Source organism: Ovoidimarina sediminis, from assembly GCF_032586175.1.
GTDB classification, from domain to species: Bacteria; Pseudomonadota; Alphaproteobacteria; order Rhodobacterales; family Rhodobacteraceae; genus Ovoidimarina; species Ovoidimarina sediminis.
The window spans coordinates 1-49,097 of sequence record NZ_JAWHTE010000032.1 but is presented as its reverse complement, the minus strand read 5'-3'; the positions used below and the strand labels follow the sequence as shown (position 1 = coordinate 49,097).

Annotated in this window: 43 protein-coding genes, 1 tRNA gene and 4 pseudogenes; 23 read left to right on the top strand and 25 right to left on the bottom strand. The window is 61.3% G+C overall.

The window, feature by feature from the left end; translation table 11 throughout:
• Nucleotides 1–2: 2 nt before the first annotated feature.
• Nucleotides 3–74: transfer RNA gene (locus RXV90_RS23160), tRNA-OTHER, on the top strand.
• Between the two features lie 254 nt (nucleotides 75–328).
• Here RXV90_RS23160 and RXV90_RS23155 read toward each other — a convergent pair.
• A complete protein-coding gene (locus tag RXV90_RS23155; RefSeq protein ID WP_316652307.1) occupies nucleotides 329–1,150 on the bottom strand; it encodes an AraC family transcriptional regulator in 822 nt (273 codons plus the stop codon).
• Between the two features lie 474 nt (nucleotides 1,151–1,624).
• Here RXV90_RS23155 and RXV90_RS23150 point away from each other — a divergent pair, with 474 nt between their 5' ends.
• A complete protein-coding gene (locus RXV90_RS23150) occupies nucleotides 1,625–2,848 on the top strand; it encodes an FG-GAP repeat domain-containing protein (RefSeq protein WP_316652306.1) in 1,224 nt (407 codons plus the stop codon).
• Nucleotides 2,849–2,981: 133 nt separating this feature from the next.
• On the opposite strand, the pseudogene RXV90_RS23145 reads toward RXV90_RS23150, so the two are convergent.
• Nucleotides 2,982–3,359 (bottom strand): annotated as a pseudogene (locus RXV90_RS23145) (transposase); the annotation flags it as partial.
• 62 nt (nucleotides 3,360–3,421) lie between these two features.
• On the opposite strand from RXV90_RS23145, the gene RXV90_RS23140 reads away from it, so the two are divergent.
• Nucleotides 3,422–4,126, top strand: a complete 705-nt coding sequence (locus RXV90_RS23140; RefSeq protein ID WP_316652304.1) for an IS6 family transposase — start codon at nucleotides 3,422–3,424, stop codon at nucleotides 4,124–4,126.
• Nucleotides 4,127–4,264: 138 nt separating this feature from the next.
• Here the strand turns inward: RXV90_RS23140 and RXV90_RS23135 are convergent, their stop codons facing one another.
• Genes RXV90_RS23135 through RXV90_RS23110 form a run of 6 tightly spaced genes read right to left on the bottom strand, consistent with a single transcriptional unit; the run spans nucleotide 4,265 to nucleotide 11,422 of the window.
• On the bottom strand, nucleotides 4,265–5,644 hold the full coding sequence (locus RXV90_RS23135) for an FAD-dependent oxidoreductase (protein ID WP_316652309.1): 1,380 nt from the start codon (nucleotides 5,642–5,644) through the stop codon (nucleotides 4,265–4,267).
• Nucleotides 5,645–5,658: 14 nt separating this feature from the next.
• On the bottom strand, nucleotides 5,659–6,516 hold the full coding sequence (locus tag RXV90_RS23130) for an isocitrate lyase/PEP mutase family protein (RefSeq protein ID WP_316652302.1): 858 nt from the start codon (nucleotides 6,514–6,516) through the stop codon (nucleotides 5,659–5,661).
• Nucleotides 6,513–7,115 (bottom strand): cysteine hydrolase family protein, encoded by a 603-nt coding sequence (locus tag RXV90_RS23125; RefSeq protein WP_316652301.1) that lies wholly within the window; start codon nucleotides 7,113–7,115, stop codon nucleotides 6,513–6,515. The genes RXV90_RS23130 and RXV90_RS23125 overlap by 4 nt, the downstream gene beginning before the upstream one ends.
• A 1-nt stretch (nucleotide 7,116) precedes the next feature.
• Nucleotides 7,117–9,174 (bottom strand): hydantoinase/oxoprolinase family protein, encoded by a 2,058-nt coding sequence (locus RXV90_RS23120; RefSeq protein ID WP_316652299.1) that lies wholly within the window; start codon nucleotides 9,172–9,174, stop codon nucleotides 7,117–7,119.
• Entirely contained in the window at nucleotides 9,171–10,865 is a 1,695-nt protein-coding gene (locus RXV90_RS23115; protein WP_316652298.1) for a hydantoinase B/oxoprolinase family protein, read from the bottom strand. The genes RXV90_RS23120 and RXV90_RS23115 overlap by 4 nt, the downstream gene beginning before the upstream one ends.
• A complete protein-coding gene (locus RXV90_RS23110; RefSeq protein ID WP_316652296.1) occupies nucleotides 10,862–11,422 on the bottom strand; it encodes a nuclear transport factor 2 family protein in 561 nt (186 codons plus the stop codon). Before RXV90_RS23110 ends, RXV90_RS23115 begins: the two co-directional genes overlap by 4 nt.
• Nucleotides 11,423–11,562: 140 nt before the next feature.
• On the opposite strand from RXV90_RS23110, the gene RXV90_RS23105 reads away from it, so the two are divergent.
• Genes RXV90_RS23105 through RXV90_RS23080 form a run of 6 tightly spaced genes read left to right on the top strand, consistent with a single transcriptional unit; the run spans nucleotide 11,563 to nucleotide 17,293 of the window.
• A complete protein-coding gene (locus RXV90_RS23105) occupies nucleotides 11,563–12,357 on the top strand; it encodes a GntR family transcriptional regulator (RefSeq protein ID WP_316652294.1) in 795 nt (264 codons plus the stop codon).
• Nucleotides 12,354–13,754 carry a 3-isopropylmalate dehydratase large subunit gene (gene leuC, locus RXV90_RS23100; RefSeq protein ID WP_316652292.1) on the top strand — a complete coding sequence of 467 codons (1,401 nt, stop codon included), beginning with the start codon at nucleotides 12,354–12,356 and terminating at the stop codon, nucleotides 13,752–13,754. Before RXV90_RS23105 ends, leuC begins: the two co-directional genes overlap by 4 nt.
• Nucleotides 13,751–14,362: a 3-isopropylmalate dehydratase small subunit gene (leuD, locus tag RXV90_RS23095; RefSeq protein ID WP_316652291.1), complete on the top strand. Its 612-nt coding sequence runs from the start codon at nucleotides 13,751–13,753 to the stop codon at nucleotides 14,360–14,362. Before leuC ends, leuD begins: the two co-directional genes overlap by 4 nt.
• Nucleotides 14,363–14,412: 50 nt before the next feature.
• On the top strand, nucleotides 14,413–15,423 hold the full coding sequence (gene dctP, locus RXV90_RS23090; RefSeq protein WP_316652290.1) for a TRAP transporter substrate-binding protein DctP: 1,011 nt from the start codon (nucleotides 14,413–14,415) through the stop codon (nucleotides 15,421–15,423).
• Between the two features lie 56 nt (nucleotides 15,424–15,479).
• Nucleotides 15,480–15,986, top strand: a complete 507-nt coding sequence (locus tag RXV90_RS23085) for a TRAP transporter small permease (protein ID WP_316652289.1) — start codon at nucleotides 15,480–15,482, stop codon at nucleotides 15,984–15,986.
• A complete protein-coding gene (locus RXV90_RS23080) occupies nucleotides 15,986–17,293 on the top strand; it encodes a TRAP transporter large permease (protein WP_316652286.1) in 1,308 nt (435 codons plus the stop codon). Before RXV90_RS23085 ends, RXV90_RS23080 begins: the two co-directional genes overlap by 1 nt.
• Before the next feature lie 233 nt (nucleotides 17,294–17,526).
• Here RXV90_RS23080 and RXV90_RS23075 read toward each other — a convergent pair whose 3' ends face one another.
• The 6 genes from RXV90_RS23075 to RXV90_RS23050 are packed head-to-tail and all read right to left on the bottom strand — an operon-like array spanning nucleotide 17,527 to nucleotide 22,926.
• Nucleotides 17,527–18,417, bottom strand: a complete 891-nt coding sequence (locus RXV90_RS23075) for a DMT family transporter (RefSeq protein WP_316652284.1) — start codon at nucleotides 18,415–18,417, stop codon at nucleotides 17,527–17,529.
• Nucleotides 18,414–19,823: a dipeptidase gene (locus tag RXV90_RS23070; protein ID WP_316652282.1), complete on the bottom strand. Its 1,410-nt coding sequence runs from the start codon at nucleotides 19,821–19,823 to the stop codon at nucleotides 18,414–18,416. The genes RXV90_RS23075 and RXV90_RS23070 overlap by 4 nt, the downstream gene beginning before the upstream one ends.
• Complete coding sequence (locus tag RXV90_RS23065) at nucleotides 19,820–20,560, bottom strand: SDR family NAD(P)-dependent oxidoreductase (RefSeq protein ID WP_316652280.1); 741 nt, start codon at nucleotides 20,558–20,560, stop codon at nucleotides 19,820–19,822. The genes RXV90_RS23070 and RXV90_RS23065 overlap by 4 nt, the downstream gene beginning before the upstream one ends.
• On the bottom strand, nucleotides 20,557–21,576 hold the full coding sequence (locus RXV90_RS23060; RefSeq protein ID WP_316652279.1) for a ketopantoate reductase family protein: 1,020 nt from the start codon (nucleotides 21,574–21,576) through the stop codon (nucleotides 20,557–20,559). Before RXV90_RS23060 ends, RXV90_RS23065 begins: the two co-directional genes overlap by 4 nt.
• A 4-nt stretch (nucleotides 21,577–21,580) precedes the next feature.
• Nucleotides 21,581–22,294, bottom strand: coding sequence for a creatininase family protein (locus RXV90_RS23055; protein WP_316652278.1), 714 nt, complete (start codon nucleotides 22,292–22,294; stop codon nucleotides 21,581–21,583).
• Complete coding sequence (locus RXV90_RS23050) at nucleotides 22,291–22,926, bottom strand: MarR family winged helix-turn-helix transcriptional regulator (protein ID WP_316652277.1); 636 nt, start codon at nucleotides 22,924–22,926, stop codon at nucleotides 22,291–22,293. Before RXV90_RS23050 ends, RXV90_RS23055 begins: the two co-directional genes overlap by 4 nt.
• Nucleotides 22,927–23,096: 170 nt before the next feature.
• Between RXV90_RS23050 and RXV90_RS23045 the strand changes: the two genes are divergently transcribed.
• The 8 genes and pseudogenes from RXV90_RS23045 (at nucleotide 23,097) to RXV90_RS23010 (ending at nucleotide 30,535) form a co-directional block, all read left to right on the top strand.
• Nucleotides 23,097–24,677, top strand: a complete 1,581-nt coding sequence (locus RXV90_RS23045; RefSeq protein WP_316652276.1) for an ABC transporter substrate-binding protein — start codon at nucleotides 23,097–23,099, stop codon at nucleotides 24,675–24,677.
• Nucleotides 24,678–24,749: 72 nt separating this feature from the next.
• Nucleotides 24,750–25,724, top strand: coding sequence for an ABC transporter permease (locus RXV90_RS23040; protein ID WP_316652275.1), 975 nt, complete (start codon nucleotides 24,750–24,752; stop codon nucleotides 25,722–25,724).
• Nucleotides 25,721–26,656 carry an ABC transporter permease gene (locus RXV90_RS23035; RefSeq protein WP_316652274.1) on the top strand — a complete coding sequence of 312 codons (936 nt, stop codon included), beginning with the start codon at nucleotides 25,721–25,723 and terminating at the stop codon, nucleotides 26,654–26,656. The genes RXV90_RS23040 and RXV90_RS23035 overlap by 4 nt, the downstream gene beginning before the upstream one ends.
• Nucleotides 26,653–27,645, top strand: a complete 993-nt coding sequence (locus RXV90_RS23030) for an ABC transporter ATP-binding protein (protein WP_316652273.1) — start codon at nucleotides 26,653–26,655, stop codon at nucleotides 27,643–27,645. The genes RXV90_RS23035 and RXV90_RS23030 overlap by 4 nt, the downstream gene beginning before the upstream one ends.
• Nucleotides 27,642–28,652, top strand: coding sequence for an ABC transporter ATP-binding protein (locus RXV90_RS23025; protein WP_316652272.1), 1,011 nt, complete (start codon nucleotides 27,642–27,644; stop codon nucleotides 28,650–28,652). The genes RXV90_RS23030 and RXV90_RS23025 overlap by 4 nt, the downstream gene beginning before the upstream one ends.
• Nucleotides 28,653–28,712: 60 nt before the next feature.
• Complete coding sequence (locus RXV90_RS23020; protein ID WP_316652271.1) at nucleotides 28,713–29,420, top strand: IS6 family transposase; 708 nt, start codon at nucleotides 28,713–28,715, stop codon at nucleotides 29,418–29,420.
• Between the two features lie 53 nt (nucleotides 29,421–29,473).
• Nucleotides 29,474–29,659, top strand: a pseudogene (locus RXV90_RS23015) (hypothetical protein); the annotation flags it as partial.
• 171 nt (nucleotides 29,660–29,830) lie between these two features.
• Nucleotides 29,831–30,535, top strand: coding sequence for an IS6 family transposase (locus RXV90_RS23010; RefSeq protein WP_316652269.1), 705 nt, complete (start codon nucleotides 29,831–29,833; stop codon nucleotides 30,533–30,535).
• A 77-nt stretch (nucleotides 30,536–30,612) separates the two neighbouring features.
• Here RXV90_RS23010 and RXV90_RS23005 read toward each other — a convergent pair whose 3' ends face one another.
• From RXV90_RS23005 to RXV90_RS22985, 5 genes are all read right to left on the bottom strand, one after another.
• Nucleotides 30,613–31,560, bottom strand: a complete 948-nt coding sequence (locus RXV90_RS23005) for an ABC transporter permease (protein ID WP_316652267.1) — start codon at nucleotides 31,558–31,560, stop codon at nucleotides 30,613–30,615.
• On the bottom strand, nucleotides 31,557–32,495 hold the full coding sequence (locus tag RXV90_RS23000) for an ABC transporter permease (protein WP_316652265.1): 939 nt from the start codon (nucleotides 32,493–32,495) through the stop codon (nucleotides 31,557–31,559). Before RXV90_RS23000 ends, RXV90_RS23005 begins: the two co-directional genes overlap by 4 nt.
• Entirely contained in the window at nucleotides 32,492–33,946 is a 1,455-nt protein-coding gene (locus RXV90_RS22995; protein ID WP_316652263.1) for a sugar ABC transporter ATP-binding protein, read from the bottom strand. The genes RXV90_RS23000 and RXV90_RS22995 overlap by 4 nt, the downstream gene beginning before the upstream one ends.
• Before the next feature lie 21 nt (nucleotides 33,947–33,967).
• Nucleotides 33,968–34,990, bottom strand: a complete 1,023-nt coding sequence (locus RXV90_RS22990; protein WP_316652261.1) for an ABC transporter substrate-binding protein — start codon at nucleotides 34,988–34,990, stop codon at nucleotides 33,968–33,970.
• A gap of 89 nt (nucleotides 34,991–35,079) precedes the next feature.
• Complete coding sequence (locus RXV90_RS22985; RefSeq protein WP_316652259.1) at nucleotides 35,080–35,250, bottom strand: hypothetical protein; 171 nt, start codon at nucleotides 35,248–35,250, stop codon at nucleotides 35,080–35,082.
• A gap of 100 nt (nucleotides 35,251–35,350) precedes the next feature.
• On the opposite strand from RXV90_RS22985, the pseudogene RXV90_RS22980 reads away from it, so the two are divergent.
• The 4 genes and pseudogenes from RXV90_RS22980 to RXV90_RS22965 form a co-directional block, all read left to right on the top strand.
• Nucleotides 35,351–35,479 (top strand): annotated as a pseudogene (locus RXV90_RS22980) (IS6 family transposase); the annotation flags it as partial.
• A gap of 817 nt (nucleotides 35,480–36,296) precedes the next feature.
• Nucleotides 36,297–37,601, top strand: coding sequence for an acyltransferase family protein (locus RXV90_RS22975; RefSeq protein WP_316652257.1), 1,305 nt, complete (start codon nucleotides 36,297–36,299; stop codon nucleotides 37,599–37,601).
• 86 nt (nucleotides 37,602–37,687) lie between these two features.
• Entirely contained in the window at nucleotides 37,688–37,933 is a 246-nt protein-coding gene (locus RXV90_RS22970; protein WP_316652255.1) for a nitrilase-related carbon-nitrogen hydrolase, read from the top strand.
• A gap of 114 nt (nucleotides 37,934–38,047) precedes the next feature.
• Nucleotides 38,048–38,161, top strand: a pseudogene (locus RXV90_RS22965) (IS3 family transposase); the annotation flags it as partial.
• Between the two features lie 157 nt (nucleotides 38,162–38,318).
• On the opposite strand, the gene RXV90_RS22960 reads toward RXV90_RS22965, so the two are convergent.
• Nucleotides 38,319–40,103 (bottom strand): AMP-dependent synthetase/ligase, encoded by a 1,785-nt coding sequence (locus RXV90_RS22960; RefSeq protein WP_316652253.1) that lies wholly within the window; start codon nucleotides 40,101–40,103, stop codon nucleotides 38,319–38,321.
• A 33-nt stretch (nucleotides 40,104–40,136) separates the two neighbouring features.
• Here RXV90_RS22960 and RXV90_RS22955 point away from each other — a divergent pair, with 33 nt between their 5' ends.
• Nucleotides 40,137–41,510 carry an aminotransferase class I/II-fold pyridoxal phosphate-dependent enzyme gene (locus RXV90_RS22955; RefSeq protein ID WP_316652251.1) on the top strand — a complete coding sequence of 458 codons (1,374 nt, stop codon included), beginning with the start codon at nucleotides 40,137–40,139 and terminating at the stop codon, nucleotides 41,508–41,510.
• Between the two features lie 12 nt (nucleotides 41,511–41,522).
• Nucleotides 41,523–42,305 carry an SDR family NAD(P)-dependent oxidoreductase gene (locus RXV90_RS22950; RefSeq protein WP_316652248.1) on the top strand — a complete coding sequence of 261 codons (783 nt, stop codon included), beginning with the start codon at nucleotides 41,523–41,525 and terminating at the stop codon, nucleotides 42,303–42,305.
• Between the two features lie 4 nt (nucleotides 42,306–42,309).
• Here RXV90_RS22950 and RXV90_RS22945 read toward each other — a convergent pair whose 3' ends face one another.
• The 5 genes from RXV90_RS22945 to RXV90_RS22925 form a co-directional block, all read right to left on the bottom strand.
• Nucleotides 42,310–43,371 carry a hypothetical protein gene (locus tag RXV90_RS22945; RefSeq protein ID WP_316652246.1) on the bottom strand — a complete coding sequence of 354 codons (1,062 nt, stop codon included), beginning with the start codon at nucleotides 43,369–43,371 and terminating at the stop codon, nucleotides 42,310–42,312.
• Nucleotides 43,364–44,836, bottom strand: coding sequence for a GH3 family acyl-acid amido synthetase (locus tag RXV90_RS22940; RefSeq protein WP_316652244.1), 1,473 nt, complete (start codon nucleotides 44,834–44,836; stop codon nucleotides 43,364–43,366). Before RXV90_RS22940 ends, RXV90_RS22945 begins: the two co-directional genes overlap by 8 nt.
• 587 nt (nucleotides 44,837–45,423) lie before the next feature.
• Entirely contained in the window at nucleotides 45,424–46,845 is a 1,422-nt protein-coding gene (locus RXV90_RS22935; protein ID WP_316652240.1) for a hypothetical protein, read from the bottom strand.
• Nucleotides 46,842–47,306: a hypothetical protein gene (locus RXV90_RS22930; protein WP_316652238.1), complete on the bottom strand. Its 465-nt coding sequence runs from the start codon at nucleotides 47,304–47,306 to the stop codon at nucleotides 46,842–46,844. Before RXV90_RS22930 ends, RXV90_RS22935 begins: the two co-directional genes overlap by 4 nt.
• 57 nt (nucleotides 47,307–47,363) lie before the next feature.
• Entirely contained in the window at nucleotides 47,364–48,548 is a 1,185-nt protein-coding gene (locus tag RXV90_RS22925) for a hypothetical protein (RefSeq protein ID WP_316652235.1), read from the bottom strand.
• Between the last annotated feature and the right edge of the window lie 549 nt (nucleotides 48,549–49,097).

Below are 49,097 nucleotides of genomic sequence, written 5' to 3'. Positions count from 1 at the left end.
GTGGCGGAGTGTGGGTTAACCCGGACCAAATCATAATCCGCGTGTCGGGGGTTCAAGTCCCTCCTCCGCTACCAAAATCTCCGAATAATTTCAGATGGATATGATGAATCAAGGTCCGCACTTGAGCGTCATCTACTGTCGTGGGTGACAATTTGGGTGACAGCTGACGGATTCTGGCTCGAGCAAGTGTCCATTTGCGCCGCCTCAGCTACTAAACGGAAGAACGACTGCTAAGCACCGCAAAGCAGCCATGGTCCAATATCGGGTGGATGTCCGAGAAGCGGACACCGGACATTCATAGCCCATATCCGCTTCCACAATTTCGGCCTTACGAAACTGGAATCCAGATTTCGACCTTTCCGCGGCCAGTAAGGGGATCGAATCTGCGATCGTATCTTTCGAAGTCCGGGCTTTTTTCGGGTTCCAGACCGAGGTCCGGCAGGCTCTTGTTCCATATGGTGTAAACGGTCTTTGGTAAGTCCGAGATATGTCCAATGTGATTGAAAACTGCGTAACGCCCACCTGGAACATCGACATGATCCATGCCATCTGTCCGCCCCCGCGCCTGGACGCCTGCTACGTAGCGAAACCGACCCGTTTCGTCCGCGTCACAGCAAACGCCATATGCCGCGCCTGCCTCTGCATTCTGAACGTCGCCTTCCCTAGCATTGAACGACCGCCAAAGTGCCGGAATAGCACTTGTGTTTTCGAAACTGCATTGGGCACTCAATCCGACGACTCGAAAAGCCTTTTGATCTCGTATCTCGGGCTTCGGTACATTTACGATCATATCATTGTCCATCTTCAGTGGCTCCATGAGGCATAGCGTTGAAATGGAACGCCCATCGCGTGCACTGCTTGGCAGTACGCCGAAGTAGGTCGCGAAGGCGCGTGTGAACGCTTCGTGTGATGCGTAACCTGACTTGATCGCGATACTGAGGATGGCCTCGTCGCTGTAGGCGATGGCCTTAGCGGCAATGGAGAGACGCCGCCTGCGTACATATGTCATGATCGACATCCCCGTACCCTGGTGAAAAGCGCGGCACATATGAAAGACGCTGACCGCGCACGTTTCGGCGAGCAAATCAAGGGTGATCGTCTCACCCAAACTGGTTTCTATCTGCCAAATTATCCTGTCGAGCAAAGCCACGACGATCTCCGTCCGTTCACCACGAGATCATCCGACATAAAGAAGCACCGCGCTTGATCGCAATTGCCGTTCTTCTGAGAAGCAATGCGTGCGTATCGCAGGATCGACCGCTTCGGGCTCTTCCCGGTCATCTGAGGGATTTGGTCGGATGACCGCTGCCGCGAGTTGAGCGGTCATCCGGGGCCGTCGAAACGCGGTTTCAGGCCCGAACGTCCACTTCTACCGACAGCAGACATTCCCAAGATCAGGCTCGATGTCCGAGGTGCGGACGAAGCTGCCACTCAAAATTGCGGTGACTGAGATACCGGAGCCAGCAAACTGAAGAAAGTCTTCAATTGCGGCTTAAGCCCGATGTATCGGAGAGAGTGTGCTCCGGAAGTTATCTCCCAACTTTTGCCAATTTCTCAAGATAGGAGTTGCTACAAGCAGCTGACAAAGTTGAGCAAACTAGCAAGAAGGCAAGAGCCATTTCAAATGGCATCCCACGATTCTCGAGCGCCTGCGAGACCATTCCTCTCGTTCAGAACAGCAACGCCTTGGAGAGTGCGATTTGCATGTCTTGCACTTCTTATTGCAGCAGCCTGCAACACAACGTCCGTTGACAGCAGTTCCACAACAATTGCCCCGTCGATTAGCAAACGCACCGATACCACGACCGACATTCATCGAGAGAACAACTCTCTCCCGAGCCTGATCAGGCTACAAGCACACCACACCGAGGCGGGCAACTTCGACAGAGATGGTCAGTTGGAATTCGTCTCAACGGTCAGCCCGCCAGAGTACAACAGATTGGTTTGGGGGCCAGAACAGAACCATGAGGATGCCTACGCGGCATGGAAAAGCGCCGGGTGGAAGGATGCGATCTTCTTCACGGATTCGCAGGGTCGCAGCCTTTCAAAGCGGATAGTTCATTCCGAAGGCTTCTGCCTCCACGCCTCCACTCTTGTCCCTGCCAACTTTAACAATGATGGCATCGATGATGTCGCGGTCCTTTGCCACGGTTTCGATGCCAAACCATTTCCAGGGGAGCACTCTTTTGTTCTCCTCAGCCAATCTGATGGCTCATTTCTCAGCAAGAGGCTCACTTCCCGAACAGGGTTCTTCCACGGTGGTTCTGTAATGGACGTTAACGGTGACTCTCACCTCGACATCCTCGCATTAAATTCTTTTGATGGGTCAACGGTCGCGTACTTTGGCGACGGGGCCGGTGGATTCCCAAAATCTCGAAAGCTGATCAGTACAGGTGTCTGGCAGCATGCCATATCATCGTTTGATTTTGACAATGACGGCGACGGTGACCTGATTATCGGCGGCAACGAGTATGGTGGCGGCGACACCAGCCAAGACCTACCGACCAGGATTTATCTGAACAACGGCTCAGGCAGGTTCAGTAAGGGCAACTCTGTGACAATACCGGGCGTCAGAGGGTATGAAACGGTTCTGGACTTCGTGGTATCCGGCGAGACTTTGTTCGTGCTCAGAACCAATAGGCAGTACAGGGGTGGAGCTATACAGAAGGTCGACATGAACACCATGCAGCAGACCGGGCTCTACACTAGGTCCGATGCACCTCACCCAAATCGCCTTCGGCCTGTTCAACCAAGAAACGGACAGCCCACATTTAGTGATCTTTCTACAAGCCGTCGCCACTTTGACTTCAGCGTCGGTGCAAAAAATCAGGTTCTGTTTCTGAATTGATCTCGTGAGATTAGAAGCTCATAGCGGGACCCAATACGATTCACATCAGACTTCCGCTTCGGGCTGATTGTGTTGAAGAAGTCGGGTTGAGAGCCGCGAACAGATCGCGATAGCGCGTAACTGGGCCTGTCGCTCAGGCCGTCACCGGGGTGGCGGGGATCAGCTTCGCGAGTTTCCGGAGGTTCTGAGCGGTTGCAGCGAGTAGGAACTCGTCTCTGGCGCCGTTTGGTCCGCGGAGGCGTAGCCGGTCGAGCCGGAGAATGCGTTTCAGATGGGCGAAGAGCATCTCGACTTTCTTTCGTCGTCGGCTGGCATCCACATAGGCGTCCGTCGTCACGATGCGGCGAGCTGCGTCTCTTGCGGCCTCGTGGAGATGGCGGGAGATCTTCCTGGTTGGCTGGTTCGGGGTGCACTGTTCCTTGAGCGCGCAGGCCGAACAGTCCTGCTTGCGAGCGAAGTACTTCCGGAAGCCGTCCTTGCCGACCCCGTCGCGGGGCGTCTTCATCTGGCGCCAGGGTCCTGTCAGAAGAACTTGGCTTGAGCCGGGGCAGGGCGTTCTCGTAGCCTTCCTGCATGACCAAGCGCGCCCCATTCAAGTACTTCAAGACCAGTCCCGAGATCATCCGTCTCGCGGTGATGCTCTACGTCCGGTTTCGGCTTTCGCTTCGCAACGTCGAAGATCTTCTGCATGAGCGGGGTATCGATGTCAGCCACGAGACAGTGCGCTACTGGTGGCATCGCTTTGGTCCGTTGTTCGCGTCGGAGATCCGAAAACGACGGATCGAAGGTATGCAGTCCAGCCGTTGGAAATGGCATCTCGACGAGATCTTCGTGAAGATCAACGGCGAGCGTTACTACCTATGGCGGGCCGTGGATCACGAGGGCGAGGTTCTCGAGAGCTTCGTGACAAAGAGCCGTGATAAGAAGGCTGCGTTGAAATTCTTAAGGAAAGCAATGCGCAAGCACGGCCAGCCGGTGGCGGTTGTGACGGATAAGCTTCGGTCCTACGGGGCGGCTTTGAAGGAACTTGGTGCCGCCGATCGCCAGGAGACGGGAAGGTGGGTCAACAACCGGGCGGAGAATTCGCATCTTCCATTCCGACGACGCGAGCGGGCGATGCTTCGGTTCCGGCGGATGCGAAGTCTGCAGAAGTTCGCCGCCGTCCATGCCTCTGTCTCAAACCACTTCAACCAGGAACGCAGCCTCTCCAGCAGACCGCACTTCAAGGCCAACCGAGCTGCCGCTCTGATCGAGTGGCGCAGTCTCTGCGCGGCATAAGGGTCAGTGGGGCTGTCCTAGCAGAGACTGGTTCGCATTCGTCTGACAGCACCGAGCCAACAAAAAGCTCGTTCTAGCAATGATAATCGCGATTCCGGTCCCAGATTTCGGATCCGGCTTCTTCCAAGCGGCCCTTTCCTAGGCCATTCGAGATTGCCTTGCGGCTTCCTTGCCGGCGATGCCTCCAAGTGCGACGGCTGCAAGAAGACCATTTCCGGACAGGTATCCGCTGTCCGCCTTACCCGAGACCCCGACCGCAGCGCCGCCGGCGGCGTAGAGGTTGGGTATGGTATCGCCCAAACGGAGGCGCACCCGGGCTGCCGCGTCGACATCGAGCCCTCCCTGAGTGTGAAACAGAGCGCCGGTCACCCGGACCGCGTGAAAAGGGGGGGCCATCGGTATTTTCCCGAAGCGACGGCCGAAGGTATCCGTTCCGCCCCAGGGAATGGTCTCCAGCGTCTCGCGAAGGACGGCCTCGGGGAGATCGCATGCATCAGCCAGTGTGGCGATATCCCCGGCGGTGCGGATCGCTCCCGCAGCTTCCGCGTCCTTGAAATCCTGGAACTGGCGCGCAACCTTCGCAATCCGCTGATCGAAGATCGTCCAGGCAATTCCTCCCGGTTGGGCAAGGACAGAACGGGCCGCCTCGGAGTAACCATTGCTCTCGTCCCAAAACCGACGACCCTCGGTGTTCACTTGGACCCCACCCTCGGTAATCGTGGCCCAAGTGATCAAGATCCCGTGCGGATGGGCGACGTTGCCATGGCCCTGATAGGCACCAAGATGGCACGTCGCGGCCCCCAGCTCTTCGCCCCAGATTATCGCGTCTCCCTTGTTTCCATCGTGGCCGAACCAGACTGCGTCTTCGATTTCTGGCATGTGTTGGGCCACCATATCGCGGTTTCCGCCGAAGCCATTACAGGCAAGGATCAGTGCTTCGCACCCGATCCGTTCCTTACCGTCCGGGCCCTCGATCTCGCATCCCATGATGCGACCGTCCTCGACAAAGAGCCTTGTCGCGCGCCGGTGACAGACGATGTCGATCCCATGAGCTTCGCAGCTTGCACGAAGCCGGTCGATCAACTCGCGTCCCGATCTCGTGGGAAGCCCGTGCATACGCCTCCGGGAATGACCGGGATAGTCGAAATCCGTGACGACCGAGAACGGCAGCGCAAAGGCATCGGCAAGCCATTCAAGCGTTTGCGGAATGGCCGTCGTCAGCCGCCGGACCATCGCCTCGTCGTTCTCGCCGCTTGCCTTGGATTGGATATCCACCGCGAAAAACTCCGGGCTGTCATCGATTCCCGCCTCGCGCTGAAACCGTGTGCCCGCCGCCGGGATCAGGCCTGCCGACAATGCGGTCGAGCCGGACGGGACCGGATCGGCCTCGATCACAAGCACCTCGCCACCTTCCTGGCTGGCAGCCAGGGCGGCGACCAATCCGGCGGCTCCGGCGCCGATGATGATGATCGGGACCTCAAGGTCGAAACCCGTTCGGGGTGTTCTGTCCACGCGCAGTTTCAACCGGACGTTCAGCCTTCGTAGCGCTTGCCGCGAGCCAGCATGTCGGACGTCCCGATCGTCTTGTTCAGGCCGTCGAAATCGAACATCCGGCCCGAGAACGGGCGATTGCTGCCGTTTTCCCGGAGGCTCACATAGTACTCGCCAGCGGTTTTTGCCAATGCGCGTACAATGCCGCCGGGGAAGATCACAATGGAGAAGCCCAGGCTCTCGAGATCCGCTGCCGATTGCACGGGCGTCGCGCCACCTTCGACCATGTTCGCCAGAAGGGGCACCCGATCCCGAAAATGCTCTGCGGCACGGGCAAGCTCCTGGCCGGAGCGCGGCGCCTCGATGAAAAGCACGTCGGCACCCGCCGAGACATAGGTTTCGGCTCTTTCAAGAGCGCGCCCGAACCCCTCGACGCCGATTGCGTCCGTTCGCGCGATGATCAGCGTCTCGTCCGACATGCGGGCGTCCGCCATGGCAGCGATCTTGCCCGCCATCTCGCTTTCGGTGATCAGCGATTTGTCGGACAGATGGCCGCACCGCTTGGGAAAAGTCTGGTCTTCCACCTGAAGCGCCGAGGCACCCGCACGTTCGTAGAGCCTCATGGTTCTCTGAGCGTTGAGAGCGTTTCCGAAGCCGGTATCGGCATCGATGATTACGGGCAGGGATACGCGGTCGCGAACGAGCGTCATCGTATCGGCCATCTCGGTGACCGAAGTCAGCCCGATATCAGGGCGGCCCAACCGGGTATAGGCCACCGCCGCGCCCGACAGATAGAGAGCCTCGAAGCCGGCATCCGCGGCGAGGGCGGCTGTCAGTCCGTCATAAACTCCGGGCGCGACGAGGATTTCCTCAGATCGGAGGCGTACCCTCAGCGTCATGACAATTGCTCCAGCATCTCCTCGCAAGTCACGATCGGTGTAATTGAGCCGAGCGATACAAGCGTTGCGTCATGCACTTTCGGATCGAAGGCGGCGCAGCCATCGGAGAGAAGAATGGTGTGAATATTCCTGAGATGCGCATCGCGGACGGTGCTTGCCACGCCACCATTCGTAACGATCCCGCCGATGATCAGAGTGTCTATCCCCAGCGCCTTGAGGATGTATTCCAACCGGGTCTGGTAGAATGCGGAATAGGCAACCTTCTCGATCGTGTAGTCCGCCGGCGCCAGATCTTCGACGAGAGCGTGGCCAAAGGCGCCGGGCGCAAAATCGCCCCTTCCGAGGAAGGGGCGCAGTTTCTTGAGGTGTGGTGCGATCAACGGCTCGCCCCCAGGCCCGGGAACGAGCGTGAACTGCGCGCTGACAAATGTGCCGCCCCGCGATCTCAACCGGTCGACGATTGGTCGGATCCGCGCGGGCAAGGCGGTGATCAGTTCCGAGGTCTGGCCGGCTCGCCCATAGGCGCCCTTCGCGTGCAGGAAGTCATTCTGCAGGTCGATCGTCAGGAGCGCCGTCCGTGCGGGGTCAAGTTCATCCATTTCAGACCTCTTCCGGCATGATGATGGTGTTGCCAAAGTCATCAACCCCCGCCCTTAGCCCGGGGTCGACGAGAACGGTGGTATCGGGTTGAACGAGTATCGCGGGTCCCTCGATTTTCGCGCCCACGGGAAGCGAAAGGCGATCGTAGATCGCCGTCTCGTACCAGCGGTCTCCGAAATGGACGCGGCGCGTTCCAATGCGCGCATCCTCCACACTTCCGCCAATCGGTGCGAGGGTCTTCAGATCAAACTTGGGCCGCCTGCCGATCACCGATGTCCGCAGGTTCATGACCCTTCTCTGGCCATTCTTCAGCAGACGGCCGTAGGTGGAATGATATGCCGCGTCGAAAGCCGCCTCGATACCGGCCACGGTCGGTGCGGCAACGCGCCTGCCCTCGACATCGAGAGACAGCGGAACCGAAACTGTATGCGTCTGCCCGACATAGGCCATGTCGAGCTCGACAAGGATGTCCCGCGCCTCGAACTTCGAGGCGGCCTGATCCAGCAGGGTGTGCCCTTCGTCGACGTGCGACTGCATGATCTCCGCCACGTGATCGATATCGAGCGCCGAGGTCATTGCGTTGATCGTCTGCACGAAATCCTGCCGCATATCCGCGATTACGCAGCCCATCGCGCTGGTGACGCCGGGGTAACGCGGCACGATCGCTCGGCCGATGCCGACCTCTTTAAGCATGGCGCCTGTATGCAGAGCTCCGCCGCCCCCAAAGGGCATGAACGCGAAACGCTTCGGGTCGAACCCTCGCTCGATGCTTACCAGCCGGATCGCGCCGGCCATGCGTGAGTTCGCCACGGTGAGAATGGCCTCCGCAGCCTGCATGGTGGACAGACCCAACCTCTCGCCAACATGCAGGTCGATGGCGCGCGACGCAGCATCGACGTCGAGGCGCTCCAGCTTGCCGCCCATCGGGTTTTCGGGATCGATCCGCCCAAGGACGACGTTTGCATCCGTGACCGTCGGCCGATCGTTGCCCAGGCCGTAGGCCACCGGCCCCGGCGACGAACCTGCGCTCTCGGGGCCAATGTTGAGCAGGCCTCCCTTGTCGACCCAGGCGATTGAACCGCCGCCGGCGCCGATTGTCGTGATTTCGATCATGGGTGTGCGGACGACCATGCCGAAGTCGATGGAAGTCTGCGGGGACAGCATGGACTGGCCGTCGGCGATGAGCGCCACGTCGAAGCTCGTCCCGCCCATATCGCCGGTGATCACGTTCTCGAAGCCGGCCGTCTTTGCAATATGTCCGGCCGCCATCACTCCTGCGGCCGGACCGCTTAGCGCAGTTCGGATCGGGAACCTGCATGCCAGGTCGGTGCCCATCACCCCACCGTTTGACTGGACGATCAGGAACTCGCCCCCGAAGCCCCCTGCTTCCAGAGCCGCATCGAGCCGATCGATATATCCTGAGACCTCCGGCTGGAGATACGCGTTCAGGGCAGTGGTGGAGAAACGTTCGAATTCACGGATCTCCGGCAGAATTTCGGATGAACCGCTGACATGAGGGTTCGGCCAGATTTCCCGAACCCTGGCCAGCGCCCTTACCTCGTTCTCCGGGTTGGCGTAGGCGTTGGCGAAAAGGACTGCGACGGCAGAGCATCCTCGCTCGACAAGGAGGTGTGCCGCCCTTCTGACTTCGTCGAGGTCGACCGGCGTGCGGATCGTCCCGTCGGCAAGGGTGCGTTCCGGAACCTCCAGCCTGAGGTCGCGCGGCACGACGGGTTGGAAATCACCACGAAGTCCCCAGGTCCGGGGGCGGTCGCGGCGGCGCATTTCCAGAACATCGCGGAGCCCGGCAGTGGTGATCACGCCAACCCTCGCGCCCTTTCTCTCCAGAAGTGCGTTGGTCCCAGCCGTCGTGCCATGGACCACGACACCCACGTCAGAAAGGTCCTCTACCCGTGCCCCGATGCCATCAAGAAAACCGCCAGACTGATCGGGTCGCGTTGTCGGCACCTTTGCGACCTCGGCAACCCCCCGGTCCTCGTCCAGAACGAAGACGTCCGTGAACGTGCCACCCACGTCTACTCCGACCATCTTCGTCATTTCGAGGCATCCTTCCACGCCGCGCCGAATTTCTCGGTGGCGACCTCCGGCGTCAGGTAACCTTCGGCAACGTCATACGCCACCTGCTCCGGCGCGCGGCCCGACGGTTCGCCATAGCCACCGCCACCCGGCGTTTCGAGACGAACGGCCTGACCCTTCTTCAGCTTGATCCCAAGCATCTTCGAGGTGAGGGGAGGCCGATGCCAGCCGTCGTCCTGCTCGAAGGAGAACTCGTTCATCGCGCCCGGCTCCCCGCCGGCGACACCCTGAGGAGGAAAACGCCCTCTTTCTCCGAACAGAAATGCCTCTGCACCTTCTTCGAGAAGTTCAATTTCATAGACTGCCCCCAGGCCGCCCCGATGTGTCCCGGCTCCTGCGCTGTCTGGCCTCAGCGCCCATTGCCGGAACATGACGGGATAGGCCGCCTCAAGGATTTCCATCGGCGGAATGGTGGCCGTTGAAATGGGTGCGTTTCCATGGTTCAGGCCGTCGCTTTCCGCGCTTCCGCCATGACCTCCGCCGTAGAAGCTGAACATCACCCAGGGCTGGCCGTTCGCGCGCTTTCCCGCAATGGATAGCGCATTGATCGTGCCATAGGCATTGGCGACCACGCGCTCCGGTGTTGCCTGCGCCGCCGCTGAGAATATCACATCGATCATTCTGAGGATCGTCTCTGTGTAGCCGCCGACCGGAGCCGGGAATTCTGCGGCAAGAAGTGATCCCTTCGGTACTTTTACATCGATCGGACGCATAACCCCTGCGTTCGCCGGCAAGTCCGGGAAGATGTGCTTGATGGCCACATATGCCGTCGCGACGGCCGTCGGCAGTGCGATGTTCACGGGGCCGGCCGTGACCGGCGCCGTCCCCTCAAAGTCGAGGGTCATCCGATCGCCGCTTATCTCGATTGCGACATGTATCGGGAGGGCCTCGTCCGTAATGCCGTCATTGTCGAGGTAATCCACCGCCTCCCAACGCCCATCGGGCAGGCCCTCCAACTCTGATCTCATCAGAGCCTCGGCCCGATCGCCCAGCGCGTCGAGAGCGCCCCGGACGGTCGCGGCCCCGTATTCGTCGATCAGTTCGTCGAGGCGTTTCACTCCGAGATCCAATGCCCCGAGCTGGCCATTCAGGTCTCCCATCGCCGACTGCGGGAGGCGGGTGTTGCGCATAAGGATGTCGATGATGTCCTGGTTCACCTCTCCGCCGCGGACAAGTTTGACGGGTGGCAGGACGAAGGCTTCCTGAAACGCCTCGGTGGCGGAAGGATTGTAGTTGCCCGGCACAGCACCACCGACATCGTGCCAGTGGCCCACGCTCGCAAGATAGCAGAACAGCTCTCCATCCCGAAAATACGGGCGGACGAGGCGCATGTCGGACAGGTGCGTTCCGCCCATATGGGCGTCGTTGAAGATGTAGATGTCGCCTTCGGCGAGATCTCCCGCCTCAGCGGCCTTGTCGATCACCGCCTTCACGGCAAACGACATGACGCCGACGAAAATGGGCAGCCCCGATTTGCCCTGCACAAGCGTGTCTCCGGTCGCCGCGTGATAGAGGCCGTGGGATGCGTCGTGCGCCTCTGCGATGATCGGGTTGAACGCGGCGCGGAATAGCGTCGCATCCATCTCGTCTGCGATCTGTTCCATGCGACCGGCGAGAACGGCCAGAGTAATCGGATCGATGTCGCCGTTCATCTGCCTCGCACCTCTGCAATGTCGTTCCAGACGTCCTGTCGCGTGATGAGCCCGTCCTCGATCTCAAAGCGATCAACGAAGCGAATGCCCTCAAAAGTGGTGCCGTCCGGCCATTCGCCGGCAAGCGTCCCTCGCACGTACACAACCGTCGCGTTGTTTGATTGAAAGGCCTCGACGGCCTCGTTGGTCTTTGTGACGAACCGATACCGACCCTTTGCCCAATCGATGAGCTCCCCCAGTCTCGACATCGGTTCCGTGCCGGGAAACCTCATTTCGAAGCCAACGCCCAGACATGCCGAGGCGGCATCAAGATCACGCGCCTCCATGGCGGACAGGTAATCCAGGACGATCGCCTTGGGGTCGGGACGCGCCGGCGCAGGCTTCCGATGCCGGCCCCCCCTCGCATAGGCCTCTTCCGGATACTCATGCAGCATCACGGAGATGGCCTCGTCGGGTGCCGGGACCACAAATCTCACGGCGTCCGTCAGCGCGGTTGTCAGTCGAGATTTCTCGTTCGGGGAGTAGCCTTCGAGAATGTGCGCCTCGATTACTGGCATATATCCCTCCCAAGATCTGTACTTTCAATATTACAGGTTTTGATATATGGAAAGACGAAAATCGCGCAGAGAATGATTCAGCGGCTTGACCCGGTCCTGCGGTCCTCTAGCCTCCCGGTACCATTTAGGAGCGAACAGGCTTGACGGTTCACGCGCCAGAGACACTCCCGGAGGGCGGCAAAGCCCGAATGGTCTACCTGTCTCTTCGTGATGAAATTTCAAACGGAGACTTCACTGAAGGCGCGCTTCTTCCAGGCGAGAACAGGCTGGCCGAAGCCTTCGGCGTAAGCCGAATTACCGTGCGTCGGGCCCTTGATGCCTTGGCCGCGGAGGGGTGGATCAAGAAGCGGACGGGGGCCGGATCGGTCGTCCTTCCGCGTCCCGATGGCGATACCAGGATCGCAGCGAACTTTGCCACTCTGATGCCCCAGCTTGTCGAGATGGAGCACAGGACGACCGCGCGCCTTCTGTCCTTTTCCTACGGCCCGGCCCCGGACGGGGTGGCTTCCGCCCTTGGATTGGCGAAGAGATCCACCGTACAGACGGCCGTTCGCGTGCGCTATGCCGACGAGCAGGCGTTTTCACATCTCACGACACATGTACCGGAAACGATCGCGCGGAACTACGGTGAGACCGATCTTGCGACCCAGCCGCTGTTCCGGCTGCTCGAGCGTTCCGGTGTCCTGGTCGAAAGCGCCTACCAGTCGGTCACGGCTACCCTGGCGGCCCCTGACGTCGCCGACGCACTCGGTGTTTCAGTCGGTGCTCCGCTTCTGTCGCTGCGGCGGGTCGTGCGTGACGCCGAGGGCAGGGGGGTCGAACATCTCTCCGCGCTTTACCGTCCGGAGCTTTTCCGCCTCGAGATGAGGCTGACAAGGGTAGGTGCGGGCGAGGCGCGCCACTGGGAACCGGTCATCGGGGCAGCCGAGACATGATGCAGAGAACGCTTCTCGACAAGCTATGGGACGCCCATGAGATCCATCGTCGCGACGACGGCGTCTCGTTGCTCTGGGTGGACCGTCACCTCGTTCACGAGGGATCGCATCATGCCTTTGCAAAGATCGCTGAGCGCGGATTGCCTGTCGCCGAACCGGGCCTGACCTTCGGCGTGGCGGACCACTATGCCCCGACACGCGGCAAGCCTGCCACCTCGGCAATCGCGCGCATGATCGACACCCTTAGCAAGAACACGCGACAGCATGGGATAGAGTGCTTTGGTCTGGACGATCCGCGCCGAGGCATTGTGCACGTCATTGGTCCCGAACAGGGGCTTACGCTGCCCGGATTGCTGATCAACTGCGGTGATAGTCACACCTCGACCCATGGGGCGTTCGGGGCGCTTGCCTTCGGGATCGGGGCGACCGAGGTCGCGCATGTCCTGGCAACCCAGACGATCTGGCAGACGAAGCCGAAATCCCTGAAAATGACGGTCACGGGCGATTTCGGCCCCGGGATCGGTGCGAAGGATCTCGCACTTCACTGGATTTCCGAGCTTGGCGCCGATGGCGCGCGGGGTCATGCGATTGAATACTCGGGGCCCGCCGTTCGCGGACTGTCGATGGAAGCACGCATGACGCTGTGTAATCTCTCTATCGAGGGTGGTGCGAGGTTCGGCATGATCGCCCCGGATGAGACGACCTATTCCTACATCAAGGGGCGTCGATATGCGCCATCGGGCGCGGACTGGGACGAGGCAATCAATGCCTGGCGCGCCCTGCCGTCGGATGCCGGGGCCCGCTACGACCGGGAGGTGACGATCGACGCCTCTGAGATCGCGCCGGTTGTTACGTGGGGCACCTCGCCGGAAGACGCACTGCCTGTGACCAGCACCGTACCGACCCTTGAGGCGCTTGCCCCGAAACAGGCGGAGAGATTTAGGAGTACGCTGGACTACATGGGCCTCCGGCCGGGGCAACCGCTCGAGCAGGTCGCCATCGATGAGATATTCATCGGATCCTGCACAAACGCCCGCATCGAGGATCTGCGAGCCGCAGCGGCCGTCCTGTCCGGCCGCCAGGCCCGCGTCCCGGGGATTGTCGCGCCGGGGTCGCAGGGGATAAAGCGCCAGGCCGAAGAGGAGGGGCTGGACAGGATTTTCAAGGACGCCGGGCTCGAGTGGGTTGGCGCCGGCTGTTCAATGTGCGTCGCGATGAACGGCGATCACGTCGAACCCGGAAGACGATGCGCCTCCACCACGAACCGCAACTTCCGTGGAAGACAGGGGCCGGGCGCGCGCACGCATCTCATGTCACCTGCAATGGTGGCGGCCGCCGCGGTCACCGGTCATCTGACCGACGTCCGTCCATTGCTAGACGGCAGGAGCGCGGCATGACAGGTTGGTCCACTCATGAGGGAATAGCGATCGCATTCGACAGGGAAAGCGTCGATACCGACCAGCTCATACCCGCCCGCTTCATGTCGACGCCGCGTTCCGAGGGCTACGGCGATTTCCTTCTTCACGACATGAGGTACGACGGGGAGGGCAGGCCCAGGCCGGAGTTCCCACTCAATCGTCATCCCGAAGTCAGTGTGCTTGTCACGAGAAGGAACTTCGGTTCCGGTTCTTCGAGGGAGGCGGCCGTTTACGCACTGGTCGATTTTGGTATCCGTGCGGTGATCGCCCCGAGCTTCGGCGACATTTTTGCCTCGAATGCCGTTAACAATGGATTGTTGCCGGCCCGAGTGGATGCGGACACCGTCGACGCGCTGATCGGGGCGCTGGGCGAAGGTGAGATGGATGCGCTCATTGATCTGGCCACCTCGACTTTGAAGATTGGAGAAAGCACTCTGCCCTTCGATCTGGACCCGGTTTGGCGCGAGAAACTGATCGAAGGCTGGGACGACATCGACCTAACCCTGAAATACCGAAACGAAATCGCCTCCTTCCGCCGCACTATCGAGGAAGAGGCGCACTGGAGATTGCCGGCAGGGGCCGGCTGACGGGCAGTACGCCCAAACCAACAACAGTCCAAAGGGAGAGAGGAATACCCATGAAACTGCAACTCGCTGCCGGCGTTATAGCCGGCTCCACTCTGATCGGTGTTTCGGCCTCGGCGCAAGACACGCTGACTGCCGTCCACGCCTTTCCCGAGACCCTTATCTACACACAGAGCTTCCTGTCGTTCGTTGACAAGGTTAACGAGGCCGGTGAGGGCGTCATCCAGATTGAAGTCCGCGGCGGGCCCGAGGCGATCGGCATGTTCCAGCAACCAGATGCGGTCCGCGACGGCATTGTCGACATGGTTTACACCCCGGGGTCTTTCTACGGAGGCGCTCTGCCGGAGAAGGACGCACTCGTCGCATCGAACCTCACTGCCATTGAGACCAGGGAGAACGGTGGCATCGCCCTGATTGACGAGATCCACCAGGAGAAGATGGGGCTCAAGTATCTCGGCTGGTTCGATTCCGGCGTCTGCTACAATCTCTGGACCCGCAACGAACCAAGCTTCGATGCCGATGGCAATCTGGAGGTCGAGGGCCTGAAACTGCGCGGCAACGCCGTCTACAATGCCTTCTTTACCAACTACCTCGGCGCTCAGGTGATCGACCTGCCCACCGGCGAGGTTTACGCGGCACTTCAGCGGGGCGTGGTGGATGCAACGGGCTGGACGCAGATCGGCCTGATCGATCTCAAGTGGAATGAGTTCCTGAACTACCGGATTGAGCCCTGCTTCTTCTCGACCGACCTCGGAGTGATCGTCAATCTCGACAGCTGGAACAACCTCAGTGCCGATGCCCAGAAGATCCTGCAGGACGTGGCTGTCCAGCACGAAATCGACAGCGTGAATGCATTGCGGACGAAGCGGGATGACGACTTCGCCGCGCTGGCCGAACAGGGTATGCAGGTGGTCGAGCTGCAGGGCGAGGCCCGCGCGAATTACCTTGCAGCGGCCCGCGAAAAGACCTGGGAACGGATGCGCGAACAGATGGAGGCCGCACCTCAGGGTACAGGTAACTACGACCGGCTGATCGAGCTCTTCTACGATCCGGCAGCCGACTGATCTGATCTCAAACCGGCCCGGGTCTTCGCCCGGGCCGGCTGGCCTGCGGGAAATCAATGCGCCACCTCATTCGCATCTATGACGGGCTTTTGAGCCTCATGGCACTGATCGCTGCCATGACGCTGGTCTGGCTGATGGTTTCGGTTGTGATCTCGGTCATGATGCGGAATTTCGGCATTCAGCCGTTTGCCTGGCTTTTCACGTCCTCGGAGTACGGCCTTCTCTACATGACAATGCTCGGAGCACCCTGGCTCGTGCGCGAGAAGGGCCATGTGCATATCGAGCTTGTCACTGCAGCTCTTCCCCCCGCCCTCAGGCGCATCGTCAGTCGTCTCGTGGCAGGTCTGTGCGTCGCCGTCTCGCTCATCCTTGCGTGGTATGGCCTCGAGCTGTTTCTGACCAATATCGAGCGGAATGATTTTGACGTGCGTGCCTATTTCTATCCGCGATGGTTGCTGACGATAACTTTCCCGGTTGCCTTTTCCTTCATGGCGGTCGAGTTCGCGAGATTTGTGTTCGGGTCAGAACTCATGCATTCCGGCGAGGCGGGGATCCACGAATAATGGAGTGGTTCGAGGCTCTCGCCCTTCTGATCGGCTCGATCATGTTCCTTATGGCGCTTGGCATGCCTGTGGCGCTGGCCTTTCTTGCGGCAAACATCCTTGGTGCCTGGGTCTTCATGGGCGGTGAGCGCGGGGTCGTTCAGTTGCTCAACAACGGCTGGGGGTCGCTCACGAAGTTTGCTCTCGTGCCAATCCCGCTGTTTCTGCTTATGGGAGAGATTTTCTTCCACACTGGGCTTGGCCAGAGAATGTTCTCGGCCATAGATCGTCTGTTGGGCAAATTGCCCGGCCGCCTCAGTTACGTGACCGTTCTCGGTGGCACGGGGTTCTCAACACTTTCCGGCTCTTCAATGGGCTCAACCGCGCTTCTCGGATCGCTGATGGTGCCGGAAATGATCAGGCGCGGATACAAGAAACACATGTCGATCGGACCAATTCTGGGCACCGGCGGACTTGCAATTATCATCCCACCCTCAGCGCTCGCGGTTCTTCTCGCAACGCTTGCGCAGATCGATGTCGGCGCCCTGCTGATCTCCGGCATTATTCCGGGTCTGATCCTTGCAGCACTTTATGTGGTGACAATCTACATCCAGACCCGACGAGATCCCTCTGCCGCTCCGGCCTATGAGGTCGAGCATCAGTCGGTCTCGGAAAAGCTCGGCATTCTTCTTCGAGATGTGGTTCCGATGGTCGGACTGATGGTGGTGATCGTCGTAATGATGATCCGTGGCATCGTGACCCCCTCCGAGGCTGCGGCCTTCGGTGCGCTTGGTGTCCTAATTCTGGCTGTGCTTTACCGCTGCCTGTCATGGGAAGCGATCAAGGCATCGGTCCGGGGGGCGCTCCGGGTAACCCTCATGGCCTACCTGATTGTGTTCGGATCTGCCACGTTCAGTCAGCTGCTCGCGTTCTCGGGTGCGTCGAGGGGGTTGATTGACTGGGCGACCGGTTTCGAACTGGCTCCGGTGCTGATGCTGCTTGTCATGTTCGCAGTGTTGCTCGTTCTCGGCATGTTCATGGAACAGATCTCAATGATGCTCCTCACGGTGCCGATCTACTATCCCCTCGCGACCAGCCTCGGCTTTGATCCGATCTGGTTCGGTCTGATTATGCTTCTCGCACTAGAGATCAGCTTCACCACGCCACCGTTCGGATTGTTGCTATTTGTTATGAAGGGCGTCGCACCGGAAGACACGACGATGCGGGAGATCTATCTCGCGGCAATCCCGTTCATTGTGTGCTCGTTGATCGTGGTTGGACTGCTCATCATGTTCCCTCCGTTGGCAACCTGGCTTCCCAGTCTCTAGAGTGGAGATCGCGAAAGGTTTCGCAACTAAACTCGTTGATTTTCCCACGAGCTGGAGGATCCTGCTTGCCACGAGGGCGAATAGCCGCCTCGACATCCCGAAAACAGGTTCGATCATTCTGGTGGCGCAGCGTGTCCATGTGGACGATCTCCCTGGGCGGCCTTGTCAGAGGAACTTGGCTTGAGGCGGGGCAGGGTGCCTTCCCCTACTGCAAACCCCGACGCGATACCTACTTATTTGCGTGCTTCGGCGCGACCCGTAGTCAGCACCGTAATGAAGATGAGCAGGGCTCCGCCCAGTACATGCGGCGTTGGCACCTCGGCGAAGATGACAAACCCGGCCACTACGGAGAACACAAGGCGGAGGTATGGAAACGGAGCGAGCGCGGAGACTTCGCCGACCCGGTAGGCCTCGATAGTGAACAGCATGCCCGCCGTTCCGAGCCCGCCCGACAGAGCCAGCCAAACCAACGGTCCGGCCCCGAGGGGCTGCCAGTCCACGACAATCGCGGGCAGCGTGCCGAGTGTCGCGACAAGGGCGATGTAGAACATGATCGTTACAGTGCGCTCGGTCCGGGCGAGGATCCGGTTCTGAAGGACGAGCGCTGCGGCGGCCAGCGCTGCCCCAAGCCCGGCCGCCAGTCCGATCGGAGATGCGCCGACCCCGGTCAGATCCGGCAGCGCGGCGAGCGCGACCCCACAGAAGCCCAGGAGCGTGACCGCCCAGCGCAGGCCGCCGACGCGCTCGCCCAGGACCGGACCGGCGAGGAGGACGACGAAAAGCGAGCTCGAGAAAGTTAGCAGGGTTGCGAGGGCGAGGTCCAGTTCCTGGAAGCTACGGTAGTAGAGCCACCAGCAAACAAGGCTCGTCAGTCCGCGCACGAGATGCAGTGCCGGACGCCGCGTGCGGAACGCACCCGGATGGCTGAGGACGATCCACGCCGAAACGACGAGAAGCTGCATCGCTGCCCTGGCAAAGACGATCTGACCATCGCTGGCGCGCCCGCCAAGCATCCGGACGGCGACGACCTCGACCGTGAAGAACAGGGCGCCAGCGGCAAGGAGAATCGCGCCGCGAAGGTTGTCCACGGGTGCCGCGCCGACGGCCGTGGCGGGTCGCGTCATGGACGGAACGCGCTGTATTCGGCCGGATCCTGCCGGCCCACCTTGCGAAGGAGCGAGACCCATGCGGCCAGCCCCTCGTCGATGGCAGAAAGGCGCAGGAACTCGTTCGGGGCGTGGTAATCCTCATCCGCGGTCGAGAACGAGAACATTACCGTGTCAAGCCCGAGCGTGGTCCGGACTAGTTCGGTCAACGGCAGGGTCGCGCCGATGCGCACCCGAATCGGGCGGTCGCCGGTCGTCTCTTCGAGCGCGTCCTCAGCTGCGCTCAGGAGCGGGTGCAGTTGGGGCACGGCATAGGCGCCAGCCCAGCCGCGTTCATCGCTGACGGCGAGCGTCGCGCCGGGCGGGCAGGACGCGCGAAGGTGGTCGAGAACCGCCTTGCGCACCCGGTCGGGATCCTGGCCGGGTACCAGCCGCATCGTGAACTTGGCGTGTGCCGTGTTGGGGATTACCGTCTTGCCGCCGGCGCCGGTATAGCCGCCCCACATCCCGTTTACCTCGAGCGTCGGCCGGAGCCAAAGGCGTTCGAGGAATGAAAAGCCGGGCTCGCCCACCGGCGCGGTCTGGAGGTCGGCCAGCAGGGCGGCCTCGTCGAAGGGGATCGCAGCGATGTCCGCGCGGTCTTCGTCGGATGGCTCGTCCACGCCGTCAAGAAAGCCAGGGACCACGATCCGGCCCTCGGCATCGCGCAGACCCGAGACGAGGTCGGCGAGGACGTGAAGCGCGTTCGGCACCACACCGCCGTAACGGCCCGAATGCAGGTCCTTCGCGGCGGTGCGGACCGTGATCTCGAACCCGCCGTTGCCGCGGTTGCCGACGTTGATCGTCGTCAGGTCCGCCCGCCATCGTGCACCGTCCGCCGAAAGCACGGCATCCGCCTTCAGAAGATCGCGATGGGCCGCGAGGATGGGCGCGAGAGACGGGCTGCCGGTCTCTTCCTCACCCTCGAGGAGAAGGCGGACGTTCACGGGCAGGCGCCCCTCGACTTCGAGGAAGGCGATCATCGCCTCGAGCGCGATCAACATTGGGCCCTTGTCGTCCGAGACGCCCCGCCCGTAGAGGCGCCCGTCACGCACCGTCGCCTCGAAGGGGGGGGACTGCCAGAGGTCGAGCGGATCGGGGGGCTGCACGTCGTAATGGCCGTAGACGATCAGGGTCGGGGCGTCTTCGGCCCCGAGCCACTCGGCATAGATCGCGGGCTGCCCGCTGCCGTCGAGAGCGGTCAGGCGACGCAGGCCCTGGAACCCGGCGTCGGCCAGGCGGGATTCGAGGAGGCGGCGTGCGGACTCCATTCCGTCGGCATAGGCCGGGTCGGCCCCGACGGACGGTTGCGCGACAAGGGCGGAGAGTCGCGCGAGAAAGGCATCGCGCTGGCCGAGCGCGTGGTCAAGAACCGCGTCCGTCATGCGACACCTCCGTCCACAGAGAGCACCTGCCCAGTCACCCATTCGGCCTCGTCCGACACGAAGAACGCGGCCGCCGCGGCGATGTCCTCGGGCCGCCCGAGCCGCCGCGTGTGGATGCGCTCCAGCAACTGGGCCTGGCCTTCGGGCCCATAGCTGTCCCACTGGAGCTCGGTCGAGGGGTTCGACAGGACGAAGCCCGGTGCGACCGAGTTGACGGTGATGCCGGCGGGGCCGAGTTCCAGCGCCAGCTGTTTCGTCAGCCCGACGAGCGCATGCTTCGCCGCGCAATAGGCCTGGATCCGGGTCAGGCTGGGGCGCAGTCCTGCGCCGGACGAGATCGTCACGATCCGCCCCCAGCCGGACGCCTTCATCGAAGGCACGACGCCGCGGGCTAGGTGGAAGGCGCTGTCGACGTTGGCCGCGAATATCCGATGCCAGTCGTTGTCGCTGACCTCCTCGACCGGCTTGCCGGTCTGGCCGCGGACGCCGCCGGCGGCGCTCACGACGATCTTGGGCGGGCCGCCGGTAGCCGCTAGGTCGGCAACGAGCCGCTGCACGTCCGCCGCGTCGCCGAGATCGCAGGCCATGGCGGGAAGGCCGAGTTCCTCGCTCCGCCGGGCGAGACCCGGCCCGGGAAGGTCGGTCAGGGTGACCGCGTGGCCCTCCGCCGCGAGACGACGGGCGATCGCCGCGCCGATGCCGCCCACCACGCCGGTGACGAGCGCCTGGCGGGTCATGGCACGCGCTCCAGCAGCGCGTCAAAGGTGTCACCCGAGAGAGGGCGGCGACCGTCCTCGATGTCGTGGATCAGCTCGACCACCCGGTCGAGCAGCGGCGTGGCTATGCCGTGACCGCGCGCCACTTCAGCCACTGCGCCGACTTGCGGGTCGACCTCGGTCCGGCGCTTGCGGACGGCGAGGTCGCGCCAGATGCCAGTGTGGGTCTTGGCCGTCTTCGAGTTGAAGTCGGCGAGCGCTGCCAGGCAGGTCCGGGCCGCGTCATCCGTGGCGCCAGGCATGAAGGCCTGAGGCTCGAACCCGTTGAAGGGCCTGGGAGAGACGCCCTCGGCGCGGGCGGTCGCCATAACTTCGCGCGCGAGCCCGATCAGCGCCGGCGCGCGGGCCGGGTCGGCGAAGTTGGCGGCCATGCTGTCGTTGGTCAGCGCCGTGGCGAAAAGCATCGCGCCATAGCCCATCTTGCCCCAGAGGTAGCCCCAGATGTCGTCCGTCAGAACAGCCTCGGGCTCGAAGCTCTTCAGCACAGCATGCATCTCGCGCGTCCGGTCGCGCACGCTGCCGTCGATTTCACCCACGACCACCGCACCGCGGTTGCCGAACAGGATCCGTCCGGGGCCCAGCCAGTCGGCCCCGAAGTTCACGAAGGCGCCCATCGTGCGCTCCGGCCCCGCCATTTCGGCAATCACCCGCTCGTTCAGCCCGTTCTGCGCAGACAGGACGTATCCGTCGGGCGCGAGATGCGGCAGCAGCGCCTCCATCGCCGTTTCGGTCGCCTGCGCCTTGACGGCAAGGACGATGCGTCGCCACGTCCCCGACACCTCGGCTGGTGTTACACAGGGCACGACCTGCGTGAACTCCTCGACCGGTCCCTCGATGGCGAGACCCGGCCCCGAACAGGCAGCTGCGTGTTCGGCGACGATGTCGACCATTTGCACCGGCGCGCCTGCCCGGGCCAGATAGGCGCCGATGGTTCCGCCGATGGCCCCTGCGCCCCAGATCAGGATGTCGTCATTCATGGGGTCAGCCGCCAAGTTCTGGCCAGGGTCCTTCGAGCGCCTCTCGGGTCTCTGCGACTCCGATGTCCCAGAGCGCCAGGACCTCGTCGTCAGGCCGCTGCCATGGGCCCCCGAATGCGCCGTCGCCCATCAGTGTGCGGCCTTGACGTGGCGGGCTCGCCCGCATGAGCGCCATGTCGAACCCGGGCTTGGTTCCCTCGGGCGCGGGCGTCTGGGAAAGCCGGGTCCAGGGAAAGTTTTCCATCCAGTTTGCGTGGCTTCCGGTGGGGTCGATCTCCTGCGCCTTGGCCCAGGTGCGCGGCGCCTTCCACCATTCATGAAACTTGATCGACACGTCGCCCCAGTCGGCCATCAGCTCCTGCGCCAGCGCGCCGACGGGGGCGTTGCCGCCGTGGCCCGAGACCACGAGGATCTTCCTGAACCCCGACCGCCGCACCGAGGCGAGCACATCGCGCATGACCGCAAGCAGCGTTTCCACGCGCAGCGTGATCGTGCCGGGATAGGCGCTGAAATAGGGGGCAAGCCCGTAGGGCATGACCGGAAAGACCGGGATATCCAGCGGTTCGGCGGCATCGAGCGACACCTTCTCGGCCAGGATGCAATCGACGCAGAGCGACAGCTGTGCGTGCTGCTCGGTCGAGCCGATAGGCACGATGCAGCGCGGGTCGCGCACGACCGCCGCCTCTACATCCATCCAGTTCATCTCAGAAATCTTCATGTGGGCCGCTCCGGTTTGGCAGTTGCGCGCGGATCAGGAAGGTCCTGCGCGGGGTCATTCAGGCTTTCCGGCCAGTCGTCGCCCGCGAGGACGATCTTCGCGAGCAGTTTGGCCAGAGTGTCCTGTTCGTCCGGCTCCAGCGCCGACAGCATCATCTGCTCGAAACGGCGGAATGCAGGCAGCGTCTCGTCGAAGAGCCGCCAGCCGGCTTCCGTCAGGCGAAGAAGCTGGTTGCGACCCCCGCCCGGTAGGTGTTCGCGCTCGATCAGGCCGAGTTCCTCGAGGTGCCCGATCGCCCGCGACAGGGTATTGCGCGGAAAGCCCGAGGTTTCGGAGATGTCGCGGGCCTGTCCGCCGTCGGTCAGCGCCAGCGAGTAGATCACCACGTATTCCGGACGGCTCAGCCCGTAGGTACGTTGGATCCAGTCGTAGAGCGGGGTGTTGTAGCGCAGCGCGAGGTAGTTCACCCGGAACGCCATCCAGCACGGATTGTCCCAGAGCTTGGCCTGCTGCATCCGCTCGATGCCCACCCCGCCATCCACGCTCGCCGCGCGCCGCGCGCCGAGCGTGTTCGGAGCCGCCGCGCCCGCTTCTGTGGCGTTCGCCTCGAAGACTGGCGGTTTATCGGTCATCTCGCGTGCATGGCTCCGGCTGGGTCAGACCAAGTTTCATATGGAACTTGACTGAAGCGAGTGTACCGATCATCGTCAACTCAGCAAGTTCCAAATTGAAATCGGTCCCGGGGACGAAACCGCGGGCGCAACCTTCGACAATGGGGAGACGGATGAGATACACATCCACGATGACTTTACTCAAAGCCGCGGCTCTCGGCGCGGGCCTTTCGCTCACCGCCGGGGCGGCGACGGCACAGACCCTGACTATGGGCGTGCGCGGCGGTCCGGAATCGATGGACCCGCATTACTCGGCGCTGGGCGTGCACGCGGCCGCCGCAAAGCACATCTTCGACACGCTCGTATGGTCGGGCACCGATCTGCAGATCGAGCCTGGCCTTGCAACTTCGTGGGCGCCGATCGACGAGGACACCTGGGAATTCAAGCTGCGCGAGGGCGTCACGTTCCACGACGGCTCTGCCTTCACCGCCGAGGACGTGAAGTTCTCGATCGAGCGCATTCCGGTCGTCACCGGCCCAACAACAACGACGATCTACGTCCGCCGAGTGGCCGAGGTCGAGATCATCGACGACTACACGATCCACATCCACACCGACGGCCCGGCTTCGACCCTGCCGAATGACTTCATCCGCCTGTTCATCGTCTCGTCCGAGGCGGCGGCAGACTATTCGACGCCAGAGACGGCGGCGGAGGGCTTCAATTCGGGCGCGGCCACGATCGGCACCGGTCCTTACAAATACGTCAGCTGGGAACCGAACGGCGATCTGGTGCTGGAGCGCTTCGATGATTACTGGCGCGGCATGGGCGCGTGGGAAAGGGTGATCCGCCAGGAGATCCCGAACGACAGCTCACGTCTCGCCGCGCTGAAGGCGGGGCAGGTTGATGTGATCAACTACGTCTCGTCGGTCGATTACCTCGCGCTTGCAAACGACGCGGACATCGATTCAATCATCGGCGACAGCGTCTACATCATGAATCTGCAGCTCGATCAGCGGGGCGAGACGCCGAAGGTCTATGACAACGATGGCAACGTGATGGCGGAGAACCCGCTGACGAACCCGCTTGTGCGCGAAGCCTTCGATCTGGCGATCGACCGCGAAACGATGGTCGAGATCGTGCTTGAAGGCCTCGGCCAGCCGGCCAACCAACTGATGCCGAAGGGTTTTTTCGGTTCGAACGAAAGCATCCCGGCGAAGGTCTACGATCCGGCGCGGGCGCGCGAGTTGCTGGCCGAGGCGGGATACCCGGACGGCTTCAAGATCGACCTTTACTGCACGTCGGACCGTCTGCCGGGCGACGGGGCGATCTGTCAGGGTCTTGGCCAGATGTTCACGCAGGTCGGCATCGACACGAACGTCAACGCGATCAGCCGGACCGTCTATTTCCCGGCGCAGGCGGCGCAGGAGTACTCGGTCTTCATGAACGGGTGGGGCACGCTGACGGGCGAGGCGTCCTACACGCTGGGCGGGCTCGCCCATTCCAACGACCCCGAGGTGGGCCTCGGCGCATTTAACCGGGTGCGCTACGTAAATGAAGAGGTGGACCGGCTTCTGCAGGAGGGTGCCACGACGCTCGATGCCGATGCGCGCCGGGCGATGTATGAGGAAGCGATGGCGCTGGTCGTCGCCGACCGTGCCTACATCCCCGTCGTGCAGCTTCAGACGGTCTGGGCCGCGAAGGCGGGCGCCTACACGTTCGAGCCGCGTTTCGACGAAGACACGCTCGCGTTCTTCATTCGCCCGGCGAATTGATCCGCGCTACATCCCCTATGGTCGGGCGGCGCTGCCGCCCGGCTTTTTCTTCGTCCGGAGTCTGACGCGGCAATGCTCGGGTTCGTCATCCAGCGCTTTCTTCAGGCGGTCGTCGTCATGGCGGCGATGTCGGTGATCGTCTTCGTGGGCGTCTACGCGATCGGCAACCCCGTCGACATCGTCATACCGCCCGACGCCACGCAGGCGATCCGAGAGGAGGCGATCCGGCGCCTGGGCCTTGACCGGCCGCTGTGGGAGCAATACTGGATCTTCGTCTCGAACGCCGTGCAGGGCGATTTCGGACGGTCCTTCGTCTACAACATCCCCGTTCTGGAACTGATCGCCTCGCGCCTGCCCGCGACCCTGGAACTCGTTCTGATCTCGGTGATATCCGCCACGGTGCTTGGCGTCGCCCTTGGCGTCTACGCGGGATATCGACCCGACAGCCGCATCTCGAAGACGATCATGGCCTTGTCAGTTCTCGGCTTTTCAGTGCCCTCGTTCTGGGTCGGACTGATCCTGATCCTGACCTTTGCGGTCTCGCTCGGTTGGCTGCCTGCGGGCGGGCGCGGCGATACGATCGAAATCTTCGGGATCCGGTGGAGCTTCCTGACGTTCGACGGCCTGTCCCACATCGCGCTGCCCGCGATTAACCTGGCGCTCTTCAAGCTTGCGATGATGATCCGCCTTGCCCGCGCGGGGACACGTGAGATCATGCTGACCGACACGATCAAGTTCGCCCGTGCCGCCGGGTTGTCTGAGGCGACAATCCTGCGGCGGCACCTTCTGAAGATGATCTCGATCCCGATCGTCACCGTCTTCGGCCTGGAACTGGGCTCGACGCTCGCCTTCGCGGTCGTGACCGAGACGATCTTTTCCTGGCCGGGCGTCGGCAAGTTGATCATCGATTCGATTTACGTGCTCGACCGGCCGGTGATGGTCGCCTACCTCATCCTGACGGCGGCCCTGTTCGTGACGATCAACTTCACGGTCGATCTGGTCTTCGCGCTGATCGACCCGCGGATCCGGGCACGGAGGGCGGCATGAGCGATACGTTGCGCGATCCCGTCCCAAGAGCGCCGCAGGCGGACGAAGAGGCGCGCCGCCCGTCCTCTCCCTTGGCGCGGTTCTGGGCCGAATTCCGCGAAAGCACGGTTGCGGTCGTGGCCCTTGTCGTAGTCGTCATACTCGGCTTGCTTGCACTTCTGGCACCTCTGATCGCCCCGCAGAACCCTTACGATCTTGCGACTCTGTCGCTTCTGGATGCCAGAAGGCCCCCGGGGTTTGTTGGAACGGGCGGCTACACCCACATCCTCGGCACCGATCCGCAGGGGCGCGATCTTCTGTCGGCGATCATGTATGGGCTGCGAGTGTCGATCCAGATCGGGCTGGCGGCGGGCGGCGTGGCGCTGGTTTTTGGCGCGGGCCTTGGCATCCTCGCTGCCTATCTCGGGGGGCGGATCGAGACCCTGATCATGCGCATTGTCGATCTGCAGCTGTCGTTCCCGGCGATCCTTCTGGCGCTCGTCCTCGTCGCCCTTCTGGGGCAGGGGAAGGCGCAGCTGATTGGCGCGCTTGTCGCGGCGCAATACGCCTATTTCGCCCGCACGGCCTATGGCGCGGCGACCTCAGAGCGGCGGAAAGACTATATCGAAGCTGCGCTTGCCACGCCCCTATCAGGCCGCCGCGTGGTCCTTCGCCATCTTCTGCCGAACTGCCTGCCGCCACTTATCGTCGTGGCAACAGTCCAAATCGCGAACTCGATCTCGCTCGAGGCGACGCTGTCCTTCTTGGGGCTAGGCCTGCCGGTGACCGAGCCTTCGCTGGGTATGCTCATCTCGAACGGGTTTCCTTACATGATGAGTGGGCGCTACTGGATTTCGGTCTATCCCGGCGTCGCTTTGATCATCCTGATCGTCGCGATTAATCTTGTCGGCGACCGCATCCGCGACCAGTTCAATCCAAGGCTGCGGCGATGACGGACGTTCTGCGCGTCGAAGGCCTGAAGACCCATTTCCACACGCGGGCGGGCGTGGTGAAAGCCGTCGATGGGGTGTCGTTCACGCTGGCGGAAGGAGAGATCCTGGGCCTTGTGGGCGAAAGCGGGTCGGGCAAGACGGTGACGGGCTTTTCGCTTCTTGGGCTCGTCGATCCGCCGGGCCGGATCGTCGAAGGCTCGATCCGTCTAAAGGGGCGGGAGCTTGTGGGCGCAAGCGACGCTACGCTGCGGGACCTGCGCGGGCGCGACATCTCGATGATCTTTCAGGACCCGATCGCGACGCTCAACCCGATGCTGACGATCGGCCAGCAGATGCGGCTCGCGCAGGAGGCGCACGAACGGGTCACGCGACGTGCCGCCGATGCGCGGTCGGCCGAGCTTCTGACCCGCGTCGGGATTTCGTCGGCCGCGGCACGGCTCCGGAGCTATCCGCACGAGTTTTCAGGCGGGATGCGCCAGCGTGTGGCAATCGCCATAGCGCTTCTGCATCGGCCCGCGGTGATCGTGGCGGACGAGCCGACGACGGCGCTCGATGTCTCGATCCAGGCCCAGATCCTCGCCGAGATGAAGGCGCTTGTCGCCGAAACCGGCACGGCGATGATTTGGATCAGCCACGACCTTGCTGTGGTCTCGTCGCTCGCGAGCCGCCTTCTTGTCATGTATGCCGGGCGCATGGTGGAAAGCGGTTCGACCGCGTCCGTGCTGCGCCGACCCAATCATCCCTATACCGAGGGGCTGATCGCCTCGCTTCCAAGCTCTGCCGCGCCCGGCAAGCCGCTTCGCCAGATTCCGGGCACTACACCGTCGCTTCTGGCCCTGCCGCCGGGTTGCCCGTTCGCACCACGCTGTCCGCGTGCTGATGCGGCCTGCGATGTCAGACCAGACCTTGCCGCCATCGGCGCACAGGCCGTCGCCTGCCACCATCCGGGCAACGCCGATGCTGCGCATCTGGAAGGCGTTTCGCAATGAGCGGATTCTTGACGATCGAAGGCGTGTCGAAGGAATTCCGCCCCAACCTGACCATGGGCGAACGGATCGCGGCACGCCTTGGATCCAGTGTCGAGCAGCGCCCGCTTGTTGCCGTCGACAAGGTCAGCCTTTCGGTGGCGGAAGGCGAAACGCTGGGGCTTGTGGGGGAATCGGGCTGCGGAAAGTCCACGCTTGGCCGGCTGGCCGCGGGCATCCTCGCCCCCGATGCGGGATCGGTGCGCCTTGACGGCGATCCGGTGATGGAGGGCGAAAGCAAGGTCACGACCCGGGTTCAGACTGTTTTTCAGGATCCCTTCGCCTCGCTCGACCCGCGCATGAAGGTGGGTCAGGCGGTCGGCGAGGGACCGCTGGCGCACGGCCTGACGACGCGGGCCGGGTTGAAATCCTACGTCGAGGGCTGGTTCGCACGCGTCGGGCTCGACCCCGAGCAGGCGGACCGTTACCCTCACCAGTTCTCGGGCGGTCAGCGCCAGCGGATTGCGATCGCGCGCGCGCTCGCCATGCAGCCCGACCTGTTGGTTTGCGATGAGCCCGTCGCTTCGCTTGACGTCTCGATCCAGGCCCAGATCCTGAACCTCTTCCTCGAATTGCGGCGCGATCTAGGGCTTACGTGCCTGTTCATCAGTCATGATCTGTCGGTTGTGCGCCATGTCTCGGATCGCATGGCAGTCATGTATCTCGGCCGTATCGTCGAGATCGGTCCGGCAGCTGAAGTCTTCGATCAGCCTGCCCATCCTTATACGGAAGCGCTTCTGAAGAGCGTGCCACGCTTCGTGCTCGACGACGGCGAACTCGTCACTTTCGCTCCGATTGAGGGTGAAATTCCGTCGGCCTTATCGCCTCCCAGCGGGTGTCATTTCTCGCCGCGCTGCCCAATTGCCGATGATCGGTGCCGTGCCGAGATCCCGGACCTGGAGCCCCTGCACGGCGCCGAACGCAAATGTGCGTGTCACTTCGCCGAACGTTTGGCGGTCGGGAATAGCTGAGGCGGACTTGTCAGAAAGATTCCAGTTGAGGCGAGTAGGGCGGCCTCGTAGCGTCTCTGCATGACCAAATCTGATCCGTTCAAGGGCTTTCAAAGCAGCCCTGAAATCATCCGCCTGGCGGTAGTGCTGTACGTCCGATTTCCGCTTTCGTTGCGGAATGTCGAAGATCTTCTGCACGAGCGCGGTGTCGAGATCAGCCACGAAACGGTGCGGTTCTGGTGGAACCGGTTCGGCCCGATGTTTGCAGCAGAGATCCGGCGACAACGGATCAGCCGGATGCGCGCCTACTCGAATTGGCAATGGCACTTGGACGAGGTTTTCGTGAAAATCAAAGGCGAAGTGCATTATCTCTGGCGGGCAGTCGACCATGAAGGTGAGGTGCTTGAGTCCTACGTGACCAAGACCCGGGATCGAAAGGCCGCATTGAAATTCCTGAAGAAATCGATGATGCGCCACGGTCGCCCGCACATCCTGGTGACGGACAAGCTCCGCTCTTACAGGGCAGCGATGAAAGATATCGGCAATGCCGGCAGGCAGGAAACAGGCCGTTGGCTGAACAATCGAGCGGAGAATTCACACCTGCCGTTCCGACGACGAGAACGGGCGATGCAGCGCTTTCGGCAGATTCGATGTTTGCAGAAATTCGTCACCGTCCATGCTTCGGTTCATAACCATTTCAATCAGGAGCGTCACTTCTACTCACGACAGAATTTCAAGCTTAACCGGGCCGCTGCTCTCGCCGAGTGGCGCCAACTTTGTTCCGGATGAGTACAGGCTGTTCACCGGAAACTGAGACGAGTTCGAATCCGTCTGACAGCACCATCCTTTATGATGAGGACGCGGATGGTGCGTTCTTTCAATTCTACAGCAAGCCATTCGCGGGAGGGCTATTCTTCGAGATCGTGCAGCGGATTGGAAGCTATGAAGGCTATGGCGCGCCAAATGCGCCTTTCCGGATCGCAGCACAAAAAAGGCTGATGCGTCCGAAGGGGATGCCGCGGCGATAGGGCCTACAAGCGGCCTCTGTACATCATAATGCGAGAGGCTCGCTATTGCTGCGAGTTTTCAAGTCATCTGCGAGAATAGAGTTCGGCTGCTGTCTAAAATTTCCTAGTTTAGATGGCTCTGTCAGAGAAACCTAGCTTGAGGCGGGGCAGGGGGCTGGCTAGCGTCTGGCCATGACCAAGGGCAGCCCTTTCAAGTGGTTCAAAACCAGCCCCGAGATCATCCGCCTGGCGGTCATGCTCTATGTTCGGTTTCCCCTCTCGCTCCGGAATGTCGAAGATCTGCTGCACGAGCGCGGTGTCGAGATCAGCCACGAAACGGTTCGATATTGGTGGCACAGGTTTGGCCCGATGTTCGCCGCCGAGATCCGGAAGCGGCGGATCGAAGGGATGAAATCCAGCCGCTGGCGTTGGTACCTCGACGAGATATTCGTGAAGATCAATGTCGAGCGGTACTATCTCTGGCGGGCTGTGGATCACGAAGGCGAGGTGCTCGAAAGCTTCGTGACGAAGACACGCGACAAGAAGGCAGCTTTGAAATTCCTAAAGAAAGCAATGCGGAGGCACGGTCAGCCCGAGGCGATCGTCACGGACAATCTCCGATCCTACGGCGCTGCTCTGAAAGACCTGGGGGCCGAGGCTCGGCAGGCAACTGGCCGCTGGCTCAATAATCGGGCGGAGAACTCGCACCTTCCGTTCCGAAGGCGCGAACGGGCGATGCTTCGGTTTCGGCGGATGCGAAGTCTCCAGAAATTTGCCGCCGTCCACGCCTCCGTCTCAAATCACTTTAACCAGGAACGAAGCCTCTCCAGCTGCCCGCACTTTAAGCTCAAGCGCGCCGCCGCCCTTGCCGAGTGGCGCGGTCTCTGCGCGGGATAAGGAACAGCCTCACCGTCCTAGCAGAGACGAGTTCGAATTCGTCTGCCAGCCCCGACAAGAGACATGCTGTACCCCCTTCAGGTTTTGCGCGTTCCGCCGCTGGCTGCGACGATGACGCCGATTATGATTATTCCGGTCAGCACAAGCCTCACCCCGGCGCCTGCGCCGAAGGTGTTGAGCATGGTGACGAGCAGGAACAGGAAAAGCGCCGCGCCCCAGAGGCCGGGCACATTGGCGAAGCCGCCCGCGACCGAGGTGCCGCCGATGACGACGACGGCGATGGAACTGAGCAAGTATTCCTCGCCCATGTTGAGCGCCGCGCCGCCCGAGAAGCCGGCCAGCAGGAAGCCGCAGAGCCCGGCGAGCGTGGCGCACATTATGTAGGTCAGCGCGCGGATGCGCTCGACTTTCACGCCGGCAAGATGCGCGGCCCGCATGTTCTGGCCGATGGCGACGACGCTGCGACCGAAGACGGTGCGCGCAAGCAGGATGTGGCCGAGCACGGCGAGAACGATCACCGCCAGTGCGATGACGGGGATGCCGGCGATCTTGGCGGTGGTGAAATCGGCGAGCGGTTCGGGCGGCTTCACGCGAAGGCCGCGGTTCCACCAGATCGCCGCGGACTGGAAGATGAAGCTCGACGAAAGCGTTGCGATGATCGGCGGGATGCGCAGCAGGCGGATGAGCGCGTAGTTCACGCAGCCGACCACCGCGCCGATGCCAAGCGCGATGGCAAGGCCGACCGGGATCATCGCGGCCTGTCCGTCCATCGTTTTCATCGCGACGGTTGCGGACAGCGTCATGCAGGCCGGGATCGAAAGGTCGACATTGCCGGGGCCGAGCGTGATGACGAACATCTGGCCGAGGCCGACGATGACGAAGAAAGCGCCGAAGGTCATTGCCGCCGACAGCACCTCGCCCGAGCCGCGCCCACCGGTGAAGACCGCCGTGGCGAGCCAGACGGCGAAGGCGCCGATCCAGGCCCAGAGCCACGGCTGGCGGAGGATCGATGCCGCGCCGCTCACGTGCGTTTCTCCGCGCGGCTGATCAGGACGCGCAGCGCCAGCACGATGATCAGGATCGCGCCCTGCGCGCCGATCTGCCAGTCGGGGTTCAGCCTCAGGAACGACAGGAACGACCCGGCGAGCGCCAACGTGACTGCGCCGATCACCGCGCCGATGGGCGAGACGCGCCCACCCACGAACTCGCCGCCGCCGAGGATCACACCCGCGATTGAGAGGAGCGTGTAGCGAAGCGCGATATTGGCATCGGCCGAGGTGGTCAGCCCGACCAGCGCCATGCCCGAAAGCACGCCGAAGAAGCCCGCCAGCGCGAACATGATCATCTTGATCTTGAGGATCGACCAGCCCGCCCGTTCGAGCGAACGCGGGTTGCCGCCCGCGCCGCGCAGGATTGCGCCATAGGCCGAACGCATCAGCGCGACATGAACGACCAGCGCCAGCGCGATGCAGGCGATGATGGGGAAGGGGACCACGGCGGGTTTCAGCGTCATCAGCCAGCGGATGTACTCGGGCGCCTTGCCGCCCGGTGTCGGCAGCACCAGCACGGCGAGGCCGAGCCAGACGAAGGACATGCCCAGCGTGACGACGATGGAGGGCAGGTTTCGCAGGTGGATGAGCGCGCCGAGAAGGGCGTAGACGCCGATCAGCGCGGCCAGCGCGAGGATCCCGAGTAGCGGCGTGTCGTGAAGCCAAGTGGCCGTGATGCAGGCCACGAGGCTGACGAAAGCGCCGATGGATAGGTCCAGTTCGTTCACGCAGAGAATGAACATCTGCGCGATGGTGGCAAGCGCGATAGGGACGGCGAGGTTCAGAAGCAGGTTCAGCCCGAAATAGCTCATCGTGCGCGGCTGAAGCCAGAAGATCGCTATGAGAAGGGCCGCCAGCGAGAGCGGCGGAAGCAGGCTGCGAAGCATCCTTGGGGAGAAAACCGAACTCATTCGTCGCTCCGGAACGAGGCCTGGATGACGCTCTTTTCGGTGACGTCCGCGCGCGGCAGGTCGGCTACGATCTCGCCCTCGCGGAAGATATAGACATGGTCGCAGTTGCGCAACTCGTCCATTTCGGTCGTGTACCAGAGGAAGGTGCGGCCCTTGGCGGCCTCGTCGCGGATCATGCCGTAAACGTCCTGCTTGGTGCCCACGTCGACGCCGCGCATCGGGTCGTCCATCACGATGATGTTGGCGGAGGCGCCGAGCGCGCGGGCGAAAAGCGCCTTCTGCTGGTTGCCGCCGGATAGCGATAGAATGGGATTGTTCACATCGGGCGTGCGGATGCCGATCTTCCCGCGCCACTCCGCGGCGAAATCCTGCGCCGCGCCGCGGTCGATCAGGCCGCCCTTCAGGAAGCGGCTAAGCGATCCGATGGAGATATTCTCGGCGATGGACCAGAGCGGGAAGATGCCGTCGGTCTGCCGATCGCCCGCTACCAGCGCGACTTCGCCGTCGACTTCCGTGCCCGCACGGCGGTCGAAGACCTTCACGAGCAGTTCGGTCTGGCCCTGACCGCTGAGGCCCGCAAGGCCGACGACCTCGCCCCGATGCGCTTCGAGTTCCAGACCGGCCTTGCCGTCGGGCCGGGCTGCGACGACACGGGGCGCGGTGTCGCGGAGGCGGGGGGCGGATGCCTCGGCGGCGCGTTCGGCTTCCGCCACGCTGCCCATCGCCGCGACGAGAGACGTCCGGTCGAAGGCCTTTGCGTCATCGACGGCGACGACCTTGCCATCCCGCATCACCGCGATGCGGTCCGAGGTTTTCAGGATCTCGCCCAGAAGGTGCGAGATCAGAACGCAGGTGCCGCCCGCTTCGACATAGCGGCGCACATGGGCGAGAAGCTTGGCCGCGGCGACGGAATCGAGCGAGGAGGTCGGCTCGTCGAGGATGATCACTTTCGCCGCGTCGGTCGTGACGGCGAAGGCGCGCGCGATTTCCACCATCTGACGCCGCGCGATGGAAAGATCGCCCACGACATCGTCGCTCGAGATCCCGTGGCCGGGAAAGATCGTGTCGAGCATCTCGCCGATCAGCTTCCGCGCGTGGCCGCGCCAACCGATGCCCGCGATGGACGGATGGGTGATCCGCGCGTTCTCGGCGACCGTCAGGTTGGGGCAGAGCGAAAGCTCCTGGTAGACGCAGCGCACGCCGTGCGACATGGCGTTCTGCGGCGTCAGCTTGCCGGTCAGGTCGCTGCCAGAGACGGTGATCGAACCGGTGTCGGACACGAGATTGCCGGTAAGCACGTTCATCAGCGTGGACTTGCCCGCGCCGTTATGGCCGACCAGACCGAGGCATTCGCCCGGCATCAGGTCGAGCGACACGTCCGCAAGGGCATGAACGGCGCCGAAACTCTTTTCGACGCCGTCCAGAAGGACAATCGGTGTTGTCGCGTGCATTATGCAGTCCGGGTGCCGGGCCTACATCGCGCCCTTGATCACGCCCTGCGCATCTTCCAGCGAGTATTCGACGTTGGCCACGCCGCCTTCCTGCGTGTTGGCGAGGTTCTCTTCGAGGTTGTCCTGATCGATCCGAAGGAACGGCACGGTCAGGTCCTTCGGCACGTCGGCGCCGTCGAGAACCTGCTGCGCGACCCAGAAGGCGAGGGTGGAGACACCCGGCGCGATCGAGACCGACATCGTCTCGTAGCCGTTCGCGTCCTTCTGTTCCTTCCACCATGTCAGCTCGTCGTGGCGGTTGCCCATCACGATCACCGGCATGTCGCGGCCTGCCGCCTTGAAGGCCTGGGCCGCGCCGTAGCCGTCGCCGCCCTGCGTCACGACGCCGACGATATCGTCCGGCAGCGAGGGCAGGATCCCCGCGACCGCCTTCTGTGCGACGTCCTGCGCCCAGTTGCCGTGAACCGAGCCGACGATCTCGAACTTGCCGGTCTCGGCGACGCCCTCGTGGATGCCCGCGCTGATCTCGTCATCGACGAAGACGCCCGCAAGGCCGCGGATTTCCAGAAGCTTGCCGCCGTCGGGCAGCTTGTCGGCGAGGTAGAGCACCTCATCCTTGCCCATCTGCGCGAAGTCGACAGCGATCCGCCATGCGCAGGGCTCGGTCACGATGCCGTCGAAGCTGACGACGACCACGCCCGCGTCACAGGCTTCCTTCACCGCGCCGTTCAGGCCCTCGGGCGAGGCGGCGTTGATGACGATGGCGTCGTAGCCCTGCAGGATCAGGTTCTGGATCTGCGCGGCCTGTTCGGTGACCTGGTTCTCGGCGGTGGTGAAGGCGTCGGCGGCGGCGACGGTGCCGTTCGCGACGGCTTCGCTGGTGACTTTCTCCCAGCTGCTGAGCATGGCCTGACGCCACGAGTTGCCGGCGTAGTTGTTCGACAGCGCGATGCGCTTGCCGGACGTGTCGGCGAATGCCGCGCTTGTGGCGAGCGCGCTGACGGCGACGGCCGCCGCAAGTCCGTAGGTAGTGAATTTGGTCATGTTAGTTCCTCCCTAGGTTGGTGACGCCCCGCGTTTGCCACGGTTTTCTCTTATTCCGCCTGCACCCGAGTCTCCGGTGCGGCCTTCAGCTATGCCATCGCCGCTGCCGCCCTTCGGGCCGAACGGTATCTGGCGAATTGCGTGTCGGCTGTGACGCCGATCAATATGACGCCGCCCATGACCGCGAAGTTGAGCGAGGACGGAATCCCCAGCAGGTTGACGAGGTTCTGAAGCACTTGCAACAGAATCACGCCAAGCACGACGCCGACGATCGAGCCTTCCCCGCCGCGGAGCGAGAAGCCCGGCTCTGTCAGAGCAATTCCGTTTGAGGCGGGCAGGGCGGCCTCTTAGCGTCGGAAAATGACCAGACCAGACCCGTTCAAGGGCTTTCACAGCAGCCCGGAGATCATTCGTCTGGCAGTGATGCTGTACGTTCGATTTCCACTTTCTCTCCGGAATGTCGAGGATCTGCTGCACGAACGCGGCGTTGGGTGTTGTCAGAACAAATTGGTCTGCTAGGCTCCTGAACGGGAATTTCAGTGCTGGTCGCCGTCGCTTGCTTGGCTTGAGCCAAGTAAAAAAGGAAGTTTTGGATCTGCAACATAGCAGATTGGCGCAGACAAATAATCCTGCCCGTTTGCTCTGACAGCACCAAGGAACCGGTTGTAGAGACTTGCATTTTCTTGAAGCAGGGCCGCGCGCCGGCAGCCCTTGTCAAAGTCGATGTAGTAGCCATGAACATAGATGGCCGGGGGCGTTTTCCGAAGCGCTATCCTGTAAGGCGTCGAGGACCATGCTGGGCCTTGTCACACGAATTTCGTCAACTCGAAGAAGTTGCTCACGGACGAAGGCCGGTGCGGAATCCGCCAGCGGCGCGATAGAGCCGAGTTCCAAATCTCGGACCCGACACCAGCCGGCCCGGAGATGGCTGCGCTCGTCTCCGAAGAACCTTCCGCCCCCGTCAGTTTCTGCAAGATTCCGCAGTGTCAGAAACGGGACCTGCCGCTCATTGCTCTCCGTTTGAGCCGTCGAAGTTGAAGGGAGACCGACCATCAATGCACTTGCCAGAATACTGACCGAAGTGGCGCGCATAAGGATCGGGGCAAGAAATCGCATACTTTACCTTAGAATGATCGCTTTCGGCTCGATAGTAGGCTCCGACGGCGACGCAGCTTTGAAAATGCGGTCTGCGTGGCTGTTTCACGTATTGGCGCATAGTGCCGTCAATACTTGCTGAATTTGGAGAATTCAGAGAGGCTTGCTCATTAGAGGACGCCGGCTCCAATCCGTGCAGTAGGCAAAATGAATGATCGAAAAGGCTCGTGAGGCGGCACGTCAAACCCCAGCCAGCCGAAATAGAGCAGCGGATTGCTATCGGACGATTGCGATCCTTTTCGTGGTTCTTGGTCACTGGATTCTTGTTGCTCCCTATGCGCCCGAGGGTCAGCTAGCGCTGCGCAACATCTTGGCGGAACAGCACTGGACGCAATACTTGACCTGGCTCTTTCAGGTCATGCCGGTATTCTTTTTTGTTGGTGGCTTTTCCAATGCGGCGTCCTGGTCGTCTGCAAGACGCTCCTCAGAAAAAAGCCAGGCTTGGGCGACGAAGCGCCTAAGTCGCCTCCTGATTCCAGTCGTCCCTCTGATTATCGTCTGGGCGCTTGCGGCGGCGATCGCTTTCGGACTAGGCGTGGACCCAGACTTGGCTAGAGATGCCTCGCGTGCCGCGCTTATCCCAGTCTGGTTCCTAGCAGTCTACATCATGGTCACGCTCGTTGTCCCAATTACCTTCGCTCTTTGGGAAAGGATTGGCCTTTGGTCGGTAGCTGGGCTTGCTGTCCTTGCGATCGTGATTGACGTGGTCGGTGTGGGGGCCGGTGTCCAATGGCTGAGATGGGCCAATTACGCACCTGTTTGGTTGGCGGTTCACCAGCTTGGTTACTGGTGGTGGCGAAGTGATCAGAACCTCCGCAGCATCGTCGCGCTTTGCGTCATTGGCGTTGTTTGGCTGGCAATCCTTGTCGGGCCAGCGGGCTATCCATTGAGCATGGTTTCCGTTCCCGGCGAGGAATTCTCGAATACGCGGCCTCCGACGACAGCAATGCTTGCGCTTGGCGCAATTCAGATTGCACTACTTCTGATGCTGGCAAAGCCGGTTCAAACTTGGTTGCAAGGCGAAACGCCTTGGGCCCTGGTCATTCTCACCGCTCGGAACATCATGACCATATACCTTTGGCATTTGACCGTAGTGACACTCGTTGCCGGCTTTTCCCTTTTGCTCGGTGGCTTCGGATTGCGAATTGAACCCGGAACGGGAGCATGGTGGTTGTTTCGTCCGATCTGGGTCGCAGTATTGATCGGCGGACTCTTGCCTTTCATCGCAATCTTCGGTCGGCTTGAAGCTGGCTCGCGATCACGCAAGAAGGCAAACGCAGGCAAGTTGCAGACGTATTCTGGTACTCTTTTGTCCTGTGCCGGCCTCACTATTTTGGCGCTGAATGGTGTTAGCATGGACCGCGCGCCGGGCATCAATTGGGTGCCAGTATTGCTAACAGTTGTCGGGGTCATACTCGCGACCGGGGAAATCCCCCGTGGGCGGAAGAAACAGTAGCCGGTCGCTCATAGAAGGACGGTAATTTTCGAATAGCCTTAAGTTGTTTTCAATGACCGTTTCGTCCGGATTGGGTCGCGCAAAGGATGATCCCGACGCGCGCCTACGAAAACGGTTTCTACCTCGGGTACGCCAACAGCGCAGGCTATGAGCGCGGCCTCAACTATCTGGGTCAAAGCTTGATCGCGGCTCCCGACGGAAAAGAAGTCGCCCGCGCCGGGCCGGGATCCGAGGTCATCCACGGAACACTTCCGATGGAAACAGTCCCTGCCGCTCAGTCCCGGCTACCATATTTGAAGGATCGCGCTTCGCTTGGAACAGTTATTCTTTGATTTTGGCCAAGCGGTTGCTTTGTCCAAGAAGCGGGCATTGTTCCGGTTTGAACGAATGGCGGCTCTGAGCTGATTGTGTTGAAAAATCCGGTGTCCCGCCTGAAAGGGTCGGATTGGCGCGACGACCACAGCAATCATCGCCCGCAATCGAGCCCCTCAGAATTCACCTCGCCGGAATATCACCAACGGTCGAGAGAGGACCAAAGCTTGAACAGAGCTAAAGTATGAACGCGGACTCAGAAGGAAGCGTGTCGGACGGTTCGGCCATTTGCTGCCACGGCGTTGCCCTGGCGGCAGGAGCGAAGCCGGACAACGCGGTTGCCAGCCGGCAATTTTTGGAAATTTCTTGGCCCGAAGCGAAAGGATCAACCGCAAATTTAGGGCTTCATTCGTATATTTCGTTTAGGGCCTGATCGTATCTTTCAATAATTCTGGAACGTTTAGCTTTGAGTGTTGGCGTGATCAGTCCACTTTCCAGGGTCCATGGCTCAGTCTCGACAACGACGTCACGAATACGAGCAAAAGGTGGGATATCAACCATCAATCTGCTGAACCGCCGGGCAAGCGCCCTGCGAGTTTTCGGCCAATGATCCGCGTCTGGTGAAAGCTGAACCTCACCGAGCCATTCCTGCAGTTTCACCGGATCCACCACAACGACGGCAGTGCAATGGGGTTTGCCATCACCAAGTACGCACACCTGCTCGATCAAAGGATCAGAGAGAAGAGCCGTTTCAATTGGCACCGGGTTCACGTTTTCGCCCGTCGAGAGCACAAGAATGTCCTTGATCCGACCCTGGATATAGACACGACCATCCCTCATTTCCGCTGCATCGCCGGTGTGAAGCCAACCCTCTTCGTCAATGACCTCTTTGGTGGCATCGGGTTTCTTCCAATACCCCAGCATCAGCCCTGGGGATTTGACCAGCAGTTCCTGACGCGCACCAATAGCCAGTTCGCTACCCGGCAGAGCGCAACCGACGCTGTCGCTTCTGCGGTTCTCTATCGTCGTGCCAGTCACAGCCGGACCGGCTTCGGTGAGTCCATAGCCTTGAAGCAAGGGCAAATCCATCGCCGCAAAGAACTGTGACGTCTCAGGTCCGAGAGGTGCGCCTCCACAGATCACCATGCGGATGCGTCCGCCAAAAGCTGCTCTGACATGCGCAGCGACAGACTGCCCGAAGAGTTTCCAAAGCAGACGCGCCGCAAGCGAAGGGGGCGGGCACCGGCCTTCGTCAGCCATCCGCCGCCGCCATCCCAACGCCTCGGTCCATGCCAGCAAGTTCCGCGACAGTATCGATGCTCTTGCTTTCTCAATCGCCGTCTCGCGGACCTTTTCGAACAGCCTCGGTACGGCCAGCATCACGGTGGGCTGCACCGTCTTCATGTCTTCGACCAGATCTTCGACCGAGCGACCAAAGGCGACCGCGCTGTTTCCCAGCATTGGGCAAACATAGCCAAGGCTTCTTTCGAAGGCATGTGCGAGCGGCAGAATCGAAAAGAAAACATCCGCTTTCGAGATCGGGCAGAGCTGCGACACCGCGCTGGCATTCCAGATCAGCGCCCTGTGCGGCAGCATGACCCCTTTGGGTGGTCCCGTCGTGCCCGAGGTGTAGACGATCGTGGCAAGGTCATCGGGCGATCCGTCTGTCTGCGATAGAACCCGCGGCGCGCCGGTCTCCGGATCGGGGCAGGGGGTCGCGCGCGGATCGTCTCCGGCGTCGCCACGAAGCACCCACAGATGCTTCAACGCGGGCAAGTCCGCCTGCGCCGTGTCCAGCGCGGCCCATCTCTCGGCGGTATCCGTCAAGCACAATGCGGCGCCACTGTCTCGCAGCACGTGACAGATGTTGGCGGCGCTGTCGCGCGTGTAGACCGGGACCGTAACGAGGCTTTCGGACATCGCGGCCAGATCGCTGACGACCCAGGCCACTCCATTGGGCAAAAAGATTCCGACCCGGTCACCGGGCTGAAGCCCGGACGCAGCGAAGGCGGCCCGCCTCCGCGCCACGCAGTCCGCGATGTCACGCCATGTCAGCGTGATCCATGCACCATTTTGGAAGTGAATATAGGCCGCATCATCCGGGGTCTCGCGTACCCGTTCCGCGAAGGCCGCGGGAATAGTGCAATGCGGAAGGCGTTGCACGGCGCTGGTTTGCTGCGTGTCAGTCATGCTTGATAGTCGTACGCATTCATCGCACTACCGATGATTCAGATCAATTTTTTGGCGCCCGGATATCGACTACTGTCGTTCAGCAACTCAGCAATAATCGCGCGCACTGTGACGCGCGATATGATCGGGAGGGTCTGCACGATGGTTGAATCCCCTGCTTCCCCGGCGGCGCGCATCAGACGTCTGACGCGTTTTGTGCAAAACTCGGGGCTCTACCCGAACAACCCGATCGTCAACAGTGCGACGACGGAGCCGGTCATCTGGGTCGATGGCAGGGATCACTTGCTGTTTTGTTCCAACAATCTTCTGGGGCTGTCCAACCACCCCGAAGTCAAAGCCGCCGCGCAGAAGGCGCTGGAACGCTACGGGCTTGGTTCGGGCGGATCGCGGCAAATGGCCGCCAATATCGACGTGCATCGCGCGTTGGAGCATCGCATTGCCGAATATGTCGGGCAGGAAGACGCGATTTGCTTCGCAACGGGTTATATGGCCAATGTCGGGGTTATCCCTGCGGTGATGAAAGTCGATTTCCTTCAATCGCTGGCGCGTACGCATCTTGGCCATCAGGACGATCCGGGAACGGAGGATGAGGCCCCGATGGGATGGGAAATCTTCAGCGAAGAATTGAACCATGCCAGCGTCGTCGATGGGGTGCGTCTGGCACAAGCCAAGATCAGCCGTTACCCGCACAAGGATATGGCCCAACTAGCCGGTGCGCTGGAGCAATCCGAACTGCCTTCCAAGCTTATCGTCAGCGACGGTGTCTTTAGTATGGATGGCGACATTTCTCCAATTCCGGACATGGTAAGCCTCGCGCGTGAGCATTGCGCGATGCTGATGATCGACGACGCGCATGGTGTCGGAATGCTCGGCGCGAACGGGCGCGGCAGCGTCGAGCATCATGGCGTATCGACCGACGATATCGACCTGCAGATGGGCACCTTCACGAAGGCCTTCGGCGGGATTGGCGGGTATGTATCCGGAGACAAGGAAATCATCGATTTTCTGCGCATATCGGCACGTACATACATCTTTTCCGCGCCTTTGCCGCCCGCCATCGCCGCGGGCGTGGCTGAGGCCATCGATATTGCCGATCGTGAACCATGGCGTCGGGAAAAGGCTATGGAAAATGCGTTTTATTTTCGCCGCGAGGTGGAATCTTTGGGGTTCGACACGATGGGCAGTGAAGCCCATATCGTTCCTACCCTGATCGGCGACGAGATAAAGGCAGGCGAGGTCACGCGGATTTTGCGTCACCGAGGCATTGTGGCGCCTCATGCCCGCTATCCCGCAGTCGCACTGGGACGAGCGCGCATTCGCTTCGTAATGACCTGTCAACACGAACGCGAACAGATCGATTACCTGCTCGGTTGTCTTGCGGAGTTGCGCAAGACGCTGAAGCTTTAGAGGCCCATGGTAATGGATGACCGGGCCCGCAAGACCGCTCTGATCACCGGGGCCTCTTCTGGTATCGGACGCGCTTTTGCGGAGGAATACGCCAGGCGCGGCCTGGACCTTGTCCTGGTGGCGCGCCGTGCCGCGCCGTTGCAGGACGTTGCCGAAATGCTTCGGAAACGGAATGGTATCGCTGCGCATGTCTTTCCTGCCGATCTGGCCGATCCGGCGACGCCGGATCACCTGTTCGATCACCTCAGCGCTCAGAATCTCGAAGTCGATGTTTTGGTGAACAATGCCGGTTTTGGAGTGCCCGGCAATCTGATCGACGTGGACTGGTCCCGGCACAAAGACACGATCGAAGTGATGGCCGCGGCGCCGGTGCATCTATGCCATGTTTTCGCGCCCCGTATGCTGTCGCGCGGGTCGGGACGAGTTATCAACGTATCCTCACTGTCTGCGTATTTGCCCCCGCATGCCGGAGGCACGCTCTATTACCCGGTCAAGTCATATCTGCTGCAATTCTCTCTGGCGTTGCGTGCCGAATTGAAGGGGCAGGGTGTGCATGTCACCGCTCTATGTCCGGGCTTCACGCATACCGGGTTCCAGGCCGCAGCCGGCGGCACCGTTGAATCCGTTGCGGTACCGAAATGGCTATGGAGCGCGTCCAGTGATGTGGCCAGGGCGGCAATGGGTGCGGTTGAAAAAAACAAGCCTGTCTGCATCCCCGGCGCTTTCAACAAGACCGTGGCGGCATTTTTCAAGATTACACCGGCCCCGTTGGGGCGCTTCTTCGTTGGGGGGTAGGTTTTCAGAAAACGTCCGCCGCGCTCATCAGGACTGGCCCCTCGCGCAATTGCGCGACCATGTCTGCATCCATTCCGACTGTGGAAAGGCGCAACTTGGCTGAGCCGGACGTGGCGCGCGACAGAATCCCCAAACGACCAATGTGACGAAGCTGCGTCAGAACCCGGCTGCGCTCGTCGAGCAGGAACAGGCCGATCCGTGCCTGATGACGGTACAGGCAGTCCTCGAGCAACGCTAAACACCTGTTTTCGTACCCGACCGAGATAAACAGGTTACTGAAACGGACAATGCGCAAGTCCTGCAGGACGAGCAGGCGGTTCAGACCGGGCAGGTGCGGTAGCACTTTCAGCAAAAACTTGCCTTGTATGCCTGGCATCGACATCACCGACCACCGCAGGACTTCAGCCTGTACGGCGGCAACAATCTTTCCGCCCGCATCTCGGATGACGAAACACTCGTCCTGCTTGAGGGAAGTTGCGAAATCGGTCAATTGATGGTCGACATAGAACGTCCCGAGCGCCGCCCTAAGCGTGTCGCCTTCATCCGGTCTTAGTGCAGTAGCGTGAGGGTCGGCGCGCGGAAAGAAACGGGTGAACAGTGTCAGCGGCAGGTGGGCTTCGGAGTCGTGGCCGATCTGATCCGACAAACGCAGCGAGAATTCGGTCGTTTCCTCGACATAGGCGAAACCGAAGCCGGGGGGGGTGATCGCCGAGACGCAATATTCGCGGACGAGGTCGACGAGCACCCCTGCCAGACCCTCGTTCTGACGATGCGGCACGGTCGAGGCCATCACGAAATGGAACCCGTCGCAAAGCTGCCTGGCCACGCGCTTTTGGCACCGGTCCAAAACGAAAACACAAAGCTCTTCATCGCCCTCGGACAATACGAAAAAACTCGGAACTCGAAGTCGGGCCAGCTTCGCTTCGATGTCGATGATGCGGTAGCGTGTCGCGCGGCTGCCCCAGATCGTTTGCGCGAGCAGGGCGCGGGTGGTGTCGGAAGGATAATCCGCCCGAGTGACCTTGCGCCCGGGATTTCCGGGCTCTTGCCAGATTAGTTCAGGCATTATTGGCGTGCTCTTCAGGTCTCGGGTGTAAGGCCACGGCACGGATGTCGGACAGAAGGTCCAGATCGTTGATGATGCGGGGGACTTTGAATTGGCCGCCCAGGCCGCGACGTTTTTTCATCCAATTAACAAACCCATTCGGGGGAACGAACTCAACCTCCGGAGGGCTCAGCGCAAGATCGTTCTTGCGTAATTCCGCGTAGTCCTCGTTTCGGGCCTGCAGGTTTCGGTCGATGCTTTGCGCAAGCGCGCGCGAACTGCCCGGCGGCCGAACGCCGGTCGTTTCCACGAGATAGTGATGATGATTGCGCCTACCGTTCCGGACGGGCCCGACGCAATAGTCGCGGATGGAAAGGCCATTTTCCTCGGCGGCTGCTGACAGTGCCCCGGCGAGTTCCGCCTCTATCAGATGCTCTCCGAAGACCGAAAGATCGTTACCCACCCGGCCAACGACAAGCAGGCGCGGCGGCGCGAGGTCGACCAAGCGCACCACATCGCCGACCACATATGACCACAGGCCGGCAGCGGTGGTGACGACAAGCGCGTAGTCGACACCGGTTTGCGCATTGCCAAGCCAGAAGCGTTCGGGACTCTTTGTGCCGATCTGATCCTTGGGCACGAATTCAAAGAAGACCTGCCCGTCGAGATGCAAACGCATCCCGCCACCATCGCCCCTGTCGGCATAGGCAAACACACCTTCGCTGGCGGAATAAATCTCCCGGGTTTCGGCATGTCCGCCGCGCATTAGATCGGCGAAGCGCTGGCGGTAGGGTGCGAAGTTCACACCGCCATGCACGATGAGTTCGAGGTTGGGATACCAGTCTTTCAGCCTGCCTTCCGGGGTGCCGCTGGCGCGGGCCACTTCATCCAGAAAAATCAGCATCCAATTGGGCGATCCGCCCATAAAGCGCAGATCGCTGCGCAGCGATAAGGGCGCCAATTTTCTCACCTTTTCCTGCCAGTCCGTGAGCGCCGCGATTTCCGGAGGGGGCAGGAGACGGTCGCCGAGCCAACGGGGCACGGAGCCAGCCGTAATTGCGCTTACGGCACCGGTTCCTACCCCATTGGCTGCCTGGTCAAGATCGACTGGCCCAACCAGCCCAAGGGCGCCCCCTCCGAGCACGCGGCTTTGCGGGCGGTGAAGCAGGTGGTGACACAGCAAGTCGATGAACCCGCGCCGCGCTGCCGTCCGCATATCTTCTGTGTAGGGGATGTGTTTCGACCGCCCCGTTGTCGTGCCCGAGGTCATGGCGAAGTAGGGAATACGCCCGGGCCAGGTTTGACCGAATAGATCGGGATAGTGCGGCTGCCACCAGTCTGACCAGAATTCGCTGTATGGACGAACGGGTATCCGTCGCTGGTAGCTGCCGACATCGGTGATCCGGTCGAAACCGTGTGTGCGGCCAAAATGCGTATGCCTGGCACGGCGGACCAACTTGTGCAGAAGCGCGGCTTGCGCCTTCAATGGATCTTCTCGGTTCAGCCACCAAAGCCTGGCTCTCGCATAGCGTCTTGCAAGGGGGCTCAAATCCGTCAAGTGACCGTTTCGAACCATGCGTGGCATCCCGTCTCTAACCTACACGGAATCTGCGTATCTGCGGAGAGAGGTATCAGCATCGTGCCAGCGTTGGTTTGAGTTCAGTCAATGCCGACTTCGTCCGTTCCGGCACTGGTGCTTCGCGACCCGTCTGTTTCCTTTACATATGGGCGCGCGGCCGCGAAGTTCGCTGCGCCAGCATCAGGCGGCTTCGTCTGCGATCCAGACATCGAGCCTGATCCGGCGAAGGTCAGCTGTCATCGAAAGCTGACGTGCTCGGCGAAAACCGCGCCGCTTCGAACCCTGACGGCCGGTTGGCGCGGCAGACCAGTCATCTGACGAAATCCCTCTGATGACCGAGAAGAGCCCAATGCAGACTCGATTGCGATACTGAATTGGCAATCTCAAAATGCTAAGCTATCGCCGCTCAGCGAGGATCTATTCCGCGATGTATCGAGGGATCCGGACATTCAGACGAAGCGCTAAATGCTTCTGTTTGCTGGCTGATCGCCAAGCTACTCGGTAATGGGTTGCGACAAGATCCAGAGGCTCAGCGCTGTAAGGCCTACCATGGCGAACATCATTGGGATCTGAGAGACTGCCGCATCACGCGGGTCACCAAAGACCTGCAACGCCCGGCGGTGTCCAATCAGGACAGAGAGCGCGTGGCCAATGATCAGCGCCGTAAAGGCAATCCACCAGATCTGCTCGGCTCCTATTACTGTGACATCAATCGACCAGTCTCTTGTGCCGAAGAGGTCCCAGCCCATTGCGAAAGGATCGGTTGCCGCCGGGAAGACAAGTTGGCCTGCAATTAAAAGGTACGAAATATAGTGCGAGAGATGATAAGCGACTGCGATCGGCAGTAACGTGCCGGCGAAATCCCGCGCCAACCTTTCGGTGCTAAGCGGGCCACCAACAAGAAGCTTCATCGACAGCACCAGCAGCCAGTATGTTCCGTAGAAGGTAGCGATGGTCGCGCAAAGCCCGATCGTGCGGATCAACTTCAGTAAGTCCGCGCCCTGTTCGCGCAGCCAGAGGAGCGTCGGGCGAAGCGTCTGTGACTCGCTTACGAACTCTAGAATAGCAGCCCAGGCCGGGGTCTCTGAAAGCCCATCGAACAACACGACCCCGATCAGGCAAGAGATCAATGCCACTTCGCCCAATGGCCGCTCGTCCTGGTCAAGTAGTCCCTCGCCGGGCGGGCGTAAGCGCAGCGTCGCACGGCAGGGCGTGGTGATCGGTGCCATGCGGCCAAGCACGGCAAAGACCCGGCCCAGCGGATCAGCGACCAAGAACCACACCATGCCAAATGCGAGGCCACCGAGAATTGAAATTGTGAGATAGATCAAGATCAGTGTCCCGACCGCCGCCGGATTCTCCGACCAGTCTGAGACGAGTTCGACCCAGGCTATTGCGAGCAGGCCAATGGGTGCCATGAGCCCGGCAGAAGGTGGCAAGCTACCAGTCCCAGTCCACGGTCGCCCGAAAGCGCCCGCGGCGATCCTGGCAACGATACGGAATGGGTCAATGTAGGGCCAGAGCCCGACAATAAGTGCCGAGAGCAGTAGAAAGCCAACCCACCAGATCACCCAGACCCATATGGTCGCCAGATTGCTAACCGCTTCCGGCGGGCCAAGGAACGCTGCTCCAATAAGAAGCGCTAAGACAAACACGCCAAATGTGCCGAGCGCGCCTTTCGCCGCGCTGGCGAGCCAGGGAGAAACTGGCAGATCGATCTGCAAGATACGTGCTCGCTCGCCACGAAGGAACGTAATTGCCCCAAAGAATGACGCAGCTACGGCTGCACCAGCCGCAGTGAGATAGAGACCGAGCGGCAGCGGCAGATCATATCGTGCGCCGAAGGCGTGTGCGTCGGCTCGGGATGCGAATAGGAGAAGCGCGACCGCTACGGTCTTGGCGGTCGAATTTTTCATTCCGGACGAACTTCGATATAGGCCACCGCGATTTCCCTGCGCCCGAGCAGGCTGTGGTCGCCATGCGAAACGATCGCGAATCGGCCAGTATGCGCGGCGTCGAACGTAAAGATCGCCGGTGTCTCGGGGCCGGCAACTCCGACAAGATCGTAACCGTGTACGTGCAATTCCGTCTCGATCTTCGATGTTAAGATTAGCCGCACCAATACCCCTTGGGTGACGATGATCGTCTCGGCATTGCCGTCGCTCAACGTTCGCCTGACCAGGGTGCCTTCGAACGATTGCATATTAGCGAGCAGCAACTCGACCTCTACCGGTTTGCCATGTGCGAGCATCTTGAGCTGCTTATGAGCACGACCTGCGTCCGACGATTGATCGGAATTGCCCGCGCCCCCTGCAAAGGCGGGTACTGCAAGAGAGGCTGCCGCGACAAGCGTCATGGCAAAGGTTGACCAGCGCATATTTTGCTCCATCGGGTGGAATTGGGGCACCGTCGAAGCGGCGCCCCAAGCGCAGGCTCAGTGGCCAGCCAGGTGGTTCCATTGAGGCAACAGCGTCAGCGAGTTCGGGTTGAGGCCATTGTTCTTCAGCGTGTCCATGTTCGCGATGGCGTCGCCGCTTTCAAGGTCAACCACTGTGACTGAACCGTCGCGCATGTCTGGCAGGTTGATGAACGAGTTCTGCACAAATGCGTGTTTGAAGTCGGGTGTGAAGCCGACATGGTGCGCACCGTCTGCGGTGACGATCGACTTCACGAGCGTGGGCTTGGTAGGCCCCTCCGAGATATCGAAGATGTGTAAATGTCCCGGCTTCATTGCCGTCGTAACGTACATCAGATCCGGTGACGCATTGTCGTTGAAATAAATCTCTAGCGGCACGTGGGAACCGACTGTGGTGAAGTCAAAGATCGATTCAGCCACGAACTCTTGCGCCGCCGCATCCCAGACTACTGCGTAGAGCTCATGGCCGAACATGTTGGTCACGATCGCAGTTGCGGGTTCGGCGCCTGGAACGAAGAAGACCTCGACAGGAGCCACGCCCGAAGGCGATTCCTTGGTCGAGACCTTGATCTGACCAAGCGGTTCGAGATCACTAGCGCGCACAACCGAAAGGACCTCATCCGGCTTTGTCAGATCGGGTGAAATAGTCGAAGTCACCAGAATCCTATCGATGTTGGAGTTGACCGCGAGCCCGTGCGGATAGGTGCCCGGTAGCTTGATCTCACCGATCACCTTGTCCGTGGCTACTTCACCAACAATTACATTGCCGGACCCCATGCAGGTCAGAAACCAACGCGTATTCGCCTCATCTAAGATGATGTCCTCGCCCATGACGCAGGGCGGAGTCTCGATCGTTGAGAGACGGTATGGATTCCTCGTCATATCGAGAACCTGCAATGCAGGCTGTCCCAAGGCGGTAATGTAGGCTTTGGTCATCGTGCGGTCATAGAAGATGTGATGTGCAACCGTTTTTGGATCCGTTGGGATGTCCGAGACAATCCGCCCGAAATTTGGGCTGTCAGGATCAACATCGACGATTGCAATGCCTTCGCGACGCTCCGTCTCGCCCGACAGTTTCAGGGCCCTCAGGTCGTCGGCAGGTTTGCTCTCATAGTTCATGATCGCCAGGATCTCGGCCTGCGCTGGCGCCACTACAGACCATAGAGCGATCGTTGCCGCGGCTTTAAGAATTAGGTTCTTCATGATTTTGCCCCCCTTGGCAGTTGGGCTTTTGTCGGACTGATCTAAAACTCTCCGATCCAAGCCCCGAGCGAAGGGTAACACGTAAGTAGACAGATGCGCAGGATAATCGTGGGCCGGCCGCTGGGTGGTGGGTCAGGCGAGCAGATTGAATTAAGCTGATCTCAATAACAGGCATCTTCCTTCGGTTGGATGGTGATGTTGGAGAAAACCGAGCTTAAGCGAGGTGGGTGGCCTACCTATCCTCTCGCGTTCGAAGCGGACGTTGTTTTCGCTGTCACCAAACGGCAGCTTTGGCTCCCTTCGCGCTTCTTGGTACACCTTGGTCGAAGGTCCGCTTGGTCCGCTTCTCGGACATCGAGCGTGATCTGGAGAAGGTCCGCTGTCGGTAGAAGCGGTCGTTCCCACCCGAAACCACGCATCGATCGACCTGGACGACCGGTAAGGGTGGGGTAGCGGTCACCTGACAGATTTACTTGTCTATTGATTAACGCGGTCTCAGCCGAAGAGTTGAGCCACCGCACGCCACACCATTATTGGCGCGCGGTGGCG

Excerpts from the sequence above, each read along its gene's own strand:
- RXV90_RS23055 (WP_316652278.1), bottom strand. The coding sequence starts at position 22,294 with ATGAAGATTTCTGAGATGAACTGGATGGATGTAGAGGCGGCGGTCGTG.
- leuD (WP_316652291.1), top strand. The coding sequence starts at position 13,751 with ATGACAGGTTGGTCCACTCATGAGGGAATAGCGATCGCATTCGACAGG.
- RXV90_RS22990 (WP_316652261.1), bottom strand. The coding sequence starts at position 34,990 with ATGACCAAATTCACTACCTACGGACTTGCGGCGGCCGTCGCCGTCAGC.
- RXV90_RS23085 (WP_316652289.1), top strand. The coding sequence starts at position 15,480 with ATGCGCCACCTCATTCGCATCTATGACGGGCTTTTGAGCCTCATGGCA.
- RXV90_RS22995 (WP_316652263.1), bottom strand. The coding sequence starts at position 33,946 with ATGCACGCGACAACACCGATTGTCCTTCTGGACGGCGTCGAAAAGAGT.
- RXV90_RS23010 (WP_316652269.1), top strand. The coding sequence starts at position 29,831 with ATGACCAAGGGCAGCCCTTTCAAGTGGTTCAAAACCAGCCCCGAGATC.
- RXV90_RS22925 (WP_316652235.1), bottom strand. The coding sequence starts at position 48,548 with ATGAAGAACCTAATTCTTAAAGCCGCGGCAACGATCGCTCTATGGTCT.
- RXV90_RS22935 (WP_316652240.1), bottom strand. The coding sequence starts at position 46,845 with ATGAAAAATTCGACCGCCAAGACCGTAGCGGTCGCGCTTCTCCTATTC.
- RXV90_RS23080 (WP_316652286.1), top strand. The coding sequence starts at position 15,986 with ATGGAGTGGTTCGAGGCTCTCGCCCTTCTGATCGGCTCGATCATGTTC.
- RXV90_RS23050 (WP_316652277.1), bottom strand. The coding sequence starts at position 22,926 with ATGACCGATAAACCGCCAGTCTTCGAGGCGAACGCCACAGAAGCGGGC.
- RXV90_RS22950 (WP_316652248.1), top strand. The coding sequence starts at position 41,523 with ATGGATGACCGGGCCCGCAAGACCGCTCTGATCACCGGGGCCTCTTCT.
- RXV90_RS23110 (WP_316652296.1), bottom strand. The coding sequence starts at position 11,422 with ATGCCAGTAATCGAGGCGCACATTCTCGAAGGCTACTCCCCGAACGAG.
- RXV90_RS23020 (WP_316652271.1), top strand. The coding sequence starts at position 28,713 with ATGACCAAATCTGATCCGTTCAAGGGCTTTCAAAGCAGCCCTGAAATC.
- RXV90_RS23060 (WP_316652279.1), bottom strand. The coding sequence starts at position 21,576 with ATGAATGACGACATCCTGATCTGGGGCGCAGGGGCCATCGGCGGAACC.
- RXV90_RS23140 (WP_316652304.1), top strand. The coding sequence starts at position 3,422 with ATGACCAAGCGCGCCCCATTCAAGTACTTCAAGACCAGTCCCGAGATC.
- RXV90_RS22930 (WP_316652238.1), bottom strand. The coding sequence starts at position 47,306 with ATGCGCTGGTCAACCTTTGCCATGACGCTTGTCGCGGCAGCCTCTCTT.
- RXV90_RS22975 (WP_316652257.1), top strand. The coding sequence starts at position 36,297 with ATGATCGAAAAGGCTCGTGAGGCGGCACGTCAAACCCCAGCCAGCCGA.
- RXV90_RS23115 (WP_316652298.1), bottom strand. The coding sequence starts at position 10,865 with ATGAACGGCGACATCGATCCGATTACTCTGGCCGTTCTCGCCGGTCGC.
- RXV90_RS23075 (WP_316652284.1), bottom strand. The coding sequence starts at position 18,417 with ATGACGCGACCCGCCACGGCCGTCGGCGCGGCACCCGTGGACAACCTT.
- RXV90_RS23045 (WP_316652276.1), top strand. The coding sequence starts at position 23,097 with ATGACTTTACTCAAAGCCGCGGCTCTCGGCGCGGGCCTTTCGCTCACC.
- RXV90_RS23065 (WP_316652280.1), bottom strand. The coding sequence starts at position 20,560 with ATGACCCGCCAGGCGCTCGTCACCGGCGTGGTGGGCGGCATCGGCGCG.
- RXV90_RS23030 (WP_316652273.1), top strand. The coding sequence starts at position 26,653 with ATGACGGACGTTCTGCGCGTCGAAGGCCTGAAGACCCATTTCCACACG.
- leuC (WP_316652292.1), top strand. The coding sequence starts at position 12,354 with ATGATGCAGAGAACGCTTCTCGACAAGCTATGGGACGCCCATGAGATC.
- RXV90_RS23125 (WP_316652301.1), bottom strand. The coding sequence starts at position 7,115 with ATGGATGAACTTGACCCCGCACGGACGGCGCTCCTGACGATCGACCTG.
- RXV90_RS22955 (WP_316652251.1), top strand. The coding sequence starts at position 40,137 with ATGATTCAGATCAATTTTTTGGCGCCCGGATATCGACTACTGTCGTTC.
- RXV90_RS23025 (WP_316652272.1), top strand. The coding sequence starts at position 27,642 with ATGAGCGGATTCTTGACGATCGAAGGCGTGTCGAAGGAATTCCGCCCC.
- RXV90_RS22970 (WP_316652255.1), top strand. The coding sequence starts at position 37,688 with ATGATCCCGACGCGCGCCTACGAAAACGGTTTCTACCTCGGGTACGCC.
- RXV90_RS23035 (WP_316652274.1), top strand. The coding sequence starts at position 25,721 with ATGAGCGATACGTTGCGCGATCCCGTCCCAAGAGCGCCGCAGGCGGAC.
- RXV90_RS23040 (WP_316652275.1), top strand. The coding sequence starts at position 24,750 with ATGCTCGGGTTCGTCATCCAGCGCTTTCTTCAGGCGGTCGTCGTCATG.
- RXV90_RS23070 (WP_316652282.1), bottom strand. The coding sequence starts at position 19,823 with ATGACGGACGCGGTTCTTGACCACGCGCTCGGCCAGCGCGATGCCTTT.
- RXV90_RS23130 (WP_316652302.1), bottom strand. The coding sequence starts at position 6,516 with ATGACGCTGAGGGTACGCCTCCGATCTGAGGAAATCCTCGTCGCGCCC.
- RXV90_RS23000 (WP_316652265.1), bottom strand. The coding sequence starts at position 32,495 with ATGAGTTCGGTTTTCTCCCCAAGGATGCTTCGCAGCCTGCTTCCGCCG.
- RXV90_RS22945 (WP_316652246.1), bottom strand. The coding sequence starts at position 43,371 with ATGCCTGAACTAATCTGGCAAGAGCCCGGAAATCCCGGGCGCAAGGTC.
- RXV90_RS23120 (WP_316652299.1), bottom strand. The coding sequence starts at position 9,174 with ATGACGAAGATGGTCGGAGTAGACGTGGGTGGCACGTTCACGGACGTC.
- dctP (WP_316652290.1), top strand. The coding sequence starts at position 14,413 with ATGAAACTGCAACTCGCTGCCGGCGTTATAGCCGGCTCCACTCTGATC.
- RXV90_RS23150 (WP_316652306.1), top strand. The coding sequence starts at position 1,625 with ATGGCATCCCACGATTCTCGAGCGCCTGCGAGACCATTCCTCTCGTTC.
- RXV90_RS22960 (WP_316652253.1), bottom strand. The coding sequence starts at position 40,103 with ATGACTGACACGCAGCAAACCAGCGCCGTGCAACGCCTTCCGCATTGC.